Below are 57,671 nucleotides of genomic sequence, written 5' to 3'. Positions count from 1 at the left end.
TTTGGAGACCGGTTGTATCCGCCATTTTTATGGTCAAACGAACGTTTCCATTTATCAATTACAGGCTTAAAAAGATCCTTGTGTAAGGGCTTTTCAACGGTAATTGGTTCGATAAGATCAATTTGATTTAATCCTTTGGCAAGTTTTTCAGCATATTCCACGAGCTTTTCAGGTTGGGTCATATATAGCCTTGAAATCTGCTCCAGTGCATCTTTCCATTGTTCCTTTCTAAAATAGGTGCCTCCCCAAACCGGGCGCCCGTCTGGAAGTGCCACGACATTCATGGGCCATCCGCCCGTTCCCGTCATCACCTGTACCGCATTCATATATACATGGTCAATATCTGGCCTTTCTTCCCGGTCTACCTTTATACAGATATAATTGCTGTTCATAATGTCTGCTACCGCTTCATCTTCAAAACTTTCATGCTCCATAACATGACACCAGTGACATGCGGAATAACCGACGCTTATTAAGAGCAATTTGTCCTTTTCTTTCGCTTCATCCAAAACAGCATCATTCCACGGTTTCCAGTTTACCGGATTATGCGCATGCTGCAGTAAGTAAGGGCTGCTTTCGTGGATGAGGTCGTTAGTATGCCTGGGTGAATTGGTGGCCATGATAATTTATTATGTTCAAAGGTATAGCGGATAGCTGCTAAATGCTAACCGAAATCCCTAAAATTACCCTAATATAAGGGTGTAGACTATCTCAATTTTGTATTATTAAACTTTTAATACCTTTAAGACTCAGCCAATAAGTCAAAAAGATTCGATAAGGTAGGTTGTTAATTGATCGCTTTTATGGAAGATATTTATATCGTGATGCTGGTCGCTTTGTTTGCCCTGGCTATTACAGATCTGGTAGTTGGTGTTAGCAACGATGCCGTAAATTTTCTGAATTCAGCTATAGGTTCCAAAGCGGTTTCCATGCGAACTATTATGATAGTCGCGAGCCTGGGAGTGGCGGTAGGAGCCATCTTTTCCAGCGGATTGATGGAAGTCGCCCGAAAAGGAATTTTTCTCCCCGGTGAATTTTATTTTGAGGAGATCATGATCATTTTTATGGCCGTAATGATCACAGATGTCCTCCTTCTCGATTTTTTTAATTCCCTGGGCTTACCAACCTCCACCACCGTTTCTATAGTTTTCGAATTGCTGGGTGCTGCAGTTTGTATGGCAGCAATAAAAATCTATACCCAGGGCGATGGCAATCTTTCTGATATTACAAATTATATAAATACCGCAAAAGCCACTGAAATAATAGTAGGCATACTTATGGCCGTAGTCATTGCTTTTCTTGTCGGAGCTTTTGTGCAATATATTTCGAGACTTGTATTTTCATTTCAATTTGAACGCAAAGTAAAATACGTAGGTAGTATTTTCGGTGGGGTTTCACTAACTGCGATCCTGTATTTTATACTAATAAAAGGATTGAAAAGTGTTCCCTACATCTCTGCGGAAACACTGGACTATGTTAATAATAACACTTGGTTAATAGTTTTGATTGGTTTCATTCTTTTTACTGCGATCTCCCAGTTCGTGATGAGTGTTTTAAAACTCAATATCCTGAGAACAATCATCATTATTGGAACTTTTGCCCTCGCTCTCGCTTTTGCCGGAAATGATCTGGTGAATTTTATTGGAGTTCCCATAGCGGCCTGGCAATCATTCGAATTGTGGCAGAGCGCTTATGCGACCACCGGGGTTTTGCCTTCAGAATTTGCCATGACCGGTTTGTCCGGTAAAGTTCCCACACCTGAAATTCTACTGGTTGGAGCCGGTGCGGTAATGGTGGTCACTCTTTGGTTCTCAAGTAAGGCAAGATCTGTGGTAGATACCGGGATCAATTTGTCCAGGCAGGGTGATGCCGTAGAACGTTTTAATCCTAACTGGCTGTCTCGTGGCATCGTAAGATATTCTGTGATTTTTGGAAATGCGATTACTTCACTGTTGCCCGGCAGCATGAGAAACAGGATCGAAAATAAATTTGATAAACCTGATTCCCATAAGAACAGTAAGAGATTCGATGCTCCTGCCTTTGATATGGTACGGGCATCTGTCAACCTTGTGGTGGCCAGTGTATTGATTTCCATTGGTACCAACATGAAATTACCGCTTTCTACCACTTATGTGACCTTTATGGTAGCTATGGGTACCTCACTGGCAGACCGGGCGTGGGATAGGGAAAGTGCGGTCTACCGGGTGGCCGGAGTATTAAATGTTGTTGGAGGTTGGTTCGTTACCGCGATTGTGGCCTTTACGGCTGCTGCGATCTTTGGTTCTATCATTTATTTTGGCGGTACTATAGCTTTAGTGGTTTTAATCCTTATTGCTCTTGTTCTGGTGGTAAGAAGCGGGATAATTCATTCCCGGAAAGAGAAGATCGAAAACGAAAAGAAGAAATTTAATAAAAGCGATATTATCACTATAAATGAAATTACTTCTGAAACTTCAGAGAATATTTCGAATGTAATAGGTGGCATCAATAAGATGTTTACTAAAACTGTAGATCAGTTAGGTTATTACGATCTTGGTAAACTAAAAAAGAATTATAAAAAGATCGAAAAGCTGGAAGCCGAAGTCGATGAGCTGAAGGACAATATTTTTTACTTTATAAAATCTCTGGACGAAAATTCAGTAGAGGCGAGCAAGTTCTATATTCTAACTTTGGATCATCTCCAGGATATGGTTCAATCTATAAGTTTTATTGCCAGGAATAGTTATAATCATGTGCATAATAACCATAAGAATCTAAAGTTTAATCAAATCAGGGACCTGAAAAAGGTGGATGATAAAACCCAGGTTCTTTTTGACAGGATCACCCGGACTTTCGATAATCATGAATTTAGTAATATAGATGAGCTGTTGAATGAAAAGAATGATTTGATGGATCATGTTTCAGAATTGATCCAGAAACAAATCCAGCGGATCAGAACTTCAGAATCCAGCCCTAAGAATAGTAAGCTCTATTTTGGGATCCTCCTGGAAACGAAAGACCTTATAGGTTCTACCATGAACTTATTGCAGCTGTTTCAGGAATTCTATACCGAAGCGAAATCAACGAATTATTAAAAACAGAAAGATCCCTTATAATTAAGAGATTTTTCTGTTTTATGATAGTAAACCGATTTTCTAACCATTCACGGCCTCAACGTATTCTACTTTTCCTCTTAGCATGTCTCTTAGCATCGTTTCAATACCGCTCTTTAAGGTCATGGTAGAAGAAGGACAACCGCTGCAGGCTCCCTGTAGAATTACCTTTACTGTTTTGTTCTCTTCATTATAACTGTCAAAAAGTATATTACCACCGTCACTTGCTACAGCGGGTTTAATATATTCATCCAGGATAGCCACAATTTGCTGGGAAGTGTCGTCTAGATTTTCAAAGGCCGCATTTTGGGTTTCTTCAACTTCTTTTGGAGATGCACCAGAAGTACCTACACTCTCTTTCTTAAGAACTTCATTACCTTCTTCCAGATATGTTCTAATAAATTCCCTTAATTCCATGGTAACTTCTTCCCACTCAGCGATGTCATATTTCTGAACCGAAACATAATTTTCATCGATAAAAACTTCCTTTACGAAAGGGAAATGGAAAAGTTTCTGCACCAGTGGTGCGTTCTTCGCGTCATCAATATTCTTAAATTCAGAAGACTGAAGAACCAGTTTCTTGTTAGCAACGAATTTCATTACCGCAGGATTCGGGGTACTTTCAGCGTATACTGTGACCGGTACTTTTCCGCTTTGAGACTTGGTTTCTTTAATGACTTCACCACCCTTATTAAGGTAAGACTCAATCTGCTCAGCCACTTCTTCCTGTACATCTGCCCATTCCACAATGTCGTATTTTTCTATCGCCACAAAATTCTGTGCGATATATACCGTTTTAACAAAAGGCAGATAGAATAACTGTTGGGCAAGGGGAGATTTAGCCGCCTCATCTATGTTCTTAAATTCATAGTTTTCGTGACGGGTAAGGAATTTATCAGCTTCGAATTTTACAATCGAAGCCGTAGTGGTTGGAACTATAGTTATGTTGAAATCTTTCATCTCAAAATTTTTGGCAAAAATACTAAAGAAAAACAAGGTAATACATATATTTACAGCCTTTATGACTACTTACATGCATATTAAACCTTACTCCAATCAGCATAATTACGGGTTAGGTTGTTTTAGCTTTTTAGCTTTATTATTACTTCTGAATTTTTCGGCTTTACGGGCACAGGAGGTCATTCCAACCTATTCAGACTACCTTACCAGTAATCTTTTTTTGATACATCCTTCGATGGCCGGAGCTTCAAATTATGATCAGATAAGGTTAACTGCGCGAAGACAGTGGTTTGACGTGGAAGACGCTCCTAACTTACAAACCCTGGCTTATAATTCCAGGATCGGAGAGAAAATTGGGGTAGGGGGCATCGTTTTCAGGGATGAGAACGGGAATTTCTCTAAAATGGGATTCTATGGATCTATCGCCTACCATCTAATGTTTTCCCGCAGCACGGCAGATCTTAACCAGTTATCTTTTGGGATTAGTGCAGGAGTGATCCAGCACAGGCTGGATACCAGTGGTTTTTCCAGATTTGATCCTTTATTAGGTGCCAGCGATACCGATTTATTTGCTAATATGGACCTGGGGATTTCTTATTTTGTACGTGATCTTTATTTCCATTTTGCGGCCAAGAATATTATTTCTGTAAACAGAGAGCTATTCTATTCTGATGCCGTGCCCAGTAATATGAGAAAATATTTATTCTCTGCCGGGTATGTTTTTACGCTGAATCCTAATGATCCCTGGAGTTTTGAACCTTCGCTCTTATTCCAGGCCAGAGAGGCCACCAATGAAATGGCCCTGGATGCTAATATGAAAGCTTATTACGAAATTGAATCTGGAAGATTATGGGGAGGATTGTCCTACCGTAATAGTTTTGAAAGCACAGAATATACTGCGCAGGGAGAAGAGATCAAGCGGCAGCAATTAAGATATATCACTCCCTTTGTTGGAGTGAATTACAATAAATTTATTTTTGGTTATACCTTCAGTTACCAATTGAATTCTCTGGTGCTGAGCAATGGTGGTTTTCACCAGATCACTTTAGGGTATAATTTCGGGGAGAGCAGAAAGCGGTATGACTGTAAATGTCCTGCGATCAATTAAAAGTTCAATTCCGAAATTTTATAGTTCCCGGCCCCGGATCCCAAAATTTCTTCCAGTACTTTTCGGTTAACATTGGTGTAGAATTCTGGTCTTTGATCGGTATCTACAGAAGTATTCAACAATTTATTTTCCTGAAGTACACTTTTGGTCTGCCTGGCAACAGCCTCACCCGAATCAATGATCTTAACTTCTTCCGGTAATATTTTGCTTAGTAGCGGGATCAAATATGGGTAGTGACTGCAACCCAGTACCAGGTAATCTATCCTTGCTTCCAGCATTGGAGTAAGCAGTTCTTTGAGTAATTTTCGTGCTTCACTGGAATTTCTTTTTCCCCCTTCTATAAGTTCCACCAGGCCGTTTCCTTCCACCTCAATAACCCTAATGTCTCTGGCGTATAATTCTGAGGTTTGAGCGAATAATTCACTGGCCAGTGTTCCCCTGGTTGCCAGGATGCCTATGGCTTTATTCCTGCTTTTAAGAGCAGCGGGTTTAATTGCAGGTTCTATACCTATGATAGGGACATTGTATGAATCTCTAAGAATTTTAATGGCATTGGTGGTGGCAGTATTGCAGGCAACGACTATTAGCTTGCATCCCATCTCTAAAAGCTTTTCTGTATTCTTTATAGAAAGGCTTATTATTTCCTTCTGGGTTTTAATACCGTATGGGGCATTTTTACTATCAGATAGGTAAATGGTTTTTTCTAATGGCAAAAGCTGGTGAATCTCCTTCCAGATGGAAGTGCCTCCAACTCCTGAATCAAAAATCCCAATGGGTCTGGAGTCGCTCATATTAGTGTAAAAATAAAAACTGCGTACAAATATGTACGCAGTTTTTTAAATTATTACTTGAAATGAACTTATTACAGTCCTAATTCTTTCTTTACATCTGGCATAAGGTTATAACCATCGGCCAAAAGAACGCCTGTTCCTGTAGTAGAGTCAAGAACATAATCATATCCTTTTGCTCTGGCCACTTTTTGGATAGCCGTACGAACTTTTTCAAGGATCGGCTTCAATAGATCAGTTTCCTTCTTTTGTAGATCCTGTCTTGCTTTAGCACTATGCTCCTGAATTCTTCTTTGAGCTGCCTGCAGTTCAGTTGCACGCTTTTGGTTCTCCTCTTCAGATTTAGTATTAGCTTCGGCTTCATAACGCTGCATAGTACTTTGAGCTTCAGATAGCATATCTTTTATCTCAGCGTCATAAGTCTTTTCCAGTTTCTGAAGTTGATCCATTGCGCTCTTGTAGTCAGGCAGGTCCTGTACTAGCTCCTGAGTAGCAATATGAGCAACTTTAGTCTGTGCATTTGTAAAAGCAGTAGCGCCAATCATCAAAGCTAAAGCTATAAATAGTGTTCTGAATTGTTTCATTGTAATCGTCGTTAAGTTTAATTTAGGTTAAAAAATTTAGTTTATTGTATCGTTCTTTTTCTCTCTTAGTTTTAAAATAGAATCCTTTTTTCTTTCTCTTTCTGCAAGAATTCTGGCTCTTCGCTCTTCAAACTCTTTTTGTCTTGCAGATTTCAAGGAATCTCTTTCTTTCTTTTTCGCTTCTATAAATGCTTCGCGTTCAGATTTTTTTTCTTGAGCCTGTTCTTCACGTTTTGTGATCTCTGCATCCTGTTCCACCGTTCTGTCTTCGGCTTTCTCTAATTCCCTGATCTCATCTTTCGATTCCAGCTGCTCACGATTTGCTGTTCTTTTGATCGTTCTAAGAACAGTTTCACTTACATCATATTGCTTGTCTGCATATATCATTCCAATATCTGCAGTCCGGTCAAAAACAAAATCTAAATTTCTGTTTTCTGCAATTTGCTGTACCGCACTAAAAACCTGATCCTGAATTGGTCTTACCAGTTGTTTTTTCTGAATGATATAATCACCATTCGGGCCAAACCTGTTTTGCTGATATTCCAAAGCTTGTTGTTCCATATAGGCGATCTCACCTTCGCGCTCCTCAATAAGTTCTTTAGTGAGTAAAGCCCTTTCATTGTCCAACCTGGTCTTCATATCTTCCACCTTGCGCATTTTTGCTTCGGCTTCAGCCTTCCATTCCTGGACCCTGTTATCTAATTGTCTTGATGCTTCCTGATATTCCGGAACGTTCTCAAGAATATACTCCATGTCTATATAACCAAGTCTAATGGTTTTTTGTGCCGTGACCGATGAAAGGCCTAAGGCTGCAATCGCTAAAATGGTGAATACTCTTTTTTTCATCTGAATCGAATATAGAAAATATCATGCCAAATTAAAATTGCTGGCCAATGATAAAATGTGTTTCCCATCCATTTGGACCTGGTTGCCCAACGATTTCGTCGAATCCATATCCAAAATCAATACCCAGTAATCCGAAGGTCGGCATAAAAATTCTAAGTCCAACACCTGCAGATCTGTTTAATTGAAACGGATTATAGTCTCTAAAATTGTCATAAGTAGCACCGGCCTCCAAAAATGATAGGGCATAAATCGAAGCAGCGGGTTTTAAAGTGATAGGGAATCTAAGCTCCAGTGAGTATTTATTGTAGATAACCGCACCATCATCTCTTGCGTTCACCGGCCGGTCAATTGGCACTACAGACTGGTTAGGATAACCTCTTAACTGAATGGTTTCTCTTCCATCAAGGCTAAAAGCTCCAAGACCATCTCCACCCAGGTAGTAACGCTCAAAGGGAGGGATTCCTCTTTCATTGTTATAAGCACCCAGAAAACCATATTCAGCATGTGTTCTCAATACTAGATTACTGCTTTGAGAGAAACTGTAAAGGTTGGTATACCAGGTTCCGGCGAATTTGATCTTATAGAATTCCAGCCAGTTATATTTCTTTTGGTCTACCAATTCGCGATCTGCTACAGAATTTTCTGGGGTTACCCGGTTGCCCTGCTCATTAACCAGGTTACCGTTGTCGTCTCTTAACTGGTATTCATCCAGATTTTCCAGGTTTGCATAATCAACTCCGTTCCATAGGGAATAAGGAGGGGTTAATTTCGCTGTGACCGAAAATTTTGATCCGCCAGTTGGGAAAATAGGGTTGAATCTTGTATTGTCTCTGGTGATACCAAATTGATAGTACAGGTTATTTGAATGCCCGTTACCAAATGTAAACAGCCCTGTGTTATAGTTATTAAGATCATATCTCTGGTAACCTATAACATTAGAAAGCGTTACATATTGATCTGGTGCTGTTAATCTTTTTGCTAATCCTATACTTACTCCCAGAATGTCAAAACTACGGCTCTTATCTGCCTCTCTTTGTACGAAATCAAAAAGGAACTGTCTTGTATAACTGAATGAAGTGGAAAGACTCACCGGTCTTTTTCCGCCTAACCAGGGTTCTCTGAACGAGAGGCTGTAGGTTTGGTAGAAAGTACTGGCCTGTGCTCTTAAAGAAAGGGTTTGACCATCTCCCATGGGAACTGGCTTATAGGCTTCTTTATCAAATAATCCCTGTATAGAGAAGTTGTTAAAGGATAGTCCTAGTGTTCCTATGAAACCACCTCCGCCGTAACCTCCCTGAAGTTCGATCTGGCTGGCTCCGGCTTCTACAACCTGATATTCCAGGCTTAACGTACCTTCTCGTGGATCTGGATCTACAAACTCCGGATTTAACTGTTCTGCATCAAAGAAACCTAAGGCTCCTAATTCACGCACAGTGGCCACAACTGCTTCCTGGCTGTACTTTTGTCCGGGTTTCGTTCTAAGTTCACGGTAGATTACATGATCTTTTGTCTTGTCATTTCCGGTTACTCTTATTTCATCGAAATAAGCCTCTTTACCTTCTCTTATCCTGATCTCGAAATCAATAGTATCATTGTATACATTGGTTTCCACAAGATCTATATCAGAGAATAAATACCCGTTATTCTGGTATTCATTGGCAATCGAAGTTTTATTTGGTTCTCTTCCCTGTACTCTTTCATCTAGTAGGACACCGTTATAAACGTCACCTTTTTTGATTCCCAGGAATTTGTTTAATTGCTCATCTGTATAGGCATTATTCCCCAGGTAGTCAATCTCACCTATATAGTATTGATTTCCTTCCTCGATATTTAATCGAAGAGCAATAGTTTCTTCGTCCTTTTTTATTAAAGTGTCTGAAGTGATTCGGGCATCTCTGAATCCTTCTTCCTTGTATTTGTTTACTACAGATTCTTTATCTTCCTGGTAATCCTTTCTCACGAATTTAGAACGCTTCCAGAATCTTAAAAGATTGTTTTGCTTGGTGTTCTTCATGTTTCGCTTAAGCTTCGCATCAGATAGTTTATCGTTTCCAATAAATTCTATATCTGAGATCTTTACACGGTCACCCTGATTTACATCCACGATCATATTCACCTTATTGGTGGCAACTGTATCTGTAACTTCCGAGGTTCTAATGTCTACCCTGGCATTAAAATATCCTTCTTTTCTATACTTGTTTTCAATATAGTTTTTGGAAGTTGTGATAAGGTTTTCGGTAACTTTTACTCCGGGTTTCAGGTTGTTTTCATCTATAAGCTCGTCGCGTTTGCTTTTTTTCTTGATGCCGGCAAATCTTACCTGGTTTAACACCGGTACTTCTGTGATCTCCAGTTCCAGGTCTGCAACATTGCCTTCTACATTGGTGATGTAAAAACTAATATCACTAAAAAGGTCCAGTTCCCATAGTTTGTTGATTACATCCCGAAGTTTTTCTCCCGGAATGAATATTTCTTCTCCTTCTTTAAGGCCGGTATATGCTATTACGGTTTGTTCATTGTAGGTAGTGGTGCCGGTGACTTTTATATCGCCAATGGTATATTTTTTAGAATCTCCAAGGGGTAGGTCTTGTGCTTTGGCAGCTATACTGAATATGAAACAAATTGCAAAAAGTGTAAAAATCTTTTTCGTCATGAATGCACTAACTGAGTTGCTCACTTGTTTTTCCAAATCTTCGTTCTCTATTTTGATAATTATAAATGGCTTCAAAAAGATCTTCTCTTCTATAGTCTGGCCACAGGATTTTTGTAAAATACAATTCAGCATAAGCAATCTGCCATAATAGGAAGTTGCTAATGCGCTGTTCACCACTGGTGCGGATCAAAAGATCTACATCTGGTAAATTTCGGGTGTAAAGATGCTCATTTATAACCGATTCGTCAACTGCATCTATAGATAATTCTTCACTTTTTACTTTGGTGGCAATCTGTTTGATGCAATTCGTGATTTCTTCACGGCTTCCGTAGCTCAGTGCGAGAGTTAAAGTCATGCGCTTATTGCCTGAGGTCTTTTCAATTACATCCAGTAACTCCTTTTTTGCTTTCTTCGGAAGGTTGGAAATATTGCCAATAGAATTTAACCTGATATCGTTATCCTGCAGGGTCTTGATTTCTTTCTTTAAACTTGATACCAAAAGTTTCATCAGGGTATCGACCTCTAATTTAGGCCTGTTCCAGTTCTCGGTTGAAAAAGCATAAAGCGTCAGATTTTTGATCCCGATCTCTGCACAGCCTTCCACGACATCTCTCACCGCTTTTGTGCCCTCCTTGTGCCCGGAAGCTCTAAGGAAACCTTTTTGTTTAGCCCAGCGTCCATTTCCATCCATGATGATGGCAATATGACCAGGTAATTTTTCAAGGTTTAAGTTGTCTTTATAATTCATTTAAAAGCAATAACATGGCTTTCGGCCAAATGTAAACGTGAATGTTATGCCGGTAAATACATACCAGTCATTCGTATTTCTATTCCCGAATTCTGCATTCGGTTCTCTTCGTCCCAAATATTCTGACGGCCAGCTCCCGTCCAGGTTGTCTGTAAGGGTGTACCTGGCACCTATTTCAAAAGCACCAATAATATGCTCTGTAACGGCTTCCTTGTAACCCATCACCATAGGTATGGCAAAAGACCAGTTCGTGCCTTCATTGACCAGGTTATTGGCTCTTCCGTTCTTTAGCCAGACATGATCTGCTCTAAAGTAAGTGATGCCGGTATAAAGATACGGAGTACTTTGCGGTAATGGCTCAGACAGATCAAAATCCCAGAAATTAAATTCTAAACCCAGAGAAGCCTCTGCGATAGTGTTCTCAAAAGAGTAACCCCGTTGCTGTCTTCTGGTGTCTGAGGATTTGGTATCATCTGCAGAGATCTCTGCATATACTAAGGTGAAGCGCAGTGAATGCCTGGCGCTTCGATTCCATTTTGCGATCAAACCGCCTACCGGGGAGTTAGGCAGGATATAATTCGTACGGCCTACATCACCAATAAAATTTGCACCTCCGGCAAAAGCCCCTATCTCAACTTGTTGAGAATATGTGCTAATAGAAAAAAATGCCATCACTACAAATGCGATAAGATACCTCATAGGTTTTCAAAAGTTTGCAAATATAACAATTCTGATTGCCCTGCAATAATTTCAGCAGATTTGTGCATAAGTATAAACAGTTTTTGAATCTTTTTATTGCTTAATTGCGCCGGTCTTCCCCCCAAAGTAATTTTTTCCGAAGGGTGTTTAAGAAACTATCTTCCCGCAGTTCCACAAAATTGATGGTGTAGGGTGCTTTGGTAATAATTATTTCTGTGTCGTTTTCTAAGGTAGCGATCCTGGAATCCATAGAAACCAGGTGCGTGTCTTCCCTTCCTGAAACTTTCAGCTTGATCCTGGTGTGATCTTTAATAATTAATGGCCGGGCATTTAAATTATGTGGTGCAATAGGAGTGATCACCAGGGAGTCTACATCAGGGGTAATCACGGGACCGCCGCAACTAAGGGAGTAACCTGTAGAACCGGTGGGTGTTGAAATAATAAGCCCGTCTGCCCAGTAAGAGGTAAGGTACTGGTCATCCAGCCAGGTGTCTACCGTGATCATGGAGGTAGTATTTTTTCGGCTTACGGCTATTTCATTTAAGGCAATATGTGAAAACACGGGATCAAAACTTTTGGGATTGGTTTCGATTTGCAGAACAGACCTGGGAGAAAGACTAAACTTCTTTTCCAGAATCTCTTCCAGGGTGCTCTCAATTTGTTCTTTTTGAATAGTAGCAAGAAAGCCCAGTCTGCCTGTGTTTATACCTACAATAGGAATATCCAGGTTACGAATATAATTAATGGATTTTAATATAGTTCCATCCCCGCCAATACAGAAGAACATATCATAAGAATTATCCAGTTCATCAAATGCGCTGAAGTGATCGTAGTCTTTCTCTATACTGTTATTGCTATGTATAAGTTTGAGGAAATTTTCTTCTATTAAGACTTCGATATTCTTTTTGTCCAGGATATCGAGTAGCTGTCCTATATATTGGGCAGCATTGGCATGATAAAACTGTCCGTATATGCCTATTTTCATAAATTAAATGTTCAGGTATTTGTCAAGATATTTGGACCTGTCCTTAAGGTTTTTGTTGAAGGTGTCCTCTTGATGTTCAGAAATAATAAGATACCCATAACGCCTGAAGGCCTGGATGATCTCATTCATTCCCGAGGGGGTGATTTTCAGGGTGATTTCTGCCATATCATCCTCCATTTTAGAAACGAAAGCACCTAACAGGTGAGCGTTATTGGATTCCACGATCTGGCATACCTCCCCAAAGGTATAGTCTTTAAAAGCTTTTTCTATAATAAGTATATTGCCGGGTTCGTGTAAAAATGGAGTTTCTTTAAATAAAGAGATCATTTCATTTAACTCTACATATCCCAGGTAATTATTGTTATCATCGAGAACCGGCAGGATGTTAGAATTATTTTGCGCGAAGGCCTCCAGGCTGTCTAACCAGTAATTGCTTTCACGTACAAAAAATCCTTCCAGTGAATATCTGTACTCATCAATGGATTTTTCATTTTCAAAGCACCTTATGTCATTCTCTGCTATGCAGCCAACATAAACGCCGCCATCTTCCACCGGCAAATGCGTATAGGTAAGCTGATTAAAAAGTTCCTGGACCTCGTCAATTTTATCTGACAGGCTTAAAATCTTTACGTCATTCAATATGTGTTCCTGCAAACTCATTTTTTCATTTCCTTTTCTGCAAATTAATCAAAATAAAATTCATTGAAGCAGGCAGCACTTTGTATTTTTGTTAATAAAATGAAGCAAAAATGACAAAACTGAGTGTGAATATTAATAAAATCGCCACCCTTAGAAATGCCCGTGGAGGTGATGTTCCAAATTTAGTGGAAGCAGCTAAAAATATAGAATCTTATGGCGCTGAAGGTATCACCGTGCATCCTAGGCCAGATGAAAGGCACATACGTTATGCAGATGTTCATGATCTTAAGCCGGTACTAACCACAGAGTTTAATATTGAAGGGAAGCCAATACAGCAGTTTATAGATCTTGTTCTTGAAGCGGCTCCTGCTCAGGTAACCCTGGTGCCAGATGCTGAAGACGCAATTACCTCTAATGCTGGCTGGGATACTATAAAGCATAAAGAGTATCTTAAGGAGGTGATCGCAGAATTTAAATATCATGGCATAAGAACTTCAATTTTCGTAGACCCCGAGAAAAAGATGATCGAAGGTGCTGCCGAAACAGGGACGGACAGGATCGAATTGTATACTGAAAGTTTTGCTGTGGGATATGCACGGGGAGATAAGAACGCCGTAAAACCTTATGCCGAATGTGCCGGTCTGGCTCATAAATTAGGTTTAGGCGTCAATGCCGGCCATGACCTATCTCTTCAGAATTTAAAATTTTTTAATACTGAGGTGCCTCATTTAGCTGAGGTTTCTATTGGTCACGCCTTGATATCTGAAGCTCTGTATATGGGGCTGGAGAAAACAATTCAGGAATATTTAAAGCTATTAAAATAAATGAAATTACACTCTACGATACTGGGCGAGGGTAAACCCTTTCTCATCCTGCATGGATTTCTTGGAATGAGCGATAACTGGAAGACTTTGGGGAAGCAATTCGCTAAGGATGGTTTTCAGGTTCATTTAATAGATCAGCGAAATCATGGTAAAAGTCCGCATAGTGATGATTTTTCATACGCTTTAATGGCTAAGGACCTAAAGGAATACTGTGATGAAAAAGGCCTGGATAATATAATTTTAATGGGGCACTCTATGGGTGGTAAAACTGCGATGCAGGCCGCTTGTGAAAATGAGAACCTCGTTGAAAAATTACTTGTGGTGGATATCGCTCCCAGGTATTATGCGCCTCACCATCAACAGATACTGGATGGACTTACCGCCCTGGATGAAGCAAAACTGACTTCCAGAGGTGATGCAGAGGATTTTCTGTCAGAATATATTCCTGAAACAGGCGTACGTCTGTTTTTGCTAAAAAATCTTTACTGGAAAACAAAAGAACAGCTGGCCCTTAAATTAAATCTTGAAGCTTTAAAAAACAATATCAATAATATAGGAGAAGCCTTACTCCCAGGGATGACTTATACAGGTCCTACACTCTTTATCAAGGGGGCAAATTCAGACTATATTACTTCACAGGACAAAAATCTCATCAAGGAGCACTTTCCTGTAGCAACAATTGAAACTGTTAAGGATGCCGGGCATTGGGTGCACGCTGAAAATATGGAGGCATTTTATCAGGTAGTTTCCCGATTTGTTTAAAATCTTTCTAAATTTATTATGTATGCATAATAAATTTCGATGAAATGTTGCGTAATATCTATTTTATGCTATTTTTGACGCTAGCTTTTTAAGACATTTTAAATATAATCCTAATTAAATTATGAAAAGACTATTATTACTTGGCCTGGTATTGATGGCCACGGCAATAACCTATGCCGGTGGTTACAGGGTGAGTTTACAGGGACAACGAGGACTTGCTATGGGGCACACTGGGGTTGCAGTGGTGAACAATGCAGAATTAGCTTTCTTTAACCCGGGTGGACTGGTGTTCCTTGAGAACAAGATCAATGCCGCTGTGGGAGTTAGTGCTGTATTCTCAGACGTGGTATGGCAAAATGATGAATTTGGAGAGATGGCCAGAACAGATAGTCCGGTAGGAACTCCGTTCTATGCTTATTTTTCTTATAAACTAAGTGATAAATTTAGTGTTGGTCTTGCAGCTTATACTCCTTATGGAAGTAGTGTGGAGTGGGAAAAGGACTGGGCAGGATCACATTTGGTAAACGATATTGAACTGGCGGCTATTTATGTGCAGGCGTTAGCTTCTTATAAAATTACAGATAATCTTGCTGTTGGTGGTGGACCTATTTACGTAAGCGGTTCTGTAAATTTCAACAGAAACCTTAACAGAACTCTTACAGATCTTGATGGTAACAGGTCTAATGTAACCGTAGATGCTTCGGGCGTTAGTGCGTGGGGATGGTCTGCAGGGGCAATGTGGAAACCAATGGATAGTTTAACCATCGGGGTTAACTATAGATCTGAGATTCTTGTTAAAGCTGAAGATGGTGATGCTAATTTTAATAACATTCCAAATTCACCTTTAACACCATTTGAGAATACTACTTTCGATGCAACCTTGCCTCTTCCGGCTGAACTTACCATTGGTGCTTCTTACCAGTTAAATGAGAAATGGTTGTTCGCTTTCGATTACAACAGAACTTTCTGGGATGTTTACGAATCTTTAGATGTAGATTTCGCAAATCCAAATATTCCTGATTCTAATAACCCAAGACAATACGAAGATTCTTCTATCTATAGATTTGGTCTGCAATATACTGCCAACGAAACTTTCACTTTGAGAGCGGGATACTATTTTGATGAATCTCCGGTACAGTCTGGATACTTTGCGCCAGAAACGCCAAGAAACGATTCTAATAACTTCACGGGTGGACTTACGGTAAATGTATCAGACAGAGTTGCTATCGATGCAGCTTTCCTGTACAGCCGCTTTAAAGAGATAGATGAATCTTATAATTTCTATCAGGAAAATGGTCAGAATGTTCCATTCGAGGGAACTTATAAATCCAGTGCTTTCACTCCTGGTCTTGGTGTAACTATAAAAATATAATAAGTACGATGAAGAATTATTTTAAATATTTAGCAATATTAGCTCTGGGTGTAGTTTCCTGTGAGCCTGAATTGGAAAACTCGATCGAAGATGGTGAACTTTACACCAACGGGTCGGCAGATTTTTCTAATTATGTTGCCCTGGGGAACTCTTTAACTGCTGGTTATGCAGACGGGAGTTTGTATATCACAGGTCAGCAAAATTCATATCCTAACATTCTTGCAGACAAGTTTGCAGCTGTGCAGGAAACAGATGGTTTTACCCAGCCATTAATGAATGATAATTTTGGTGGTCTGCTCGCCGGCGGAACCCAGATTCCTGGTTTCGATACAAGATTGGTTCTTGCCGTAGGTGCAAATGGACCGTTCCCTGCAAGATACAGGGGGGCTACTCCAACTACAGATATTACTAATGTACTTTCAGGTCCTTTTAATAATATGGGTGTACCTGGTGCAAAATCTTATCACCTTGTGGCACCTGGTTATGGAAATGTAGCAGGAGTTTCTGCAGGATTGGCTAATCCATTTTTTGTAAGATTCGCCAGCGCAGCGAATTCTACAATTTTAGATGATGCACTTGCCCAGGATCCTACATTTTTCACCCTTTGGATAGGGAACAACGACGTTCTTGGATATGCTACTTCTGGTGGTACAGGGACATTTCAGCTAGGGAATCCTAATTTTGCAGAATATGGAATGAATGATATTACAGATCCTACAGCTTTTGCCGGATTATACGGTCAACTGGCCGGAGCACTTGCTCAAACTGCAGATGGAGTGTTGTTAACTATTCCAGATGTAACTTTAGCACCATTCTTTACTACTGTACCTAACAATGCTTTAGTAATTGACGCCGCAACTGCAGGTCAGCTTACAGCTTATTTCCAGGCAGTAGCCGGTGTATTTACTCAGGTGTTAATGCAGCAGGGAGTTCCTCAGGAGCAGGCTGTAGCCATTGCTTCTCAATATGCTATCACTTTCAATGAAGGTCCAAACAGGTTCCTTATCGATGTACCGGCTTCTCAGACTAATCCTCTTGGATTCCGCCAGATGACACAGGAAGAATTACTTCTTCTTACTATAGATCAGGGTGCACTGGCAGCCGGTTATGGATCTGTTGAATTTACCCAGGAAGTAGGAGAGGTTATCGCCGTTCTTCAAGGTGGAGGTTCTCCAACTCAAGAGCAGGTAGGTATTCTTTTTGGTGCAGTTAGTGGTATTGATGATAAAGATGCCCTGGATTCAGAAGAAATACTGAATATCAAGCAGGCTACCGGTCTTTTCAATGATGCAATTGCAGCAACCGCTGGTTCGCTTAACTTAGGTTTGGTTGAAATTGATGAAGTACTTGGTCGTTTAAATAACGGTGGTATCGCCTTCGATGGAGGAGTGATCACTTCAGATTTTGTTACGGGTGGTGCTTTCTCATTAGATGGGATACACCTTACGCCTCGTGGTTATGCAGTAGTGGCTAATGAAATCATTGCTGAGATCAATGCCACATACGGTTCCAACGTGCCTAAGGCAGATGTTGGTGCTTATGGAACGGTAACTTTAAGTCAGGACGTTCAGTAATATTAAAATTGCCATAAAATTTAATTAGGCCGGGATTTTCCCGGCCTTTTTTTTGCAACTTTACCTCATAAACAACCTTTAAATTATGAACTTTATACTTCGATTATTACTAACGGCGCTTGCGGTGGTAATACTTGCCAAAGTTTTACCGGGAGTGAGTGTGGATAGTTACTGGACCGCGATCATCGTCGCCCTGGTTCTGGCTCTGTTAAATTTTATTGTTAAACCTCTATTGGTTCTATTGACCCTGCCGGTTACCATTCTAACCTTAGGATTATTCCTACTGGTCATCAATGCGATCATCATTTTTATGGCAGATGGTTTTGTGAGTGGTTTCGACGTGGATGGATGGTTTATCGCCATAATTTTTAGTTTGTTACTGTCTCTGGTGCAATCTTTGTTATTTTCAATTCTGAAATCAGATTAGATTTAACTGAATTTCAACAAATTGAAACTTTGTAGACTTTAAGAAAAAACGTAATTTTGCACTCCAATTTTTATAACAGATCAAAATGAATATTACCAGAGAGAATATTGATGAATTAAATGCGGTAGTTAAAGTTGATATCGCAAAAGAAGATTATGCCGGTAAAGTAGAGAAGATATTAAAAGATTACCGAAAGAATGCCAATATTCCCGGTTTCAGAAAAGGTCATGTACCTATGGGGATGGTTAAGAAACAATACGGCCAGGCTGTGTTGGTTGATGAGGTGAACAAATTGCTTCAGGACAGCCTTAACAATTACCTTACCGAAGAGAAACTGGACGTACTAGGAAACCCTCTGCCAAAAGAACAGGAAAATTTTGACTGGGAAAAGGATAATTACAGCTTCGAATTTGAATTAGGGCTTGCTCCAGAATTTGAAGTGAATCTTGATCTTGAAAAACCTGTAACTAAATATAACATCGTTGCCGATGAGAAAATGGTAAACGATCAGATAGAAAGTATCCAGAAGCAATATGGAAAGCTTAAAACCAAAGAAGTGGTTGAAGAAGGAGACACTGTTGCCGGTACTTTTAAGAATGAAGAAGAAGGGATCGAGAATGATTCTACTATCGAGCTTGCAAATATTAAAGGAAAGAAAAACCTTAATAAATTCGTTGGAGCCAAGGTAGGGGATACGATCACTTTAAAGACAAAAGGTCTGTTTGAAGATGATCATGCCTTGGTGAACCACTTAAAAGTGGAACATGATAAAGCTCACGATCTTGATATCGAGGTTGAATTTACAATTTCTGAAATCAACGAAAGAGAGCTTGCAGATCTTGACCAGGAATTATTCGACAAACTATTCGGTAAGGATAAAGTAACTTCTGTTACTGAGCTTAAAGAAAAGATCAAGGAAGATGCAGCCAAACAATTCGAGCAGCAGAGTGATCAGCAGTTGATGAATGATATTACTGAAGCTCTTATCGAAGCTACCAACTTCGAACTTCCTAAAGAATTTCTTCAGAAGTGGATACAGACTGTAGGTGAAAAACCACTAACAGAAGAGGAAGCTGCAGAAGAATACGAAAAAAGTGAAAAAGGCCTTCGTTACCAGTTGATCGAAGGTAAAGTGGTAAATGACAACAACCTGAATGTAGATTTCAACGATCTTAAATCTTTTACTACAGAGAAGATCAAGCAGCAAATGGCACAATTTGGTCAGATGGATCCTTCAGAAAAGGAACTTGATGATATCGCGGCCAGGATCTTATCTAATCAGGATGAGGTTAAGAGACTTTCTGAACAATTAATGAACGAAAAACTTCTTGAATTCTATAAGGAGAAAATGAAGTTTGATGAAAAGGAAGTGACTTACGAGGAATTTGTGAAAGCTATTTATAAGTAAGCCTTTTTACGATATATTACCTATCTTTAAGGCGTCTACTCCATTTGAGTGACGCCTTTTTTGGTTTTAACCGGAATTTTAATTAAGATTAGAAAAACAACAGAAAAATTGATGGATTACGGAAAAGAATTTCAAAAATATGCTGTCTCAGATCATAACATTAACAGCAATTATTACGATAAAATTGTAAGCAGTATGATGCCGGTGGGCATGACCCCGAATATTATTGAAGAGCGCCAGATGAATGCCGTGGCTATGGACGTTTTCTCACGTTTGATGATGGACAGGATCATTTTTCTGGGAACGGGTATCAATGAGCAGGTGGCGAACATAGTACAAGCTCAGTTGTTGTTCCTGGAAAGTACAGATGCTTCTAAAGATATTCAGATCTATATAAATTCTCCTGGAGGGAGTGTTTATGCCGGTCTGGGCATTTATGATACCATGCAGTTCATTAAGCCAGATGTGGCAACTATTTGCACAGGAATGGCCGCTTCTATGGGAGCTGTACTTTTATGTGCCGGTGAGGCAGGTAAACGTAGCGGGTTACCGCACTGTCGTGTAATGATCCATCAACCAATGGGTGGAGCTCAAGGACAGGCAAGTGATATTGAGATCACCGCCAGAGAGATCATTACCCTTAAAGAAGAACTATATAAGATCATTGCCAAGCATTCCGGTCAGACTTACGAAAAAGTACATGAAGACAGTGACCGTGACTACTGGATGAAGGCTGAGAAGGCCAAGGAGTATGGTATGATCGACGAAGTATTAAAAAGAGAAGGATAAATTGTAAATACTGTACTGCAGTAATTACCGAAAATTTAAACAATGGCGAAAGAAGATTTAGAATGTTCCTTTTGTGGTAGAAAAAAACCAGAAACCAATCTGCTAATTGCAGGTCTGGATGCACATATTTGTGATAGATGTATCGAGCAGGCTCATGGGATCGTTGTAGAAGAATCCAAGCAGGGAGAAGCTAAGGAGCTTTCTTCAGATTTAATGTTGAGCAAACCAAAATCGATAAAAACGTTTTTGGATGAATATATCATCGGGCAGGAAGAGACTAAAAAAGTGATGTCTGTGGCTGTCTACAATCATTATAAAAGGTTGTTACAACCTCAAAGTGAAGATGATGTCGAGATCCAGAAAAGTAATATCATCATGGTAGGGGAGACCGGTACCGGTAAAACCCTTATGGCGCGTACTATTGCTAAAATGCTGAATGTGCCTCTTGCAATTGTGGATGCTACAGTTTTAACTGAGGCAGGTTATGTTGGTGAAGATGTGGAAGGAATTCTAACGCGTTTACTTCAGGCCGCCGATTATAATACTGAAAAAGCGCAGCGCGGGATCGTTTTTATCGACGAGATAGACAAGATCGCCCGTAAGAGTGATAACCCTTCTATAACTCGTGATGTTTCTGGAGAAGGAGTTCAGCAGGCATTATTAAAATTACTGGAAGGAACTACAGTTAATGTCCCGCCAAAAGGTGGTCGTAAACATCCAGACCAGAAATTCATTGAGGTGAATACAGAAAATATCCTCTTTATTGCCGGTGGTGCTTTTGACGGAATTGAAAGGATTATTAGTAAAAGATTAAATATGCAGGCGGTTGGCTTTAGTGCTTCCAAAAGTGAAGACACTATTGAGCGAACTAATTTATTGAAATATATTATTCCGAAGGATCTGAAAGAATTTGGACTAATCCCGGAGATTATTGGTCGTTTACCTGCGCTAACATTCATGAATCCACTGGATAGAAAAACACTAAGGGCTATTTTAACCGAGCCTAAGAATGCTATTATTAAACAATATAAGAAGTTATTCGAGATGGATGATATCGAATTTGATATCACCGATGATGCTTTGCATTATATTGTAGATAAAGCGGTGGAATATAAACTGGGAGCCCGTGGACTGCGTTCTTTGTGTGAGGCCATCCTGACCGATGCAATGTTCGAACTTCCGGAAAGTGAGGAAGGTGAATTTACGGTAACCCGTGAATATGCTGAAGATAAGTTGAATAAATCTACGATTAGTAAGCTTAAAGCGGTGTCTTAAAGATAGATCATTATAGTGATAAGATAAAAAAAGCTCTCAATTCTGAGAGCTTTTTTTATATGTGAATTTTTCTAACTTCTGATTTTAACTTCAGTTTACCAGCTTCCGCCGGCACCACCACCGCCAAAACCACCGCCGCCGAAGCCTCCACCAAAGCCACCGCCACCAAATCCGCCTCCAGAGCTACCGCCTCCAAAACCGCCTCCACCAAAACTTCCGCGCCCCAGGGAGCTTAGAATGATCGCATCCCAGAGAACGCTTTTTCCGGTTCTTCTTCCACCGTTTCTACCTCCACCTTTCTTATTGAAAATGGATACGAGGATGACAAAGAAGATAAAAAAGAAAATGATGGTCTTCATAGATATTCCACCTCCACCGGTATTGCCAGGGCTGCGAACTCCCGTAAACGTACCGTTAAGAACTTCAAATATGGCCGAGGTGCCTTTGTCCAGCCCGGCGTAAATATCTCCGTTCCTGAATTCTGGTAAAATGATTAGTTCTATGATCTCTTTGGTCCTGGCATCGGTAAGGTATTCTTCGAGGCCATATCCCGTGGTAATCCAGATCTTGCGTTCTTTTTGAGCTACCAGGACAAGAAGGCCATTATCTTTATCGCTTTGGCCAATTTCCCATTCGTGGGCCCAATGTGCAGCATAGGTGCCTTCATACTCACCTTCCAATGACTGGATGGTTATCACTACTATTTGGGTAGAAGTAGTATCAGCATAATTAATCAGCTTTTCTTCCAGCCTTTTTTCATCTGAAGATGAAAGCATGTCTGCCTCATCATATACACTGGTCTGTTCAGTTGGTCGTGGCGGGACATCCCGCTGTGCCAGGACGCTGAATCCCGATAGAAGTACAAGTAAGAATATAAATCGTTTGATAAGCTTATCCTTTTGAAATTTGATCAGATAATTCGTTGGTGTCATCTTCATCCCAGGGGAAATGTTTCTTTAATTGCTCTCCTGCCTTTAATACTCCTTCCACAAGGCCGTCTTTAAAACGCCCTTCCTTGAAATGGGATACGATAAGATCTTTGGTGCTTTCCCAGAAATCATCTGCTACCACATCATTTATTCCCTTGTCTCCGTAAATGACAAAATTCCTGTCTTCTACAGCAACATAGATGAGGACGCCATTTGCCTCCTTGGTATTATCCATTTTAAGCGCATGGAAAACTTCCATGGCTCTCTCAAAAATATCCTGTTTACCTGTGCTGGGTTCCAGGTGTACCCTGATCTCGCCACTGGTCTTGCTTTCAGCTATTCTTATGGCCTCAACAATTTCCTCTTCTTCTCTCTTACTTAAAAAAGCCTCGCTTTGTACGCTCATTCTTTAAAAATCGAATTCTACATCTGGTGCATTTTCTGCTCCTGCATCTGCCTGGAAACGCTCCATTCGCTCAAAACCGAAAAGTCCAGCAAACATATTATTTGGAAATACTCTTATATAAGTATTGTAATCTGTAACCGCTTCATTGTATCTGTCTCGTGCCACATTGATCCGGTTTTCGGTTCCTTCCAGCTGTGATTGAAGCTGCAGAAAGTTCTGGTTCGCCTTTAATTCAGGATATCTTTCTACAGTAACCAGTAACCTGGATAATGCCGAGGTAACTCCCTGTTGTGCCTCCTGAAATTGCTGAATCTGGGCTGCACTTAAATTTTCAGCATCTACATTTACAGAAGTTGCTTTAGCCCTGGCTTCGATCACCTCCTTTAAAGTACCTCGTTCAAAATCTGCTGCACCTTCTACTGTTTTTACCAGGTTACCAATAAGGTCATTTCTTCTCTGGTAAGAACTTTCTACATTGGACCAGGCTAGTTTAGCGTTCTCTTCCTTGGTTACTGCGGTGTTATTGAATCCTGCAGTGAATCTCCAGATCACGATAACTCCAATAACGATAATTATTAAGGGGATAAGCCACTTTTTCATATTACAATTGATTTTTAAGGTTGATTAGTTCAGATTTGACGCTTTCAAGTTTCCTTATTATTTCAAAGTTACTCAGCGTTTTGTGTTTTTCTTCTTTTAAATGGGTCTTGGCTCCTTCAAGCGTAAAACCACGTTCTTTAACCAGATGGTAGATAAGACTTAAGTTCTTAATATCTTCTGGAGTAAACTTCCTGTTGCCTTTGGCGTTTTTCTTGGGTTTGATAGCGTCAAATTCCTTTTCCCAGAACCTTATCAGGGAGGTGTTTACTTTAAAGGCTTCGGCGACTTCGCCAATACTGTAATAGCGTTTTTCAGGAAGGTTTATGTGCATTAATCAAGCGATTGATTTTCACGTTGGGCTTTATCCAGAACTTCTCCAAATTCTTCCGGAGAAAGATTTCCATAATAGAAATTAATAGGATTGATCCTTTTGCCATCCTTAAATATCTCGTAATGTAAATGTGGCGCTTCAGATCTCCCCGTATTTCCAACGAAACCTATCACATCACCACGTTTAACTCTCCGGCCTCTTCTTACATTATATTTATAAAGGTGGGCATACAGGCTGGTATAGCCATAACCATGATCTATTCTTATATGGTTTCCATATCCGGTAGATCTGCTGTCTGCTCTGGCTACACGCCCGTCACCGGTGGCATATACAGGAGTTCCTCTGGGAGCGGTGAAATCCATCCCGTAATGGAATTTTCGAGCTTTAGTGAAGGGATCTGTTCTTACACCATATCCGGAAGCTATCCTGCTTAGATCTTCATTATTCACCGGCTGTATGGCCGGAATAGCAGAAAGTAATTCACCTTTCTCCCGGGCCAGCTCTGCGATCTCATCGAGGGATTTTGACTGGACCACCAGTCGCTTGGTTAGAATATCCAATCTCTTTGTGGTCTCAGTGATTAATTTACTATTGTCAAATCCTTCAAGGTCTTTATAACGGTTAATACCTCCAAATCCGGCTTTTCTTTGTTCTTCAGGAATTGGATTTGCTTCGAAATACAGGCGATAGATGTTGTTGTCACGGTCCTCTATATTGGCCATGACATCCTGGATCTGATCCATTTTTTTATTAAGCAGACCATATTGAAGCTTCATGTTCTGAAGCTCCCTCTTTAATGCTTTTTCTTTCGGAGTTTCGATCTGGGGAATATTCAGATAGATAATGAGAAGAATAAAACCGGCCAGAAAAGAACCGGTAATACTTAGCAGGGCGATCCCTAACCGCCTGCCTTTTTTCTGCTCGATCTTTTTATATGAAAGGGTCTCGCTATCGTAATAATATTTAACCTTCGACATGAGTTAAATTTGTGCTATTTTTGCCACCAGAAACGGCTTGAAAACTGTATAATTTAATACGGTTAACGAACAAATATATGAATTGTTTTGCCGTCTTCATAATTTAATGAATTTTGCAAGAAAATAACTGAATGAAGTCACAGGATATCCGCAAACAGTTTCTAGAATTTTTTAAATCTAAATCACATAACATTGTGCAATCTGCGCCTATGGTTATCAAGGATGACCCTACGCTGATGTTTACCAATGCTGGAATGAACCAGTTCAAGGAGTATTTTCTGGGTAATTCTGTACCTAAAAATAACCGGGTGACCGATACTCAAAAATGTCTGAGAGTGAGTGGAAAACACAATGATCTGGAGGAGGTAGGCCATGATACCTATCACCATACCATGTTCGAGATGTTGGGTAACTGGAGTTTTGGTGATTATTTCAAAGAAGAGGCCATTAACTGGGCCTGGGAACTTTTGACAGATGTCTTTAAAATTGCACCAGAGAACCTGTACGTTTCGGTTTTTGAAGGTAGTGAAGACAGGGATAATCTTGGGTTAGATACCGAAGCTCTTGATTTATGGAAAAAGATAGTTCCGGAAGAGAGGATCATCTACGGAAATAAAAAAGACAACTTCTGGGAAATGGGAGATCAGGGACCATGTGGGCCTTGTTCAGAAATTCATATTGACATTAGATCTGAAGAAGAGAAAGCTAAAATTCCGGGAAGGGATCTTGTAAATATGGATCATCCACAGGTGGTGGAGATTTGGAACCTTGTCTTTATGCAGTATAATCGTAAAGCCAATGGTGATCTCGAGGAACTCCCGGCAAAGCATATTGATACGGGTATGGGCTTTGAGCGTCTGTGTATGGTCTTACAGAATACCCAGTCTAATTATGATACCGATGTTTTCACCCCTTTATTAGGTGAAATTGAAAACATTACCTCCCGCACTTACGGAAATAATGAAGAAATTGATATTGCCATGCGGGTAATTGCAGATCATGTAAGAGCGGTTGCATTTTCTATCGCAGACGGGCAGTTGCCGAGCAATACCGGTGCCGGGTACGTGATTAGAAGGATCCTGAGAAGAGCTATCAGGTATGGGTTTACTTTTTTAAATACTAAGGAACCATTTATTTATAAACTTGTACCTGTGTTAAGCGCACAGATGGGCGGGGCCTTTCCAGAATTAAAGACCCAGCAGTCTCTGATGGAGAATGTGATTCGTGAAGAAGAGGCTTCTTTCCTGAGAACTCTGGACCAGGGTCTGGTATTACTGGAGGACCTTATGAAAAGTTCAAATGATAAAACCATATCAGGAGAAAAAGCATTCGAACTTTACGATACTTTTGGTTTCCCGATAGACCTTACGGCTTTGATCCTAAGGGAAAACGGCTATGAGCTGGATGAAAAAGGTTTTGAAGCTGAATTGAAAAAGCAGAAAGACCGTTCCCGGGAAGCTACGGCCGTTAGTGCTGGTGACTGGGTAGAACTGGCAGAAGTGCAGGAAAACGCGTTTGTAGGTTATGATGAACTGGAAACCGAGGTTAAGATCGCTAAGTACCGAAAAGTAGAATCGAAGAAAAAAGGAGAGATGTACCAGGTCGTACTTAATAGAACTCCCTTTTATCCTGAAGGAGGTGGACAGGTTGGCGATAAAGGAATTATTATGTCTTCTGAAGGGGAGGTTGTAGAAGTTTTAGACACTAAAAAGGAGAATAACCTGATCGTACATTTTACTAAAAAATTACCGGAGAATACAGATGCCGATTTTAAAGCTATTGTAAATAGTACGGAGCGATCGAATACTGCATCTAATCATACCGCTACCCACTTACTTCACCAGGCCTTAAGAAGTATTCTTGGAACTCATGTGGAGCAGAAGGGATCCATGGTGCAAAGCGGTTATTTGAGATTTGATTTTTCTCATTTTAGTAAAGTAAGTGCAGAAGAACTGGAGAAAGTTGAAAAATTTGTAAATGCCAGGATTCGCGAGCAGATTAGCCTTGATGAGCAGAGGAATACAAGTTATCATGAAGCCATAGATCAGGGTGCAATTGCTTTGTTCGGGGAAAAATATGGAGATTCTGTAAGGGCGATTCGCTTTGGGGATTCCATGGAACTTTGTGGAGGTACACACGTTCAAAATACGGCAGATATCTGGTATTTTAAGATAACGGGAGAATCTGCAGTAGCTTCGGGAATAAGACGAATTGAAGCCATCACCGGTGAAGCGGCCATGAAATACTTTGAAAAGCAAACCGATATTCTTGAGGAGATCAAAAGCGGACTAAAAAACGCAAAAGATCCCGTAAAAGCTATCAATAATTTACAGGAAGAGAATAATATCTTGAAAAAGCAGGTAGAAAGCCTGCTGAAGGATAAAGCAAAAAATTTAAAATCTGAACTGAAACAGGAGGTTAAACCCGTCAATGGAGTGAATTTTCTGGCTAAAAAAGTAGACCTGGATGCCGCCGGAATTAAAGACCTCGCTTTTCAGTTAAGTGAAGAAATAGAGAATTTGTTCTTATTATTCGGTACAGAGCAGAATGGAAAAGCATTATTATCCTGCTATATTTCGAAAGAACTTGTAAGTGAAAAGGATCTTAATGCCGGTACGATCGTGCGGGAACTTGGTAAATATATTCAGGGTGGAGGCGGTGGCCAGCCGTTCTTCGCTACGGCCGGTGGTAAGAAGCCCGAAGGGCTCAATGAAGCACTGCAAAAGGCTGAAAGTTTTATAAAATAACTAAAAAAATCCCGGTATCTCACCGGGATTTTTTAATTTAAGAATATGAATTTCAGAACAAGGGTACCGGTAACAGAAGGAATTTCAAAAATTGAGCATGGCTCAGGCATATTTTTGATAGGGTCCTGTTTTGTAGAAAATATTGGTAGTAAACTGGATCGTTTTAAATTCAAAAATCTTCAGAATCCAACAGGTATCATTTTTCATCCATCTCCAATTCGCAAATTTTTTCAGAGACTTTCCAATAAGGAAGCATTTCAGGAAAAAGATCTTATCGAGTTCAATGGTGGCTGGCAGTCTTTCGAAGCGCATTCAGATATGCGAAGGCCAACAAAAGCAGATTGTCTTAAGGATCTCAATCTGGCTATTGAGGGCAGTCGTGATTTTATTGAAAACGCTTCCCATATTGTCATTAGTCTTGGTACAGCCTGGGGTTATGTTTATGAAGGAAAAGCGACCATAGCGGCCAATTGTCATAAGATCCCACAGAGTAAATTTATAAAAGAGCTTTCTTCTGTGAACGAGATCATCAATGATCTTGAGGTAATAGATCATGCTGTTTCACAGATAAATAAAGAAGCTAAAATAATCTTCACGATCTCTCCGGTGAGGCACCTTAAAGATGGTTTTATTGAAAACCAGCATAGCAAGGCAAATCTTATTTCAGCCTTACATCAGTTTATTGACACATCAAATTCATCCTTTTATTTTCCTTCCTACGAGATCATGATGGATGAACTTCGGGATTACAGGTTTTACAAGGAAGATATGCTTCACCCGAGCAAAGTTGCTGTAGATTATATATGGAATTTATTTTCAGTTAGCTGGTTGTCAGATAATTCCCTGCGACTAAATTCAGAAATAGATAAAATTCAGAAGGCTCTGGCTCACACTCCCCGAGAAGAAAACTCTTCAGATCATAAGAAATTTCTTACAAAAATAAAATCAAAAATCGAGGAAATTCAGAAAAAACACCCTGAAATAACCTTTTCTTAGGCCTTACTATTGCTGCGATTCTTAAAATTTTAATACAATGCAAGTGAAAAATGTGTAAATCGTATTAAAATATTCGTATTTTTACAAAGCAGATTTGAAATAAAAAGATGTTGTTTATCGGGATTTAGTTCTTAATAATCAATTATTTATGGAAAATTTGTTTTCTAAAATTTGTTGGGGTAGATTTTAGAATATACTAAAGGACGGGTGGGGCCGTCCTTTAGTTTTTTATAGGTTTTATTTAACTCTTACTGGAGTTTCTGAATCGTTCTCTCTTCCTTTTTTTTCCTAATTTCACTTCTCTAACAAACGCATATGAAGAATATAATATTGTCTATTCTTATGGTTGCTGTGGTTATTCTGGGATTTATGTACTGGGACCAGAAGAATGCTCAAAAGGAGAGTCTGGAAGAAAATACCGCGCTAATAAAAGAGCAAATAAGGAATGTAGGTAAACTGGTGGTGACTGAAGGCACGTTTTCCCAGGTCTATACCTATAAGAATTCGAAAAGCTTTTATTTTGATATACTTTCAGCGAGAAAAAAGGCTTTGATCGTGGTTAACGCTGAGGTAGCCGTAGCTTATGATTTAAGTAAGTTAGATATCGAAATCGACGAAGAGGCCAGGCGTGTGATTATAAAAAGTATTCCCAAGGAGGAGATAACCATCAATCCCAATATTAAATATTACGATGTTACCCAGGACTATCTCAACAAATTTGAAGCTGAGGATTATAATAAGATCCGGGAAAGGATCGAAAAAGGCCTCAGGAAAAAGATTGATAAATCAAGTTTAAAGTCTAACGCGAAGAACAGGTTAGTTAGCGAGCTGCAAAAAATTTACATTTTAACCAGTAGTATGGGCTGGACTCTGGAATACCAGAACCAAACCATTAATAAGGCCGATAAATTAGAGAAACTGAAGCTCTAGGGGGTGGCCATTTTTGAATCTGTCATTTCTATCCCATCAGATATGAGGTGTGCCACTTCCAGCCGTTCCTCCTTCAATTGTTGAAGATATTCTTTAACCTCTTCTGCGAGCTTTGGATCGTCTTCTACAGCCAGTTCATAAATTTCTACACTTAGCAGCCAGTCTTTTGGATGGTGTTTTCTTACTATATCAAAAGCCGCCTGCAGAGAAAACTTAGTATTCTCACCGTTTCTGATATTACGTACTGCTTTATATAATGATTCCAGTTCTTCCCGCTCTGGAGTCTTTTTGCTTTTAATAGTAGTGGTTGAAGGTTTATGGGTGATAAGATCGAATGAGGAATGATCTGCCGGACCGGCAAAGGCTGAAATTATATTTTTACCTACCGCCATATCATATTTGCCCCATTCTGGCTGGAAAAGAACCTCATCATTGTAGGTGACCGTACAATTTTTGAAACTTATAATTATGATCTTTCCCTGCAGGTTCCTGGTTCCTGTTATGATCTCTCCTTCAACCTTTACTCCGCCTTCAAATTCAAGGCTTATGTTCTCGCCTTCATAAATATCATATGCTCTAAGATCCCTTGGGCTCATATCCTCAATAGAAAGATTTATACCCTTGAGGCTACCTACCGGAGAACCAAAACCTTCAGGATGATTCGAAACTCCGTGCCCAACTAATTCTTTTTCACGATAGGAAAGAGCCGTTTTACCCTCGGTTTGAACATATACCGGTTTTCCTTCGTGTTCGATTACCCTGGAAAAATTCCCTGATACCTGAATTCCGGTACTAAATTCAATAGTCCCTAAATTTTTTGAATCAATCAGTTTTCGAACACCTTCCAGGCCTCCTTTTCTCAGCGCCATCTTATTGGCAAATTCTTCCAGTACCAGGCTGAGATGGGCAAAATCTGGTGTGACATATAATTGTGGTTGTGGTTTCGTGATATCGAATTCTTTCCTGGAAGCTTCAAGGGTATACGGGAGCTTTTCTACCGCATCTGTCATACAGGATTTACTCTCTCCAATAGAAGAAAGTAAACCTGCGCCATAAATTTTTGGGTTTTCTGGAGTACCGATGAGACCATATTCAACGGTCCACCAGTGTAAGTTTCTAATTTGAGACATTTCACTGGGTTTAACCTCAGCGTTCTGAAGTTCTTCAACCCTTTTTTCAACTTCTTCTATCTTCTCCTTCGGGGTATCCTCAGCCTCCTTGAGAATAGAAAGTTCCCTGATAGCTTCATAAACCTCGTAATCATGAGAACTTGAAATCGCCTTGCATCCAATCTCGCCAAAACGTCTGAGATATTCAGCATATTCTGGATTGGCAATAATTGGTGCGTGGCCGGCACCTTCATGAATAATATCTGGAGCAGGGGTGTATTCGATATGTTCCAGTTGCCTTATATCGCTGGCGATCACTAAAACATTATAAGCCTGGAATTCCATAAAAGCTGCCGGCGGTATAAACCCATCTACGGCGACCGCTGCCCAGCCAATTTCTTCCAGGATGCGGTTCATGCCATACATATTTGGAATACTATCTATAGAAATCCCGGTTTTTTTCAATCCATCAAGGTAAGAATCATGAGCTACCCGGCTAAGGTAGTCTACATTCTTTCTCATCACATATCGCCATACGGCCTGATTTACAGGGGTGTATTCGTCATAATTCTGTGGCTTTATATATTGTTGAAGATGGGCAGGTAACCTGTCCAGGATCTCATTGGATTGTATATTGTCTAACATGATTAGGTCTTACTAGAACGTTTGCGTTAAAAGTACAAAATTTGCCAGAAAAAGGGAAGTTTATCCTTTAACGACATGGCATAAAAAAGCCCCTTTAAAAGGGGCCTTTTCTATTGATTTATTTTTCAAATCCCGGCGGGTATTTTTCCATTATCTTGGCGACGATCTCATTGATACGTTCCTGTTTTTTATTCACTTCGCGGGCAAGAGCCGCAGTTCCCATTCCCTGCCATACCAGTTCTTTGTCCTCAGAATCTATAAGGTCTATATATAAAGTTCCTTCACTGGTACTGCTCACAGTATTAAAACCGCTGCCCCAGTACCAGGGATTCCATCCCCAGCCGTAGCCCCAGAATGGATAAACGTTGTTATTATAGATATTAATATTCTCATTAGTCTTGGTAAATATGCTTACCAGGAGGTCGGGATTTTCAGATTTAGTAAAACCTTTTTTTCCCATTTCTGTCTCAATAGCACGTAAAATTCGTTTTTTATCAAGATCAGAAATTTCAGCTTTATCTATACCCGGCTTAAAGAAAGCATAGGTTCCATATTCATTGAAATCTGCTTCGCGATCATAATCTGATGCCACTCTCACACTGCTGCAGGAGGTTAGAAATACTGCGAGTACGAGCAGTAAAGGAGTAAATCTTAGAAATTTCATAGGTTAGATTTTTAAATTATATAGTTTGTTAATCCAAAAGATCGGGGTCTACGAGATTTGGAACGGTCACTTTTAGTTGTGGATTCAAATCCATGGCGCGGTTTATCGCAAATATAGCTTCCTCATTCCTGGCCCAGGATCTACGGGCAATACCGTTATTAACATCCCAGAATAACATAGATTTCAAGCGGTCTTCTGATGATTTATCACCTTCAAGAATCATGCCGAAGCCTCCGTTTATAACCTCTCCCCAACCTACTCCGCCGCCATTATGAATGCTTACCCAGGTAGCGCCGCGAAAACTATCCCCAATAACATTTTGTATCGCCATGTCTGCAGTAAACCTGGAACCATCGTAGATATTTGAGGTTTCACGGTAAGGGGAATCTGTTCCGGAGACATCATGATGATCGCGTCCCAGTACGACCGGGCCTATTTCACCGCGACCAATGGCGTCGTTAAAGGCTTTAGCAATAGCTATTCTTCCTTCAGCATCTGCATACAGAATTCTGGCCCTGGAGCCTACTACCAGTTTATTTTGCTGAGCTCCCTTGATCCATTGAATATTATCCTGCATTTGCTGTTGGATCTCTGCTGGTGAATTCTTTTTTAAGTCTTGTAATACCTTAGTCGCGATCTCATCTGTTTTTTGCAGATCTTCATCCTTGCCTGAGGCACAAACCCATCGAAAAGGTCCAAAACCATAATCAAAACACATGGGCCCCATGATATCCTGAACATAGCTGGGATATTTAAAGCCTTTGCCATCCTCGCTCATAATATCTGCGCCGGCACGGGAAGCTTCCAGTAAAAATGCATTTCCATAATCAAAGAAATAGGTGCCCCGGGCTGTATGCCTGTTAATGGCATTCGCCTGTCTCCTTAAACTTTCCTGAACCAGGTCCCTGAATTTTTCGGGATCTGAAGCCATCAGCTCATTTGCTTCTTCAAATCCAAGATCTACCGGGTAATATCCACCGGCCCAAGGGTTATGGAGAGAGGTCTGGTCACTTCCCAGGTCGATATAAATATCATTATCTGCAAAGTATTCCCATATTTCTACCACATTTCCCTGGTAGGCTATGGAAACCACTTCCATATTTTCTTTGGCTTTTCTTACCCTATTGGCAAGTTCAACAATGTCCTCGATAATCTCATCTACCCAGCCTTGTTTATGCCTGGTTTGGGTAGCTTTGGGATTTACTTCAGCACATATTGTTATGCATCCTGCAATATTTCCCGCCTTGGGCTGAGCGCCGCTCATTCCTCCCAGACCGGAGGTTACAAATATTTTACCGGCCAGGCCTTCCCCAGATTTTGAAATCTTTCTTCCGGCATTCAGCACAGTGATGGTGGTGCCATGTACAATTCCCTGCGGCCCAATATACATATAGCTTCCTGCGGTCATTTGACCGTACTGGGAAACGCCCAAAGCATTAAATTTTTCCCAGTCATCTGGTTTGGAATAATTGGGGATCATCATACCATTTGTAACCACCACCCTTGGTGCGTTTGGATGCGACGGAAACAGACCCATAGGGTGACCGGAATACATGGCGAGCGTTTGGTTTTCATCCATTCTGGCCAGATATTGCATGGTTAGCAGATATTGCGCCCAATTCTGAAATACTGCGCCGTTGCCACCATATGTAATTAATTCTTCCGGATGCTGTGCTACCTCGGGATCAAGGTTGTTCTGGATCATAAGCATGATCCCCTTCGCCTGCAGGCTATTACCGGGGTAATCATCTATAGGCCTGGCATAAATTTCATAGTCCGGCTTAAACCTGTACATGTAGATCCTGCCATATTTTTCCAGCTCATCCCTGAACTCCGGGAGTAGTGCCTTATGGTGTTTTTTGTCAAAATACCTTAAGGCATTTTCTAAAGCCAGTTTCTTTTCGTCTGCATCTAAAATCTCCTTCCTCCTTGGAGCATGATTAAGCGATTTATCGTATGTTTTTGCGGCCGGTAGCTCTTCAGGTATTCCGGCAAGTATCTGATCCTTAAAATTCATGGGTTATTAATCTTGAGAATTCGTTTTTGTATTGTAACCGTAGGGACAGTGCCTGCAGCCACTTTCACAGCAGTAGCCTCTTTTTAGATGATATTGTTCAGTAAAACATCGGTAGCCCTCCGGAGTTAAGTAGTAGTCTCCATCCTCTAACGGGATTCTTTTTTTCTGAAAATTCATGGGGCTAAAATACAATTTCTTATCTTGAATATATGATATTGATCGTCAACAAAAAACTGCTTTCGGGCAGGTTCAAAGGCATAAGTTTGTGGCCTTTTGTAATTCTTGAAAATGAAAAGCTCAAGAAAGACGATTTCTTCCTGAACCACGAAAAAATTCATTTAAGACAGCAACTGGAAATGCTGGTGCTGTTTTTTTATGTGTGGTATGCGATTGAATTTTTTATTCGCTATCTGTATTGTCGTGATTCTATGTTAGCCTATAGGAATATAAGTTTTGAACGCGAGGCCTACCGCAGGGAGAATGACCTGCAATACCTTGGCAACAGGTCTTTTTGGGCATTTATTAGATTTCTGTAGATGTTTGTCCGTTTCCTTGCAGGTAAAGCTGAAAACGCTGAGGTTTCAAATCTTAATTGTTGATCTATTTGATCAGGATGAATTAGTTTTGCAGCATGCAGGATTTTTTTGAAAAGGCAGTTTCCCAAAAAATACCAAATCAATTTATTGCTGAATTCGATCAGGGAATACAGCTGTATATAAAAAGGGAGGATCTGCTGCATCCTGAAGTTTCAGGAAATAAATTCCGGAAACTTAAATACAATCTTATCCAGGCCAGGCAGGAATCCTTTGCACAACTGCTTACCTTCGGTGGAGCTCATTCCAATCATATTGCGGCAACAGCGGCGGCTGGTCAACTATTCCGGTTTAAGACGATTGGGATTATTCGGGGTGAGGAACTGGAAACTAACAAGGAGAAATGGAGTCCTACCCTGAGATATGCTGAATCCTGTGGAATGAAATTTGTATTCATAAGCCGGGAGAAATACAGAGAAAAGAAATCGGCTGAATTTATTGAAAAATTGAAAGCAGAGTTTGGTAATTTTTATCTTTTGCCGGAAGGTGGTACCAATGAACTCGCCATCAGGGGATGTTCTGAGATATTACAGGATACCGATGAAATTTTCGATTTTATTTGTGCCTCAGCAGGAACTGGAGGTACCGTGGCAGGTTTGATCAAAGCTGCCACCACGAAACAGAAGGTATTGGGCTTTTCAGCATTGATTTCAGATCACCTGGGGAGAGATATTTCAGAAATGGTAGATCACAATCGCTGGGAACTTAATAAAGATTATCATTTTGGAGGCTACGCTAAAGTAAATGCAAAGCTGATAGATTTTATAAATGATTTTAGTAAAAAATATAAAATCTATCTCGATCCCATCTATACCGGAAAGTTAGTTTTTGGTATTTTTGACCTCATAAAATCAGGCTATTTTCCAAAAAATTCTAAAATACTGGCCATTCATACCGGAGGCTTGCAGGGAATAGAAGGAATGAACCAGATCTTAAAAAGAAAAAAACTGCCTCAAATTGTTTATTAATATGAAGATCACCAGAATTTTATCATTCGTGCTGCTTATAGTTATTGCAGCCTCCTGCGGAAGTAAAAAGAAAGTAGTTACGCGTAAAAAGGAGGAGATCAGCATAGATAACAGGGGAGAAGAAAACCGGCAAACCCCGGCTGAGGTCGTGGATGATGTAAAGGAAGAAATCCCGGCAAAAACCTATCATTATAAGATTGAGGATTATATCAGGGAATTTGCGCCCATCGCACAGGAAGAAATGAGCCTGTATAAGATTCCTGCCAGCATTACCCTGGCCCAGGGTATTCTGGAATCTGGGGCTGGTAACGGGGATCTAACCCGGAGAGCTAATAACCATTTTGGCATCAAATGCCATGACTGGAACGGGCAGAAAGTCTATCATGACGATGACCGACGGGGAGAATGTTTCAGAAAGTACAAACATGCGCGCTATTCCTATAGAGATCACTCCTTATTCTTATCGGGAAGGGGCAGGTATGCGTTTTTATTTGATCTGGATGCCGATGATTATAAAGGATGGGCGAAAGGTTTGAGAGAAGCGGGTTATGCCACAGATCGCAGATATCCCGATAAACTTATCGATCTTATTGAACGCTATGAACTGTACAAATATGATTCAGAAATAACCCGGCGGCCGGCACCTGCTTACGTGGAAAAATCCAGGGAGAGTTCAGGTACGCACGTGGTGCAAAAAGGAGATACTTTATATTCTATTTCCAGAAAATATAATACACCGGTAGAAGAGATAAAAAAAATGAACGGACTCAATGGTAATACGATCTCCATTGGTCAGATCTTAAGTGTTAAATAAACATTGCTTTTTGGAAGCTTTCCGCCTTCAAAATTATTTGAGTCAGAGAGCAGTTCAGAAGAAACATTGAAAATACGATTTATGATTTATAAGAGAAGTAGCCAGTTATTCACAGAAGCACAAAAGGTAATTCCAGGCGGAGTGAATTCTCCTGTTAGAGCTTTTAAGGCGGTTGGGGGAGAACCTGTTTTTGTGGAAAGAGCTGAAGGTGCCTATTTGTATGATGAAGATGGAAATAAACTCATAGACTATATTAATTCGTGGGGGCCTCTTATACTGGGTCATGCTCATAAGCCTGTTCTGGATGCGATTATAAATAAGGCAAAAAAAGGTACATCCTTTGGTACTCCTACAGAGATCGAAACAAAGATCGCCGAACTGGCGGTGAAAATGGTGCCGAATATCGATAAGATTAGAATGGTGAATTCCGGGACAGAGGCATGTATGAGTGCCGTTCGTTTGGCTCGCGGTTTCACCGGGAAGGAAAAGATCATCAAATTCGCCGGTTGTTATCACGGTCATAGTGACTCTTTTCTAATCCAGGCGGGTAGTGGAGCAGTTACTTTTGGCACACCAAACAGTCCAGGGGTTACCCAGGGAACTGCTAAGGATACCCTGCTTGCCAGGTATAACGATCTTGAAAATGTAAAGGAACTGGTAGAGGCGAATAAAGATGAGATCGCCTGTATCATTATAGAACCTGTTGCGGGAAATATGGGATGTATCCCTCCGGCGGAAGGTTTTTTAGAAGGACTTCGTGAGATCTGTGATGAGACAGGAATTTTATTGGTTTTTGACGAGGTAATGACCGGTTTCAGACTGGCGCCCGGCGGAGTGCAGGAAAGGGCAGGAGTTAACGCAGATATTATTTGCTTCGGAAAAGTGATAGGCGGAGGATTACCTGTAGGTGCATTTGCCGCACGAAATGAGATCATGGATTATCTTGCACCAATCGGGCCGGTATATCAGGCCGGTACCCTGAGTGGGAATCCATTGGCTATGGCCGCAGGTCTGGCTATGCTTACTGAACTGGATTCTAAAAGAGAGATCTTTAAAAGTATCGATAAGAAAACGGAATACCTGCATAAAGGAATGGAAAAAGTACTGTTGAAGAATAATATCGATTTTACCATCAATCGGGAAGGATCGATGATCTCGGTTCATTTTGGAAAAGAACCGGTAAGAGATTTTGACTCCGCAGCCAGATCAGCGAACCTTGGAATTTTCAATAAATTTTTCCACGGAATGCTGGAAAATGGGATATATATTGCGCCAAGTGCTTATGAAACCTGGTTTATTAGTGATGCTCTCTCTTATGAAGATCTGGATAAGACTATTGAAGCGACAGATAAAGTAACCCAGGAATTCTAAGACTTTAAGTTTGATAAAATTGGATCCGGAAAACTAAAGTCTTCCGGATTTTTATTTTCAGAACTTTCTCTGCTTAAAATAATACTGTTTGTCTTCTTCGGTGATCTCCCTGATCGCCCGGCAGGGATTCCCGGCGGCAATAACATTAGAAGGAATATCTTTTGTGAGAACACTCCCGGAGCCTATAACGGTATTATCACCAATTGTAATCCCGGGATTGACTACCGTATTTCCTCCAATCCAGACATTATTTCCAATACTTACGGGAATGGCATATTCCCAGCCCTGATTTCTTTTTTCAGCATCTTTTGGATGCCCTGCGGTGAAGATGCTCACATTTGGAGCAAGCATCACGTTATTTCCGATGGTCACCTTTGCGCAATCCAGGATGACACAATTGTAATTAGAATAAAAATTATCTCCCAGGAAGATGTTATAGCCATAATCACAGTAGAAGGGAGATTCTATATGGAGATTTTCAGTACTGGAGCCAAGTAATTTTTGCAGGAGTTTTTTTCGTTTTGCAACGAATTTCGGAGAAATGGAATTTAAATCGAAACAAAGGCTTTGTGCCGCCAACCGCTCCCGGGTAAGTATTTTATCTGAGGCAATATATGGCTGTTGCGAAAGCATTTTTTCTTTTTCTGACGCCATATCTGGAATTTTAAGTTTATTTCATATTCAGTAATTCCTCAAGGTAAGTTCGGGAATTAGAAAGTCTTGGAACTTTATGCTGCCCGCCAACCCGGTTGTGTTTCTTTAGCCAGTCATAAAACAGGTCTTTTCGTGCCATATGAATGGTTGGCATATTCAGGGTCATATTGTTATAGCGCTTTGCTTCGTAATCGCTGTTTACTTCCTGCAAGGCGAGATCAAGTTGATGTGTGAAATTGTCAATATCCTTAGGCGGAGTTTTAAATTCCACGATCCATTCGTGAGCTCCCTTTTCCCTGCCTTCCATAAAAATTGGGGCTACGGTATAATCTATGATCTCACAATTGGTCATAAGACATACTTTCTTAAGGGCAGACTCTGCATTTTCAATGATCAATTCCTCACCGAACACATTAATATGGTGCTTTGTCCTTCCCGAAACTTTAACCCGGTATGGACTTGTATTGGTGAACCTCACCGTATCTCCAATTTTATAACGCCAGAGGCCGGCATTGGTGGTAATGACCACGGCATAATTTTTACCTATTTCCACCTCGCTTAATGGAATTGCCATCTCTTCGTCTGTACCATACGCATCCATTGGGATAAATTCATAAAAGATCCCGTAATCCAGCATCAGCAAGAGTTCTTTAGTGTCATTGTGATCCTGGCAGGCGAAAAATCCTTCAGAAGCATTATAGATCTCATAAAATCTAAAATCTTCTTTAGGTAGGATCTTCTGATACTGGGAGGCATAAGGCTCAAAGCTTACTCCCCCATGAAAATATACTTCCAGGTGAGGCCAGACTTCAAAAAGGCTTTGCTTGCCGGTAGTTTCCAGGACATTATTAAGCAAAACCAACATCCAGCTGGGTACACCGGCCAGACTGGTTACTTTTTCCTTAATTGTTTCATTAACAATAGCCTGCATTTTATATTCCCAGTCATGCATTAAGGACACTTCATTACTCGGCGTACTGCTGAATTCAGCCCAGAAAGGCATATTATCGATCAGGATCGCCGAAAGATCTCCATAAGAAGTACCATTTTCCTGATAAAGTTCCTTGCTTCCACCCAGTCTCAGGCTTTTTCCGGTAAATAACTGAGATTGCGGATTGTTATTAAGGTAAATACATAAAAGATCCTTTCCTGCCGCATAATGGCAGTCTTCGAGCGAATCCTGGCTTACCGGGATAAATTTGCTCTTGGCACTTGTAGTTCCACTGGATTTGGCAAACCATTTAATAGGTGTGGGCCAGAAGATATTATTTTCTCCTTTACGGCTGCGTTCGATCAAGGCTTCATAATCTTCATATTTCTGGATGGGAACACGCTGCCGGAAAGTTTCATAAGAATTAATTTCAGAAAATTTATAACGCCTACCGTATTCAGTGTTTTTAGCCTTTATAAGAAGATTCTTAAGCAGTTCATTCTGAACTTCATGAGGATACTTAATGAACAATTCCATTTGATGAATTCTCTTTTTGAGAAACCATGAAGCTATAGAGTTTACTAAGGGAATTGGCATTATTCTTCTTATCTTTAACGCTTATATTTAAAGGGCGTTCGGTTAATTGGTTAAAAATAAACGAAACTTTGAAGCCTGCAAAAAATTCAGTCAGTCTTAAAACAAAATTTTAATGAGATACGAAGGAGTTCTAACGAAGATGAGAACAGAAATTACTGATGTGGTTCAGTACTACCTGGTCTGGGAAAACGATTTTATCAACATGAACCAGATGATTGGTAAGAAAATGAGCCTTAATTTTCTTAGGTATCAGTGTCTCAATTGCGGGTTGGAAAAGAAGATCTACCGGCAGGGCTTTTGTTATGACTGTTTCGGCGCTATCCCTCAAGCCGGGGATTGGGTGATCAATCCTGAATTAAGCAGGGCCCATTTAGACGAAGAAGATCGTGATCTTGAATTTGAAAAAAGAGCCCAGTTAAGACCACACGTTGTCTACCTGGCCAATTCCAGTGATGTTAAGGTTGGGGTCACCAGGAAAAGCCAGATCCCTACAAGGTGGATAGACCAGGGGGCGCATGAAGCGATCGAGATCGTGGAAGTTCCTAACCGTTATCTGGCGGGTATTACCGAGGTTGCTTTAAAGGAACATGTCTCAGATAAGACCAACTGGAGAAAGATGCTTACAAATGATGTACTGGACCTGGACCTGGCTGAAGAGCGTGAGAAATTAAAGGAATTTATCCCGGAGGAAGCTAAAGAATATTACCTGGCGAGCAATAAAGAAACTGAGATTAAATTTCCGGTAGAGGAATTCCCCGAAAAGATAAAATCCCTGAACCTGGTCAAAAATCCTTTTTATGAAGGTATTTTGAAAGGTATTAAAGGGCAGTACCTGATCTATGGTGACGGCACTGTTTTTAATGTGCGTGGTAATGAAGGATTAGTTGTGGAGTTGAAGGTTCTTGTGTAAACAAGTATCTCACGAGACCCTGAAACTTCCGATACTTCAGGTTATGGTAGTTCCAAATGTTTAAGAGATTTCTCCTGCGCTTCGCTCCGTCGAAATGACCAATTAGTAATTCCGTCATGCTGAACTTGTTTCAGCATATTCTTTTTAAATTGATTTCAGCATCGCAGGTCCTCCAGAAACTCCCGAAACTTCAGGTAATGGAAGTTCCAAATGTCCAGGAGATTTCTGCTGTGCTTTGCTTCGTCGAAATGGCAATTATAAGTATTGTCATGCTGAACTTGTTTCAACATCTCCTTTCAGAATTTATTTCAGCATCTCAGGTAATCCAGAGATTCCAGACGCTTCTCATTATGGAAATTCCAATTGTCCATGAGATTTCTCCTGCGCTTCGCTTCATCGAAATGACAATTGCAGGGTATCGCAGAACATAATATCTCTTCACTTTATTAAAAAAGCCAATCTGCTCGAAAGCATTAGTTTTGCTTAGTAGTGTCAGTTTTTTTCTTCGAATTTTTTAAAATTCCTCCCAGAATATTTCTTGCGGCATCCTGCACCTGCTTCTGTTGAGAAATGGAGTCGCGCATTGGCGGAATCCTGGTTGCAGTAGAATCTCCCTTCTTATTGCCGGCAACGGTAGTATCATTTTTAACAAATGGTTTATTAGGATCTCTTTTCCCCTGCAGGATATCGTTAATGGCATCTACAGCCTTGTCCTCAAGATTTCGTCTTTGTTGTTCCACAACTTTTTGCGTAAGGCTGTTAACTGCCTGCTGCATATTCAAATTAATCTGTGGACTGCTAAAATTACCTCTAATACCAATTGGTAATTCCACCATTGTATTTTCAATATTTTCTCCACTTAACTTACCCAGGGTTGCGCCTACTTCAGAGCCAAGATATTTTGCCGGAACATCTAGCTTGAGATCATAATTCATATTCATATCAAAACCGTGACTTCCCGAAACCTGGAATTTAATTCCTTTTATATCAAAATCGAAAGGAGCAACCTCGACCATTCCGTCATTAAACGTTAGACGTGTTTTTAATTTGTTCAGATCTATTTTGCTGAAATCAATAAAATTCAACTGGCTATTTAGTTTAGAAAGTAAGGCTGCTTTCTGGGGATTGATCTCGGCGGTCAATAATTCAGCCAGGGCATTTCCAGCGATACTGGCAAGTTGAGGGGTGAAGTCTTCATTTAGATTTCCCTTTAGGTTCACCGTAGACTGTAATTTCCCTTCGATTGCCGTGGCTAACGGGGCAAGACTCTGCATTAATTCCAGACCCTGGAAGGAGGATGCAATATCAAGGGAATTCAAATCAAGGTTCATTTCAAAAATCGGAGTGGGATTTTTGGTAGAAACCAGTCCGTTAGCACCAATACTACCATTAAAAATATTGGTAGTAACATTTTTAAGGCTGGCGGTTTCATCACGTATTACCAGGACCCCTTTGGCATTCTTTAATTCCAGGTTGTCGTATAAAACGGTATTCGCATCAAAATTAAGTTCCATATCCAGGAACGATGGAATTTTTACAGCCTCCTTTCCGGTATTTTTGGCAACCGTCCTATCATTTCCATTTTCATCTTTCGTGGTGATCTCTTCGGTTTCAGCTACCATAAAATCATTGACCGAGAAAGTATTGGATTTTACCTGGAAGTTTCCTTTCAGCTGCTCATCTGTAAGTAGAAAACCAATTAAGTTCTGCAAGCTACCGGTCGCGTTTATATCGGTCTTACCCGTGGTCATTTTCAAGTCCGGAATACGAACATCTCCCTGATTAAAGTTCATTTCGGCATTGGAGATCTTAACCTCATTAGGTATTTCGGGGGATGAATATCTAAAATCTGTAATCGTCGCAGTTCCGCTACTATTCACATTCTGATATCTTTCATTTTCGATAGAATTCATATCAAAACTCGTTTTAATATCGGCGGTAAGAATTCCATTTAGATCCTGTTCCAGATCCAGGGGATAAGCCCGGGTAATATTGGCCAGGTTCACCGTGCCTTTTAAGGCAAGATCAATAAGCATGTTTTCTGTAATATTCCTGATTTTCCCCTTAGCCAGAAACTTATCCTGATCTATTCTGAAGGTGGCATTATTTATATCGATATAGGTTTCTTCGGCAATACCAACATCATTCATTACTTCTATATCCAGGTTAATATCTTCTACACTCTTCGGAAGATCAGGATATTTAAAGGATGCATTACTAGAAGTGATTTTTATGTCTATTTTTGGAATATAAAGTTCATCAGCCTTGCCAAAGATCCTTCCATTCACCACAAAGTCTCCGTTGGTTTCGACATTTTCAATATTTTTAGCGTAGATCTCGGGAATTACAGCAAGGAAATTTTTGAAGTCTGAAGAAGGAGTTTTAAAGGTAAGGTCCATCTCTGTATTATCCTCGTTGACTTTAACATATCCATCAAAAGTTAAGGGTAGTTGATTTACTTTGGCTTCATTTTCCAGGAAGGTATATGTACTGGTAGAAAGGTCTATCTGGAGAACCGCATTAAGACTCACGGGATTTTGATTTAAATAATTCACCTCGTCATAATCCAGGGATACCAAAGCTTCAGAATAGGTATCCAGTTCAGATTGATCCATGGAAAAATCTCCATTCCCTTCGTGATTCAGGTTTTCAATATCCAGGAATACTTTTGAAGACTTATCATCATATTTAACCCGGGAATTATTGATCTCGTAGTGTTTAAGATCAAGGGAAAAGGGTTTTCCAGATGAAGCTGAAGTGGTCGTATCCTCAATTGCAATATCATAATTTGTATTTCCCAGGGAATCAACCTTAATATTGATATAGGCGTTATTGAGACTCAGCTTATCTATCTTTTTGGCCTTCTCACTGCTTTTGAAGAGCTCGTTGACAGACATTTCCAGGGTAACTTCCTCACCCAGGGCAAGGGTGTCGCCTTTGAACGGTTCATTGTTGATAATACTTATATCCTTGATCACAAGCGTGGCTTTAGGAAAACTTCGAAACATACTAAGGTCTATATCTTCAAAATCCACCTGGGCATTGAGATTCTGGTTCATTGTTTTCTTTACCAGATCCTTTAATTGTGATTCAAAAACAAATGGGGCCACGATCAATAATATAAGGATCGTTAAAATTGCAAATCCGAGTATTTTTAATGCTTTTTTCATCTGTTTTAAATATTATTTAAGCGACAATCTGAAATTGTCACGATTTTTAAATATTAATTTATATTTCCTGATACTGCAGTTCCTCTGAAGCTTTCAGATCAAAATAACGTCTCAAGCCATATACTGCGGCATACAGAAATGGTGTATCAAGGGCAGCGATAAGTACTTTGAACAGGAATCCGCTAAGGAGCAGATCGCCAAACAGTTCCCAATCTATCTTTCCAAAACTACAGAGCAAAAATAACACCGAAAAAGTATCCACGAACTGAGATAGAAAAGTGGAAAAATTATTACGCAACCATAAATGCCTGCCTTTGGTAAGTCTTTTCCAGAAGTGGAAAAGCTGAATATCTATGTACTGCGCCAGTAAATATGCGACCATAGAAGCGAATACAGCGATCGCGGTGGCTCCAAATACCTTTTCGAATAAAGAATTTCCAATGGGTGACCAGACCGTGGCAGGAACAGCATCTGCAATATATATTATCAATAAAGAAAAGAATGAAGCGAAAATTCCCGTAGTGACCACCTGGTTAGCTTTTTTCTTTCCGTAAACCTCACTAATAATATCAGTAATTAAGAAAGTAACCGGATAGGGTAAAATACCTACTGAAACCTCAAAAGTATACAGGCCAAAGAAATCCCAGCTAAAGAACTTTTGAAAGATCAGATTTGATACAACCAGGGAAGCAATAAACAGCGCACTTAGGATCATATAAATTTGCTGCGCTTTAAACTTTTCTTTCCAGTTGAGTTCTGTCAAATTTTGTTATTAAGTCTTTAATCAAAAATAAGAGTATGTGCTTTTGTTTTGCTTAATTTGCTGTGAAATTATTTTGCACTACCTATTAAAATTTTCTTAAACCGCCTTGAAATCCCCTAAAACAGTAATATTAGCACTGGGAAGTAACCTTGGTGACCGCCTAGGTTACATGCAATTGGCCCTTGAAAAGATACATCAAAACATTGGATGGATCCTGGAAGTTTCAAAAATTTATGAAACACCTGCCTGGGGTTTTAATGGTAATTCTTTCTTTAACGCCTGTGTCTCTGTTTCTACCCGGCTGGATGCCCAACAGGTGCTGGCCGAGATTCTGAATATTGAGAATGAATTGGGCAGAGAGCGAAATAATACCGGAACTTACCTGAACAGAACTATAGACCTGGATATAATCCTATTTGCTGAGGAGGTAATTGAACAGGAAAATTTGCAGGTACCACATCCGGGAATTGCCAACCGCAGCTTTGTCTTGAAACCGCTGAATGATATCGCCCCCAAAGAGAAACATCCCGTACTAAAGAAAACCTTTAGTGAATTGCTAGGCGATACCAGTGATACTTCACAAATTTCTGTGGCGAGTGAAAAATTACAAAAGCCCGAAATGAATTTTCATTTTCCGGCTTGCAATTATATCGCTGTAGAGGGAAATATTGGAGCGGGAAAGACCAGTTTTTCTACGATGGTATCAGAGGATTTCAATGCTAAACTAATCCTGGAGAGATTTAAGGACAACCCTTTTCTTCCCAAATTCTATGAAGATAAAGACAGGTATGCGTTCTCACTGGAAATGTCATTCCTGGCAGACCGGTATCAACAACTTTCAGATGACCTGGCTCAATACGACCTCTTTAAGGATTTCGTGATCTCAGACTATGATGTTTTTAAATCGCTCATCTTTGCTAAGATCACGCTTCATGAAGATGAATATTCCCTGTATCACAAACTTTTTCACTTGATGTACAAGGAATTGGTGAAACCGGAATTGTACATATACCTGTATCAGAATACAGATAGGTTGCTTGAGAACATCAAAAAACGCGGCCGGGATTATGAACAAAATATCCAGCCCGAATATTTAATAGATATCAACAAAAGTTACCTGAATTTCATTAAATCTCAAAGCAACATGAAGGTCCAGGTAATTGATATTTCTGGTTTGGATTTTGTTTCGAATCGTAAAGACTACCTGTGGCTACTCCAGGAGATCGATAAAGCGGTGAATTAGTGATTTAGAACTTTGATCTTAGAAAACAGGTCCCATAATACCACCCCGGTACTTACCGAAATATTTAAAGAATGTTTGCTACCCAGCTGAGGAATTTCTATAACGCCATCACTGGCCGAAACTACTTTCTGCTGTACGCCTTTAACTTCATTGCCAAAGATCACTGCACAGGTTTTATCCACTTCAGGCTGAAAATCGTTCAACATCACGGCACCTTCTGCCTGTTCAATAGAATAGACCAGGATGCCGTCAGCTTTTAGTTTGTTTACCAGTTCTACAGTATCTTTCGCATATTCCCAGGCCACAGTTTCAGTAGCGCCGAGAGCAGTTTTTTGAATGTCTTTATGAGGTGGTTGAGCAGTAATCCCACAGAGAAATATTTTCTGAATTAGAAAAGCATCGGCAGTACGAAAAACAGAACCAATATTATTCAGACTTCTAACATTATCCAGAATTACAATAATAGGCGTCTTCTCAGCCTCTTTGAACTCCTGTACGCTTTTGCGATCCAGCTCGGCATTTTTCAGTTTTCTTCTGTTCATGCGGCAAAAATAGGAAAATGAAACATCAATAGATAACATTTAAGGATGTCTGAAATTCATAATTTTGGATGGTTTTTGCTAAATTTATACCTGATTGCTCTCCAAATCTATTTTCTCTTTACCTCTTTTTGATGATGGTTTTTATAAACATATAAAATCAAAATTATGAGAACTTTCAGAACATTATTAGCAATTGCCATTTTATTTATGGCAACCGGTTTTTCTTTTGGACAGGAAATGAAGGCCGAAAAATATGAAGATCCGCAATGGGTAATGATGGCCCAGATCAAATTCAAGCCTATGAAAAAAGATGCGGCCATGAGTATTGTGCACAATTATTTTATGAAGGCAGACGAGGATGCAGGGATACAGCCACCAACGACTTTTCATATGGTAGGTGGAGATTACGATATGATCGTGGTTTGGGATATGAAGGAAGGCGTGGAAACCCTGAATTATAAGATGACCCCAGATGATGTGAAATGGATGCAGTCTATGGCAAAGGTCGCCGGAGGACAGGATAAGGCCATGGCAAAATTAGACGAGTTTATGTCTTATGTGGATACCTGGGAAAATTCGCTGGCCAGGAGAGAATGAGGCCGGCATTGTTTTAATTGAAATTAATAACTTAGATGGGACAAAATATGTCCCATCTTTATTTTATTATTTATGAGAAATTTTATTCTGCTTGCCCTTTTTCTAATCTTTTGCCTACCAGTTCAAGCCCAGGAAAAATCGAAATTACAGCTACTTGATATATTCGATTATGAATATGTATCAGACCCTCAGATATCGCCCGATGGTAAAAAAATTGTTTACGTAAGGAATTTTAAGGATATCATGACAGATAAGAACCTGTCTAACCTCTGGATAGTGAATGCAGATGGTTCACAAAATCGTCCATTAACCACAGGGAATCAGAATGACCATAATCCCCGCTGGTCCAGGGACGGGAAAAAACTGGTTTTTCAGTCCAATATGCAGAATGAAAAGATGAAACTTTTTCTAATGTGGATGGACTCGAAGGAGTATTTTCCACTTACCAATACTTCTCAAAGTCCGGGACAGGCAGTCTGGTCCAATGATGGTCAATACCTTGCATTTACCATGTTCGTTCCAAAGCAGTCTGAAACTTTTATCAAACTACCTTCAAAACCAGATGGCGCTAAATGGAATGATGCCCCAAAATTTATTGATGAACTCAATTACCGTGGAGATGGCCAGGGTTACCTGAAGGAAGGAAACCGGCAGATATTTGTGATTTCTGCCGATGGTGGTAGTCCCAGACAATTAACGAATTCAGATTTTGATCACGGTACTCCAGACTGGTCTGCAGATGATCAAAAGTTATATTTTTCAGCTAATCTTCATGATAATGCAGATCTTGATCCTTTGAATTCTGAACTCTATGAATTGAAGTTGTCTACAGGGAAGATAGATACACTTACCAACCGGCAGGGCCCCGATACAAATCCCACGATATTTCCCGGCGATAATACTATCGCTTATCTCGGTTTTGACGATGAGTACCTGGGCTACCAAATAAGTAATCTCTATATCCTTGATAAGGATGGTGATCCTAAACTGTTGTCCGGGGATTTCGACCGGGACATCGAAAATATTCAATGGGACGGCAAGGGTAAAGGCTTATATTTCCAGTACAATGACCGTGGTGATACTAAGGTTGGCTACGTGGATCTCAAGGGAAATATAAAACAGGTGGCAGAAGATCTCGGAGGTCTGTCCCTGGGTAGACCTTATAATGCTGCTTCGTTTTCAGTTTCAGATAAAGGCGCGCTGGCTTATACTTATGGCACCTCTCAGAGTCCTGCAGATCTCGCGGTTCTTGATGGGAAAAAGGTGAACAAAATCACCAGTTTGAATGAAGATCTATTCTCTTATCGCGAAAGGGCGAATGTAGAGGAGATCACCTGGAAATCTTCTTATGATGAACGGGATATGCAGGGTTGGCTGGTAACTCCTCCCAATTTTGACCCGTCCAAGAAATATCCTTTTATTCTTGAGATTCATGGAGGTCCTTTTGCCAGTTACGGCAATGTTTTTTCGGCAGAAGTACAGGCATTTGCCGCTGCCGGTTACGTAGTTCTGTATTCCAATCCTCGAGGAAGTAGTGGCTATGGGAAAGAGTTCGGTAACCTTATCCACCACGATTATCCTAATCATGATTATGAAGACCTAATGAGCGGCGTAGATGCAGCTATTGAAAAAGGTTTTATAGATGAAGAGAATCTATTTGTAACCGGTGGTAGCGGTGGAGGAGTATTAACTGCCTGGATCGTAGGTAAAACCGATAGGTTTCGTGCCGCCGTGGTCGCCAAGCCGGTAATTAACTGGTATAGTTTTGTTCTTTATGCAGATAATCCTGCCTTCTTTAGTAAATACTGGTTTCCCAATAAACCATGGGAAGATCCCGAGCCATATTTGAAAAGATCTCCATTGTCTTATGTAGGAAATATAAATACGCCTACCATGTTATTGACCGGGGAGGAAGATTACAGAACACCCATTGCTGAGTCTGAGCAATTATATGCCGCTTTAAAACTGGAAGGGGTAGAAACGGCGATGGTTAGAATTCCAGGTGCTTCTCATGGAATTGCCAATAAACCCAGCAATCTCATAGCTAAGATCGCCAGTATCCTGGCCTGGTTTGAGAAATATAGAACCTAGCCCTGGCATTATAAAAGCGATATTTTACCAGTACAGGCCGGCTATTCTAAATAGCCGGCCTTCTTATATCCAGGCATATTCAGATCTTATTGAAATCTCTAAAAATAAAGGTCATGATTAATATTCCTGAAAAAATATATAAAGTCTAAATACTTGTTATACAATATTTTAGTAGATTAGGAGAGCGATCGGGATTTTAGATGTTTTAGTAATGCCGGTCTGGAAACCTGCATTCAAGGTTTCATAATTTATTAACCACCAAAATTTTTGAACTATGAAAGAGGAAAGTTCACCCTGGTCAAAGACAGAGCTGCAGATTTACATTTTATTACTGTGCGCTAATGCCGATTCGGTAATGACTGAAGAAGAACTGAAATTGGTGAGATCTAAGACCGATAAAGAAACTTTTGACCGTTTGTTTGCCGAATTCACTGAAGATACTGAAGAAGAAAGTCTGGAAAAGATCCAGGATAACCTGGTATTGCATGAATACTCGCATAAAGAGCTGGGAGAGCTAAGAAAGGAAATGTTTGAGATCTTCTTTTCTGACAAGAAATTTAGCATGATGGAGAACACGCTAGATAAAATACTGGATAATATCCTCTATTAAAAGCCTGCAAACCTGGATAGAGAATTTGCAATCATCCCCCGAAAGATTAATTATGGAAAAACCGGAAATAAAACCCTCGGCACATCTAAAGAATAAGCATACAGATGATCTAATTGACCATTATTGGGGTAGCATTAGTTATGTTTCCAGTCTTATCAAAGCTTCAGAAATAAAAGCAGGCCTTATCCTTTCCTTTTACGGGATTCTTTTAAATTTTGTCTATCAGGACCTGGACCTTGTACTGGGACATTTTGATAACAATACCATAATTTACATTCTGCTAACGGTCTGGTTTAGCTGTGCTGTAATTTCAATGTATTATAGCATACGTTGTTTTATGCCACGGATAGAGTCGAAGTACGATCGGAATATTTTCTTCTTTGGTGACGTTATTTCCAAATTTGGGGATATCAAGGAATTCTCAAGAACCTTCTTCAATATAAGTGTAGACGAAGATCAATTATTTGACCAATTAGGTCAGCAAATTTTTATAAATGCCAAGATCGCGAACCTTAAATTCAAAAATGTTCAAAAAGCCTTAAAATTTCTGGCTATTCAGTTTTCATTGTTGCTTTTAATCGTGATCTATTATGTGGCGGTCACCTTTATTTAAAACTAGTGATCAATCATTTAATCTCTGAAATAATCTAACAATCAATTAATTAAAAATATGACTAAGCTGGTTCAACATATATGAGATCCTGGAAGTTTCCAACAGCACAGACCATACTTCTTATAATTTCTGCTATGGCTGCAATAGCAACGTGGTTTGTTCCTGCCGGGCAATATGCGATGTTGAGTTATGATGAAGGCAAGGACCAGTTCCAGGTGGTCACGCAACAGGAAGTCCGGATTCTTCCTGTTACCCAGGAAACGCTTAATGAACTGGGTATAAAAATTCCTCTGGAGAACTTCAGGAGTGGAGCAATATATAAACCCATAGGAATTCCAGACACCTACCGCCAGGTAGATGCAGATCCCCAGGGAGTATTTGAATATGCACAGGCGCCGGTTAAAGGGATGATCGAGACTGCTAACATTATTTTTCTGCTGCTTATTATAGGGGGTTTAATAGGGGTTATTAATTATAGTGGCGCTTTTAATGCTGGAATTGCAGCCCTGGCAGAAGTATTAAAAGGTCGGGAATTCATCCTCATCGTGGCAACTACCTTGTTGGTAGGACTTGGTGGAACTACTTTTGGTTTGGCAGAAGAGACCATTGCCTTTTTACCTATCCTGATTCCCGTATTTCTTGCAGCCAGATATGATGCGGTAGTGGCCGTGGCATCTGTATTTCTTGGTTCCTCGGTTGGCAGTATGTGCTCCACCATCAATCCATTCTCCATTATTATCGCTTCAGAAACTGCCGGTATAGACTGGACTACCGGGTTGGGAGGTAGGATTCTAATGTTTTTTATCTGTTTTACGGTAACTATAATTTTTCTGCTGAATTATGCCCGGAAGGTGAAAGCTGATCCCCGGCGATCTTTCCTCTATGGTTCTGGAAATAAACTGAATCCATTATTAAGAGTACCTGCTAATCCTGATAAAATTCCCCGCTTAACCTCCAGGTTAAAAATAATCCTGGTTGTTTTTAGTGCCTGTTTTTTGCTTATGATCATAGGAGTCTCCAGGCTGGACTGGTGGTTCGAGGAAATGGCCTCTACCTTTTTAGTAGGTGCAATCCTCATTGGATTTATTGCACGCATTCCTGAAGGTAAATTCGTAGAAGTTTTTATAAAAGGGGCGGGGGAACTGCTTGGGGTTTCAGTCATTATTGGTCTGGCGCGGGGTATCACTATTTTAATGAGCGACGGGATGATAAGCGATACTATTCTTTTTCATGCAAGCGAATTTGTTCAAAGTATGGGTAAAGGATTATTTATAAACTCCATTTTCATGGTCTACAATGGCCTGACCTTGTTTATAGCCTCCTCTTCAGGGACGGCAGTTTTAACCATGCCTATTATGGCTCCACTGGCAGATAGTGTGGGGATAGGGCGGGAAATGATCATTAATGCTTATGTATTTGGTAATGGGTTATGTGGTATCATATCTCCAATTGGTATGGTGTTGCCAACCCTGGCCATAGCAAATATTGGTTATGACCGGTGGCTGAAGTTTATCTGGCCATTATTGATAATTCTGGGGATTATCTGTATGCTTTTCTTAAGTATATCGGTCTATTTGCAGTAGTATGGAATAATTGAAATTGCATTTATATAAGTGCAGTATAATTTGAGAATTAGCACATCGGGTTTTTAAAATTTTATTAATTGGTTAAATCAACTTCCAGAAGAATAGAATCTATAGACCTTCTAAGAGGGGTCGTTATGGTGATCATGGCTCTGGATCATGTGCGGGATTATTTTCATATTAATGCTATTGCAGGGAATGATCCCACCAATCTGGATACTACTACGCCAGAACTTTTTTTCACTCGTTTTATCACTCATTTCTGCGCTCCGACCTTCGTTTTTCTAGCCGGTACTTCTGCCTTTCTCTACGGACAGAAAAAGACTAAAAAAGAATTGTTTAAATTTTTAATGTACAGGGGTTTATGGCTCATTTTCGTGGAAATTGTGATTATGAACCTGTTGTGGTGGTTTGATCCTACTTATGGCTTTATAAATTTGCAGGTCATCTGGGCTATAGGAATTAGTATGGTTCTCCTATCGTTGCTGGTATTTTTACCCTGGAAGCTAATCCTATGCATTGGACTGCTTATGGTTCTAGGACATAACTTTTTAGATGAGATAACAACCCGGGGTCAGGATTTTTTTACAGTACTCTGGTACATTACGCACCAGGGCGGTTTTATTAGAACCCCCAACCATCTTATCTTATTTATGTACCCTCTGGTTCCATGGGTTGGGGTGATGGCATTAGGTTATGTTTTTGGACGGTTATACGCCCAAAATTATAATAGTCTAAATAGAAAAAAAATGTTGCTGCTCCTGGGTTTTGGAAGTTTGACCTTGTTTATAATTCTTCGCATACCTAATCTCTATGGCGATCCATCATTATGGGCAGAGCAGGATTCAACAATTTTTTCGATCCTGTCTGTTTTAAATGTAACAAAATATCCACCCTCACTCTTATTTTTACTGGTCACCCTGGGACCGGCATTTTTATTTTTGTATTTCACAGAAAATATAAAGAACAAAATAGTTTCCTTTTTTCTCATTTTTGGACGGGTTCCTTTCTTCTATTATTTATTACACATTTTTATAATACACCTGGCGGCATTACTGGTATTAATGGTCTCCGGAAAAGACTGGACCATCATGATCCTTGATGAGAATATTTTTACCAGTAATGACCTGCAAGGATACGGTTATCCCCTGAGCGTAGTTTACCTGGTATGGATCATAATTGTTTTTCTGCTTTACTTTCCCTGTAAGAAGTATATGGAATATAAACTTCGGAACAAGAATAAATGGTGGCTAAGTTATTTATAGCATGATTTGAAATAGTTTAGATCACTTTATTTAACTTTTTAAAGTTTAAATAATTAATATTCAGTAGATTAGGCTTTTTTAATTTTCGCTCCAAAATACGATCATTCTTAGTTTTAATTATCTGTGGCTGAAGCCCGGTCTTAAACGACCCTGCTCTTAATTAACGGTAATTGTTCTAAGGGAATGCCCAGGCTGTCTCATTAGAAATATTCATTTTCTAAAATCAAAAAACAAGACAGTATGGAAGCTAAACCAACCTCTCTTACCCCGATAAGGGCTACAAAACGAATTCATTCCCTGGACATCATGAGGGGAATCGTACTATTCGGAATTTTACTAATGAACATCAACGGTTTTGGCCTGGCCGGTGCCTATGGAGACCCTACGGTTTCTGGAGGAGCTACGGGCTGGAATCTCTACACCTGGATTGGGACAAACATGTTTTTTGAAGGTACGATGCGTGCCCTGTTCTCCCTTCTTTTTGGTGTTGGTATGTTCATTTTACTCAGCCGCATGGAACAAAAGGGAGCCGGAATAAAAGCTGCCGATATTTATTTCAGAAGATTATTATGGCTTCTGATATTTGGTCTAATTCACGGGTATTTGCTTTTATGGACCGGGGAGATCCTTTACGATTATGCCCTGATGGGATTCCTGGTGTTTTCTTTCCGAAATTTAAAAGCGAAAACCTTGTTGCTGAGCGCTCTTCTGTTGTTCTCTATAGGCACGGTATGGAGTTATTTTGAATATAAGCAGAATATGGAAATGCTGGAACAGGTGGAATTAGCTAATAAATATAAAACTTCGGGCAAACCGCTCACTTCTGAAATGGAGGAAGCCACAGCGAGTTGGGCAGAAATTGAAAAAAGCAGGTCTCCAGAAACGGTAATGGAAACCACCCAGAACATGCGGAAGGATTATTTCTCTGTAGTAGCATTCCTGGCGCCAAAAAATATGGAAACAGATACCAGCTGGTTCTACAGGTATGATGTATGGGACATACTCTCCATGATGCTCCTGGGGATCGCGCTCTTTAAATGGAATATTTTAAGTGCCGGGAAGAGCTATAAATTCTATGGGCTTGCCGTTCTGGTTTGTTACGCAATTGGTTTGAGCGTGAACTATTATGAGGTGAAAAGTATTATTGCCGGGAATTTTTCCTTCCAGGCTATCTCTAAAGCCGGAATTACCTATGACCTGGGAAGACTTTTTGTGGCGATGGGACATGTAGGACTTATTATGATCTTTTGTAAACTACCGGTATTAAAATGGCTGCAGAACTCATTGTCTGCGGTAGGGAAAATGGCGCTTACCAATTATGTGATGCATTCGGTCATTTGCATGTTCATTTTTACCGGGGTAGGCTTTGGACTTTTTGGGACATTTCAACGATATGAACTTCTTTTTATAGTATTTGGCATCTGGATATTTCAGCTAATTGTAAGTCCAATATGGTTGAGGTATTTCTATTTTGGTCCATTGGAGTGGGTATGGAGAAATCTTAGTTATAAAAAGATCCATTTATTAAGAAGAAAGGCTGCAGAACCAGCGGTTGTTCCGGAATCACCAATTGGATGATTTTGGTTTCCAGGTCAGGTCTTTATTACTTCTAGAATTTCAGAAAGTCAATAATTTTATAATATTTTGATATTCAGTCAATTAATTTTAGTGGATATATGCACTTTTTTTGAACTTGATACCTGTAATTTATTGTAAATGAGTAAATTAATATCCTATTAACTATTAACTAAATTTTATTATGAAGAAATTAATTGTATTTATCCTACTATTCCCAATTCTGGGATTCACACAGGAAAAAGATGAAAGCAGGATCTTGCACATGTATGAGTTGGAAATTAAAATGAACGAGCGGGAGAATTTCGAGAAAGGCATGAAAAAATGGAAAGATTGTTATCTCGAAAATAGCGGAAAGGATAATTGGAATGTTTGGAATCGTGTGCAGGGAGCTACGGGAACGGTAGCGGTCACATTTTTTATGGATAAATGGGCAGAGATGGATGAAGCACCAACGGGTGCAGATACCGCCTGCCAATCTATATTCCAGACCGATGTCTTCCCTTACGTGGTAAAAATGGACCATAAAATGGCAGAATCAATGCCGGAATTCAGTAAGAATCCTTCCAGTGGAAATACCGTGGCCTGGGTAAGATTTTTCAGAACTGAAAACTGGAGAGATTTTAAAGATGTAGTGAAAGAAGTTTCCAGTACCTATAAGGAAGCTAAGGGAGAACCACTGGGTTACTGGTATGACTTTATTGGAGGTGATCCGGATGGCCCGGACTACATGGTATCCATGCTGCATAAGAATTTTGCAGGACTTGACGAAGAATGGGATAGCCCATGGGAGATTTATGAGCAGAAGCATGGTAAGGATAAGACGACAAAGATGCAGGAGAAATTCAGATCTTCAGTGGAAGATACCTGGACCTTCGTGTATAAATTGAATGAAAATCTAAGTAATCAATCCCAATAGTTTAGTTTAATTAAGTTGAAGAAAAATGACGCCTTTAAGGGGTCATTTTTTTTGATAACATCCTGAAAACTATCTCAAACGAATGAAATAATCATTTTAAATTTCTGGTTTAAATATAGCTTACCTATTTATAAGTGATGGTCAGTATTTAGGGGGATATCTACTCTTATGTTCTTTCAGATCCTGGTATTGATCATAAAAACGAGATGATTGAAAATGCTTTCTAATTTTACCTTAAGACTATAATATAAATAACCCTCCATGAACTGGAGGGTTATTTTTGAATTTGAAAAAAGATAAGATCTTACTCTAACTGTCTGCATTCACTTTTTTATTTACTTCATCACGAATAAGAGCAAACTCAATAGAATTAAATCTTTCCTCAGAGATCTCTTCATATAATTCCATGGCTTCCTCTGTATTTCCGGCCTTCTCATTGATTTTCGCCATCCAGTATTTATCGTGGATATAGTCTTCGTCTGTTTGCTTTATGTGTTCCAGGGCTTTATCTGTATTCCCCATGTGATAATTGATCACAGCCAGAGCTCTGTGATAGGGATCAAGCTTATTTGGACTGTTGATAGAGCTCACCGCTTCCCTGATCATCTCAGCTTTCTTAGCCGCTTCCTGGTAATTCTTTTTGCTTACCATAACCATGGCATCCCAATAATGCATAATTGCCTCCTGATTGGCGGTTACTACCGGACTGTTTGCTTCGCTGGTTAATTGTTTGGAAATAGGCTTCATATTACTTACGATCTGCTCCAGTCTTTTAGAATCTCCATCGTGCATGGCAATATGAGCGGCCGTAAAAGAAGCCTGGTATTTAGCGATATTTTTATTGCTTTCAGGTATGTCCAGGGTGTCAAAAGATTTTGTTCCTTCTTCCAGAAATGCCAAAGCATCTTTTGAATTCCCTTCATAAACAAATGTATTGGCCTCTCCACCCAAATTGGTTCCAAATTCACTGGCTGCGCGGGCATCCTTAAAATTTTTCCTTGCTTCTTCATAATTCCCTAATATTGAATTGGCATGACCCGATTTTGCAAGGGCATTCTCATTTTCGGGATCTAATGACGCTGCTTTTTCATAGCTGGCAAGTGCCTGGTCTAATTGATCCTGATCCCGGTAATAATCGCCCATAAGAATATGTGAACGCGGGCTATCTGGAGCTGTTTCTACCAGCATTTCAAAATACTTCTTTGCCTGATCTTTATCTTTAGGGGTATCAAATAAATAAGAGCCTCCCAGGCTGGCCATAGCCGGAACATATTCCGGATTTAGCTCCAGGGCTTTTTTCCAGTGTTCTCTTGCCACTTCTTCCTGATCGTTATTATTGTAATAAACGGCCAGGTTGTCCATTGCCCTGGCAGATTCAGGATACTTTTCCACCATTTTCTTACTTATCTCTAATTCCTTTCCAGTATCACTTTTCATAGAGGCTTCCGTCATATCCATCATCATTACCTCTGCCTCATTTGCCTTTTCGCGCATCGCCATAAACTTATCCCGGTTGTTAGCCCAGTCTTTGGCAGAATTTGCAGTAAAGGACCGGTACATTTGCGCTGAAACGAAATTAGGATCATAATCCAGTGCCTCATCAAATTTAGCCCTGGCTTTTCTTTGATTACCTTCATCAAAATATTTCAGCCCCTCTTCAAAAGCCTCTAAAGCCTCTTCAGAATCGGTGTTTACAGGTAATTCAACTATAGAAGAATCATCTTCTAATTCAGCTTCTGTGCTTTCCTTGCCGGAATCCTTGCAGGAAGCAACCGCTAAAATGCTCGCCAATATGAAGAATATTGGTAGTTTTTTTAAATAAATCATAGTTGTAATTTTAAGGTTGATGTAATAGTTAGTTTGTCTAAGTTAGTGATTTTCAGTAAACAATGCGATTTTAAGCAGGTTCGGAATAAAAAATTTTAACTAAAAATTGCCATGTGGAATTCCATTCTTTCTCTTAATAAATACAAACCAT

The 57,671-nt window shown here is 40.0% G+C and carries 53 protein-coding genes (1 of these 53 running past the window's edge); 28 read left to right on the top strand and 25 right to left on the bottom strand.

What is annotated here, in order from left to right; translation table 11 throughout:
- On the bottom strand, positions 1–620 hold the start of the coding sequence (locus tag FGM01_RS11980) for a thioredoxin domain-containing protein (RefSeq protein WP_143411408.1). It extends 1,429 nt beyond the left edge of the window; 620 of the gene's 2,049 nt are visible here — the first part of the coding sequence; it begins with the start codon at positions 618–620; its stop codon lies off the left edge, out of view.
- Positions 621–803: 183 nt separating this feature from the next.
- Here FGM01_RS11980 and FGM01_RS11975 point away from each other — a divergent pair, with 183 nt between their 5' ends.
- Positions 804–3,074: an inorganic phosphate transporter gene (locus FGM01_RS11975; RefSeq protein WP_143411407.1), complete on the top strand. Its 2,271-nt coding sequence runs from the start codon at positions 804–806 to the stop codon at positions 3,072–3,074.
- A gap of 60 nt (positions 3,075–3,134) precedes the next feature.
- On the opposite strand, the gene FGM01_RS11970 is transcribed toward FGM01_RS11975, so the two are convergent.
- Positions 3,135–4,052: a NifU family protein gene (locus tag FGM01_RS11970; protein WP_143411406.1), complete on the bottom strand. Its 918-nt coding sequence runs from the start codon at positions 4,050–4,052 to the stop codon at positions 3,135–3,137.
- A gap of 10 nt (positions 4,053–4,062) precedes the next feature.
- Between FGM01_RS11970 and FGM01_RS11965 the strand changes: the two genes are divergently transcribed.
- Positions 4,063–5,160: a PorP/SprF family type IX secretion system membrane protein gene (locus FGM01_RS11965; RefSeq protein WP_243735800.1), complete on the top strand. Its 1,098-nt coding sequence runs from the start codon at positions 4,063–4,065 to the stop codon at positions 5,158–5,160.
- Here FGM01_RS11965 and murI read toward each other — a convergent pair.
- From murI to FGM01_RS11925, 8 genes are all read right to left on the bottom strand, one after another.
- Complete coding sequence (gene murI, locus FGM01_RS11960) at positions 5,157–5,951, bottom strand: glutamate racemase (protein ID WP_143411405.1); 795 nt, start codon at positions 5,949–5,951, stop codon at positions 5,157–5,159. The genes FGM01_RS11965 and murI overlap by 4 nt on opposite strands.
- A 71-nt stretch (positions 5,952–6,022) precedes the next feature.
- Positions 6,023–6,532: an OmpH/Skp family outer membrane protein gene (locus FGM01_RS11955; RefSeq protein WP_143411404.1), complete on the bottom strand. Its 510-nt coding sequence runs from the start codon at positions 6,530–6,532 to the stop codon at positions 6,023–6,025.
- Positions 6,533–6,568: 36 nt separating this feature from the next.
- Positions 6,569–7,378 (bottom strand): OmpH/Skp family outer membrane protein, encoded by an 810-nt coding sequence (locus tag FGM01_RS11950; RefSeq protein ID WP_143411403.1) that lies wholly within the window; start codon positions 7,376–7,378, stop codon positions 6,569–6,571.
- A 31-nt stretch (positions 7,379–7,409) separates the two neighbouring features.
- Positions 7,410–10,031 (bottom strand): BamA/OMP85 family outer membrane protein, encoded by a 2,622-nt coding sequence (locus FGM01_RS11945; protein ID WP_143411402.1) that lies wholly within the window; start codon positions 10,029–10,031, stop codon positions 7,410–7,412.
- A gap of 7 nt (positions 10,032–10,038) precedes the next feature.
- On the bottom strand, positions 10,039–10,779 hold the full coding sequence (locus FGM01_RS11940; RefSeq protein ID WP_143411401.1) for an isoprenyl transferase: 741 nt from the start codon (positions 10,777–10,779) through the stop codon (positions 10,039–10,041).
- Entirely contained in the window at positions 10,780–11,478 is a 699-nt protein-coding gene (gene porG / locus FGM01_RS11935; RefSeq protein WP_143411400.1) for a type IX secretion system protein PorG, read from the bottom strand.
- Positions 11,479–11,578: 100 nt separating this feature from the next.
- Positions 11,579–12,463 carry an NAD kinase gene (locus FGM01_RS11930; RefSeq protein WP_143411399.1) on the bottom strand — a complete coding sequence of 295 codons (885 nt, stop codon included), beginning with the start codon at positions 12,461–12,463 and terminating at the stop codon, positions 11,579–11,581.
- 3 nt (positions 12,464–12,466) lie between these two features.
- Positions 12,467–13,123 carry a CBS domain-containing protein gene (locus tag FGM01_RS11925; RefSeq protein ID WP_143411398.1) on the bottom strand — a complete coding sequence of 219 codons (657 nt, stop codon included), beginning with the start codon at positions 13,121–13,123 and terminating at the stop codon, positions 12,467–12,469.
- 89 nt (positions 13,124–13,212) lie between these two features.
- Between FGM01_RS11925 and FGM01_RS11920 the strand changes: the two genes are divergently transcribed.
- The 8 genes from FGM01_RS11920 (at position 13,213) to clpX (ending at position 21,533) form a co-directional block, all read left to right on the top strand.
- Positions 13,213–13,926 carry a pyridoxine 5'-phosphate synthase gene (locus FGM01_RS11920; RefSeq protein WP_143411397.1) on the top strand — a complete coding sequence of 238 codons (714 nt, stop codon included), beginning with the start codon at positions 13,213–13,215 and terminating at the stop codon, positions 13,924–13,926.
- Positions 13,927–14,688 (top strand): alpha/beta fold hydrolase, encoded by a 762-nt coding sequence (locus FGM01_RS11915; RefSeq protein ID WP_143411396.1) that lies wholly within the window; start codon positions 13,927–13,929, stop codon positions 14,686–14,688.
- 121 nt (positions 14,689–14,809) lie between these two features.
- Positions 14,810–16,060 carry an OmpP1/FadL family transporter gene (locus tag FGM01_RS11910; protein WP_143411395.1) on the top strand — a complete coding sequence of 417 codons (1,251 nt, stop codon included), beginning with the start codon at positions 14,810–14,812 and terminating at the stop codon, positions 16,058–16,060.
- 8 nt (positions 16,061–16,068) lie between these two features.
- Complete coding sequence (locus tag FGM01_RS11905; RefSeq protein ID WP_143411394.1) at positions 16,069–17,634, top strand: SGNH/GDSL hydrolase family protein; 1,566 nt, start codon at positions 16,069–16,071, stop codon at positions 17,632–17,634.
- A gap of 85 nt (positions 17,635–17,719) precedes the next feature.
- Positions 17,720–18,061 (top strand): phage holin family protein, encoded by a 342-nt coding sequence (locus FGM01_RS11900; RefSeq protein ID WP_143411393.1) that lies wholly within the window; start codon positions 17,720–17,722, stop codon positions 18,059–18,061.
- A gap of 85 nt (positions 18,062–18,146) precedes the next feature.
- A complete protein-coding gene (tig, locus tag FGM01_RS11895) occupies positions 18,147–19,469 on the top strand; it encodes a trigger factor (protein ID WP_143411392.1) in 1,323 nt (440 codons plus the stop codon).
- A gap of 111 nt (positions 19,470–19,580) precedes the next feature.
- Positions 19,581–20,258 (top strand): ATP-dependent Clp endopeptidase proteolytic subunit ClpP, encoded by a 678-nt coding sequence (clpP, locus tag FGM01_RS11890; protein ID WP_143411391.1) that lies wholly within the window; start codon positions 19,581–19,583, stop codon positions 20,256–20,258.
- A 42-nt stretch (positions 20,259–20,300) separates the two neighbouring features.
- The gene (clpX, locus tag FGM01_RS11885) at positions 20,301–21,533 is read left to right on the top strand and encodes an ATP-dependent Clp protease ATP-binding subunit ClpX (protein ID WP_143411390.1); all 1,233 of its coding nucleotides are present in this window, start codon (positions 20,301–20,303) and stop codon (positions 21,531–21,533) included.
- 95 nt (positions 21,534–21,628) lie between these two features.
- Here clpX and FGM01_RS11880 read toward each other — a convergent pair whose 3' ends face one another.
- The 5 genes from FGM01_RS11880 to FGM01_RS11860 are packed head-to-tail and all read right to left on the bottom strand — an operon-like array spanning position 21,629 to position 24,776.
- A complete protein-coding gene (locus FGM01_RS11880; protein ID WP_143411740.1) occupies positions 21,629–22,465 on the bottom strand; it encodes a TPM domain-containing protein in 837 nt (278 codons plus the stop codon).
- The gene (locus FGM01_RS11875; protein ID WP_143411389.1) at positions 22,425–22,868 is read right to left on the bottom strand and encodes a TPM domain-containing protein; all 444 of its coding nucleotides are present in this window, start codon (positions 22,866–22,868) and stop codon (positions 22,425–22,427) included. Before FGM01_RS11875 ends, FGM01_RS11880 begins: the two co-directional genes overlap by 41 nt.
- Before the next feature lie 3 nt (positions 22,869–22,871).
- A complete protein-coding gene (locus FGM01_RS11870) occupies positions 22,872–23,468 on the bottom strand; it encodes a LemA family protein (RefSeq protein ID WP_143411388.1) in 597 nt (198 codons plus the stop codon).
- A 1-nt stretch (position 23,469) separates the two neighbouring features.
- A complete protein-coding gene (locus FGM01_RS11865) occupies positions 23,470–23,799 on the bottom strand; it encodes a MerR family transcriptional regulator (RefSeq protein WP_143411387.1) in 330 nt (109 codons plus the stop codon).
- A complete protein-coding gene (locus FGM01_RS11860) occupies positions 23,799–24,776 on the bottom strand; it encodes a M23 family metallopeptidase (protein WP_143411386.1) in 978 nt (325 codons plus the stop codon). Before FGM01_RS11860 ends, FGM01_RS11865 begins: the two co-directional genes overlap by 1 nt.
- Before the next feature lie 131 nt (positions 24,777–24,907).
- Here FGM01_RS11860 and alaS point away from each other — a divergent pair, with 131 nt between their 5' ends.
- The 3 genes from alaS (at position 24,908) to FGM01_RS11845 (ending at position 29,449) form a co-directional block, all read left to right on the top strand.
- On the top strand, positions 24,908–27,523 hold the full coding sequence (gene alaS / locus FGM01_RS11855) for an alanine--tRNA ligase (protein ID WP_143411385.1): 2,616 nt from the start codon (positions 24,908–24,910) through the stop codon (positions 27,521–27,523).
- Positions 27,524–27,568: 45 nt separating this feature from the next.
- On the top strand, positions 27,569–28,519 hold the full coding sequence (locus tag FGM01_RS11850; RefSeq protein WP_143411384.1) for a GSCFA domain-containing protein: 951 nt from the start codon (positions 27,569–27,571) through the stop codon (positions 28,517–28,519).
- A gap of 315 nt (positions 28,520–28,834) precedes the next feature.
- On the top strand, positions 28,835–29,449 hold the full coding sequence (locus FGM01_RS11845) for a DUF4230 domain-containing protein (RefSeq protein WP_143411383.1): 615 nt from the start codon (positions 28,835–28,837) through the stop codon (positions 29,447–29,449).
- Here the strand turns inward: FGM01_RS11845 and FGM01_RS11840 are convergent.
- The 4 genes from FGM01_RS11840 to FGM01_RS14560 all read right to left on the bottom strand — a co-directional run bounded on the left by FGM01_RS11840 (position 29,446) and on the right by FGM01_RS14560 (position 34,061).
- Positions 29,446–31,203, bottom strand: a complete 1,758-nt coding sequence (locus FGM01_RS11840; protein ID WP_143411382.1) for an aromatic amino acid hydroxylase — start codon at positions 31,201–31,203, stop codon at positions 29,446–29,448. The genes FGM01_RS11845 and FGM01_RS11840 overlap by 4 nt on opposite strands.
- A 118-nt stretch (positions 31,204–31,321) precedes the next feature.
- Positions 31,322–31,867: a DUF4136 domain-containing protein gene (locus tag FGM01_RS11835; RefSeq protein WP_143411381.1), complete on the bottom strand. Its 546-nt coding sequence runs from the start codon at positions 31,865–31,867 to the stop codon at positions 31,322–31,324.
- Positions 31,868–31,895: 28 nt separating this feature from the next.
- Positions 31,896–33,884 (bottom strand): urocanate hydratase, encoded by a 1,989-nt coding sequence (locus FGM01_RS11830; RefSeq protein ID WP_143411380.1) that lies wholly within the window; start codon positions 33,882–33,884, stop codon positions 31,896–31,898.
- 6 nt (positions 33,885–33,890) lie between these two features.
- Positions 33,891–34,061 (bottom strand): C1orf53 family protein, encoded by a 171-nt coding sequence (locus FGM01_RS14560; protein WP_166435224.1) that lies wholly within the window; start codon positions 34,059–34,061, stop codon positions 33,891–33,893.
- A 32-nt stretch (positions 34,062–34,093) separates the two neighbouring features.
- Between FGM01_RS14560 and FGM01_RS11825 the strand changes: the two genes are divergently transcribed.
- The 4 genes from FGM01_RS11825 to hemL all read left to right on the top strand — a co-directional run bounded on the left by FGM01_RS11825 (position 34,094) and on the right by hemL (position 37,630).
- Positions 34,094–34,420: a hypothetical protein gene (locus FGM01_RS11825; RefSeq protein ID WP_143411379.1), complete on the top strand. Its 327-nt coding sequence runs from the start codon at positions 34,094–34,096 to the stop codon at positions 34,418–34,420.
- A gap of 95 nt (positions 34,421–34,515) precedes the next feature.
- Positions 34,516–35,445 (top strand): 1-aminocyclopropane-1-carboxylate deaminase/D-cysteine desulfhydrase, encoded by a 930-nt coding sequence (locus tag FGM01_RS11820; protein WP_143411378.1) that lies wholly within the window; start codon positions 34,516–34,518, stop codon positions 35,443–35,445.
- A 1-nt stretch (position 35,446) separates the two neighbouring features.
- Positions 35,447–36,259 carry a glucosaminidase domain-containing protein gene (locus tag FGM01_RS11815; RefSeq protein ID WP_143411377.1) on the top strand — a complete coding sequence of 271 codons (813 nt, stop codon included), beginning with the start codon at positions 35,447–35,449 and terminating at the stop codon, positions 36,257–36,259.
- Positions 36,260–36,340: 81 nt separating this feature from the next.
- Complete coding sequence (gene hemL, locus FGM01_RS11810) at positions 36,341–37,630, top strand: glutamate-1-semialdehyde 2,1-aminomutase (protein ID WP_143411376.1); 1,290 nt, start codon at positions 36,341–36,343, stop codon at positions 37,628–37,630.
- 57 nt (positions 37,631–37,687) lie between these two features.
- Here hemL and FGM01_RS11805 read toward each other — a convergent pair whose 3' ends face one another.
- Both FGM01_RS11805 and FGM01_RS11800 read right to left on the bottom strand, forming a co-directional pair.
- Entirely contained in the window at positions 37,688–38,284 is a 597-nt protein-coding gene (locus tag FGM01_RS11805) for a sugar O-acetyltransferase (RefSeq protein ID WP_143411375.1), read from the bottom strand.
- A gap of 16 nt (positions 38,285–38,300) precedes the next feature.
- Complete coding sequence (locus FGM01_RS11800; RefSeq protein ID WP_143411374.1) at positions 38,301–39,812, bottom strand: GH3 auxin-responsive promoter family protein; 1,512 nt, start codon at positions 39,810–39,812, stop codon at positions 38,301–38,303.
- 112 nt (positions 39,813–39,924) lie between these two features.
- Here FGM01_RS11800 and FGM01_RS11795 point away from each other — a divergent pair, with 112 nt between their 5' ends.
- Together FGM01_RS11795 and FGM01_RS11790 are read left to right on the top strand one after the other, a co-directional pair.
- Entirely contained in the window at positions 39,925–40,722 is a 798-nt protein-coding gene (locus FGM01_RS11795; RefSeq protein WP_143411373.1) for a DUF2797 domain-containing protein, read from the top strand.
- 116 nt (positions 40,723–40,838) lie between these two features.
- The gene (locus tag FGM01_RS11790; RefSeq protein ID WP_143411372.1) at positions 40,839–41,153 is read left to right on the top strand and encodes a hypothetical protein; all 315 of its coding nucleotides are present in this window, start codon (positions 40,839–40,841) and stop codon (positions 41,151–41,153) included.
- A gap of 42 nt (positions 41,154–41,195) precedes the next feature.
- Here the strand turns inward: FGM01_RS11790 and FGM01_RS11785 are convergent, their stop codons facing one another.
- Both FGM01_RS11785 and FGM01_RS11780 read right to left on the bottom strand, forming a co-directional pair.
- On the bottom strand, positions 41,196–43,892 hold the full coding sequence (locus FGM01_RS11785; RefSeq protein ID WP_143411371.1) for an AsmA family protein: 2,697 nt from the start codon (positions 43,890–43,892) through the stop codon (positions 41,196–41,198).
- Between the two features lie 58 nt (positions 43,893–43,950).
- Complete coding sequence (locus FGM01_RS11780) at positions 43,951–44,607, bottom strand: queuosine precursor transporter (protein WP_143411739.1); 657 nt, start codon at positions 44,605–44,607, stop codon at positions 43,951–43,953.
- Positions 44,608–44,761: 154 nt separating this feature from the next.
- On the opposite strand from FGM01_RS11780, the gene folK reads away from it, so the two are divergent.
- Entirely contained in the window at positions 44,762–45,898 is a 1,137-nt protein-coding gene (gene folK / locus FGM01_RS11775; RefSeq protein WP_143411370.1) for a 2-amino-4-hydroxy-6-hydroxymethyldihydropteridine diphosphokinase, read from the top strand.
- On the opposite strand, the gene FGM01_RS11770 is transcribed toward folK, so the two are convergent.
- A complete protein-coding gene (locus FGM01_RS11770) occupies positions 45,895–46,440 on the bottom strand; it encodes an RNA methyltransferase (RefSeq protein WP_143411369.1) in 546 nt (181 codons plus the stop codon). The two genes, folK and FGM01_RS11770, sit on opposite strands and share 4 nt — an antisense overlap.
- Positions 46,441–46,605: 165 nt before the next feature.
- Here FGM01_RS11770 and FGM01_RS11765 point away from each other — a divergent pair, with 165 nt between their 5' ends.
- The 8 genes from FGM01_RS11765 to FGM01_RS11730 all read left to right on the top strand — a co-directional run bounded on the left by FGM01_RS11765 (position 46,606) and on the right by FGM01_RS11730 (position 55,693).
- Positions 46,606–47,037: a hypothetical protein gene (locus tag FGM01_RS11765; RefSeq protein WP_143411368.1), complete on the top strand. Its 432-nt coding sequence runs from the start codon at positions 46,606–46,608 to the stop codon at positions 47,035–47,037.
- Between the two features lie 72 nt (positions 47,038–47,109).
- Positions 47,110–49,128, top strand: a complete 2,019-nt coding sequence (locus FGM01_RS11760; RefSeq protein ID WP_143411367.1) for a S9 family peptidase — start codon at positions 47,110–47,112, stop codon at positions 49,126–49,128.
- Positions 49,129–49,402: 274 nt separating this feature from the next.
- A complete protein-coding gene (locus tag FGM01_RS11755) occupies positions 49,403–49,738 on the top strand; it encodes a hypothetical protein (RefSeq protein ID WP_143411366.1) in 336 nt (111 codons plus the stop codon).
- Between the two features lie 52 nt (positions 49,739–49,790).
- Positions 49,791–50,351 carry a Pycsar system effector family protein gene (locus FGM01_RS11750; RefSeq protein WP_143411365.1) on the top strand — a complete coding sequence of 187 codons (561 nt, stop codon included), beginning with the start codon at positions 49,791–49,793 and terminating at the stop codon, positions 50,349–50,351.
- 80 nt (positions 50,352–50,431) lie between these two features.
- Positions 50,432–51,934 carry a YfcC family protein gene (locus tag FGM01_RS11745; protein ID WP_143411364.1) on the top strand — a complete coding sequence of 501 codons (1,503 nt, stop codon included), beginning with the start codon at positions 50,432–50,434 and terminating at the stop codon, positions 51,932–51,934.
- 80 nt (positions 51,935–52,014) lie between these two features.
- A complete protein-coding gene (locus FGM01_RS11740; RefSeq protein WP_243735798.1) occupies positions 52,015–53,199 on the top strand; it encodes an acetyltransferase domain-containing protein in 1,185 nt (394 codons plus the stop codon).
- A 240-nt stretch (positions 53,200–53,439) separates the two neighbouring features.
- Positions 53,440–54,777 carry a DUF418 domain-containing protein gene (locus tag FGM01_RS11735; protein ID WP_208012727.1) on the top strand — a complete coding sequence of 446 codons (1,338 nt, stop codon included), beginning with the start codon at positions 53,440–53,442 and terminating at the stop codon, positions 54,775–54,777.
- A gap of 181 nt (positions 54,778–54,958) precedes the next feature.
- Positions 54,959–55,693: a hypothetical protein gene (locus FGM01_RS11730; RefSeq protein ID WP_143411363.1), complete on the top strand. Its 735-nt coding sequence runs from the start codon at positions 54,959–54,961 to the stop codon at positions 55,691–55,693.
- A gap of 309 nt (positions 55,694–56,002) precedes the next feature.
- Here FGM01_RS11730 and FGM01_RS11725 read toward each other — a convergent pair whose 3' ends face one another.
- Positions 56,003–57,520: a tetratricopeptide repeat protein gene (locus FGM01_RS11725; RefSeq protein ID WP_143411362.1), complete on the bottom strand. Its 1,518-nt coding sequence runs from the start codon at positions 57,518–57,520 to the stop codon at positions 56,003–56,005.
- Between the last annotated feature and the right edge of the window lie 151 nt (positions 57,521–57,671).

Source organism: Christiangramia sabulilitoris, assembly GCF_007050985.1.
GTDB classification, from domain to species: Bacteria; Bacteroidota; Bacteroidia; order Flavobacteriales; family Flavobacteriaceae; genus Christiangramia; species Christiangramia sabulilitoris.
Note: the sequence above shows the minus strand (reverse complement) of the source record. Positions and strands in the feature narration are given on the sequence as shown.

What these genes read in the sequence shown, in the direction of transcription:
- FGM01_RS11975 (WP_143411407.1), top strand. Translation starts at nt 804, where the DNA reads ATGGAAGATATTTATATCGTGATGCTGGTCGCTTTGTTTGCCCTGGCT.
- FGM01_RS11970 (WP_143411406.1), bottom strand. Translation starts at nt 4,052, where the DNA reads ATGAAAGATTTCAACATAACTATAGTTCCAACCACTACGGCTTCGATT.
- murI (WP_143411405.1), bottom strand. Translation starts at nt 5,951, where the DNA reads ATGAGCGACTCCAGACCCATTGGGATTTTTGATTCAGGAGTTGGAGGC.
- FGM01_RS11955 (WP_143411404.1), bottom strand. Translation starts at nt 6,532, where the DNA reads ATGAAACAATTCAGAACACTATTTATAGCTTTAGCTTTGATGATTGGC.
- FGM01_RS11950 (WP_143411403.1), bottom strand. Translation starts at nt 7,378, where the DNA reads ATGAAAAAAAGAGTATTCACCATTTTAGCGATTGCAGCCTTAGGCCTT.
- FGM01_RS11945 (WP_143411402.1), bottom strand. Translation starts at nt 10,031, where the DNA reads ATGACGAAAAAGATTTTTACACTTTTTGCAATTTGTTTCATATTCAGT.
- FGM01_RS11940 (WP_143411401.1), bottom strand. Translation starts at nt 10,779, where the DNA reads ATGAATTATAAAGACAACTTAAACCTTGAAAAATTACCTGGTCATATT.
- porG (WP_143411400.1), bottom strand. Translation starts at nt 11,478, where the DNA reads ATGAGGTATCTTATCGCATTTGTAGTGATGGCATTTTTTTCTATTAGC.
- FGM01_RS11930 (WP_143411399.1), bottom strand. Translation starts at nt 12,463, where the DNA reads ATGAAAATAGGCATATACGGACAGTTTTATCATGCCAATGCTGCCCAA.
- FGM01_RS11925 (WP_143411398.1), bottom strand. Translation starts at nt 13,123, where the DNA reads ATGAGTTTGCAGGAACACATATTGAATGACGTAAAGATTTTAAGCCTG.
- FGM01_RS11920 (WP_143411397.1), top strand. Translation starts at nt 13,213, where the DNA reads ATGACAAAACTGAGTGTGAATATTAATAAAATCGCCACCCTTAGAAAT.
- FGM01_RS11915 (WP_143411396.1), top strand. Translation starts at nt 13,927, where the DNA reads ATGAAATTACACTCTACGATACTGGGCGAGGGTAAACCCTTTCTCATC.
- FGM01_RS11910 (WP_143411395.1), top strand. Translation starts at nt 14,810, where the DNA reads ATGAAAAGACTATTATTACTTGGCCTGGTATTGATGGCCACGGCAATA.
- FGM01_RS11905 (WP_143411394.1), top strand. Translation starts at nt 16,069, where the DNA reads ATGAAGAATTATTTTAAATATTTAGCAATATTAGCTCTGGGTGTAGTT.
- FGM01_RS11900 (WP_143411393.1), top strand. Translation starts at nt 17,720, where the DNA reads ATGAACTTTATACTTCGATTATTACTAACGGCGCTTGCGGTGGTAATA.
- tig (WP_143411392.1), top strand. Translation starts at nt 18,147, where the DNA reads ATGAATATTACCAGAGAGAATATTGATGAATTAAATGCGGTAGTTAAA.
- clpP (WP_143411391.1), top strand. Translation starts at nt 19,581, where the DNA reads ATGGATTACGGAAAAGAATTTCAAAAATATGCTGTCTCAGATCATAAC.
- clpX (WP_143411390.1), top strand. Translation starts at nt 20,301, where the DNA reads ATGGCGAAAGAAGATTTAGAATGTTCCTTTTGTGGTAGAAAAAAACCA.
- FGM01_RS11880 (WP_143411740.1), bottom strand. Translation starts at nt 22,465, where the DNA reads ATGACACCAACGAATTATCTGATCAAATTTCAAAAGGATAAGCTTATC.
- FGM01_RS11875 (WP_143411389.1), bottom strand. Translation starts at nt 22,868, where the DNA reads ATGAGCGTACAAAGCGAGGCTTTTTTAAGTAAGAGAGAAGAAGAGGAA.
- FGM01_RS11870 (WP_143411388.1), bottom strand. Translation starts at nt 23,468, where the DNA reads ATGAAAAAGTGGCTTATCCCCTTAATAATTATCGTTATTGGAGTTATC.
- FGM01_RS11865 (WP_143411387.1), bottom strand. Translation starts at nt 23,799, where the DNA reads ATGCACATAAACCTTCCTGAAAAACGCTATTACAGTATTGGCGAAGTC.
- FGM01_RS11860 (WP_143411386.1), bottom strand. Translation starts at nt 24,776, where the DNA reads ATGTCGAAGGTTAAATATTATTACGATAGCGAGACCCTTTCATATAAA.
- alaS (WP_143411385.1), top strand. Translation starts at nt 24,908, where the DNA reads ATGAAGTCACAGGATATCCGCAAACAGTTTCTAGAATTTTTTAAATCT.
- FGM01_RS11850 (WP_143411384.1), top strand. Translation starts at nt 27,569, where the DNA reads ATGAATTTCAGAACAAGGGTACCGGTAACAGAAGGAATTTCAAAAATT.
- FGM01_RS11845 (WP_143411383.1), top strand. Translation starts at nt 28,835, where the DNA reads ATGAAGAATATAATATTGTCTATTCTTATGGTTGCTGTGGTTATTCTG.
- FGM01_RS11840 (WP_143411382.1), bottom strand. Translation starts at nt 31,203, where the DNA reads ATGTTAGACAATATACAATCCAATGAGATCCTGGACAGGTTACCTGCC.
- FGM01_RS11835 (WP_143411381.1), bottom strand. Translation starts at nt 31,867, where the DNA reads ATGAAATTTCTAAGATTTACTCCTTTACTGCTCGTACTCGCAGTATTT.
- FGM01_RS11830 (WP_143411380.1), bottom strand. Translation starts at nt 33,884, where the DNA reads ATGAATTTTAAGGATCAGATACTTGCCGGAATACCTGAAGAGCTACCG.
- FGM01_RS14560 (WP_166435224.1), bottom strand. Translation starts at nt 34,061, where the DNA reads ATGAATTTTCAGAAAAAAAGAATCCCGTTAGAGGATGGAGACTACTAC.
- FGM01_RS11825 (WP_143411379.1), top strand. Translation starts at nt 34,094, where the DNA reads ATGATATTGATCGTCAACAAAAAACTGCTTTCGGGCAGGTTCAAAGGC.
- FGM01_RS11820 (WP_143411378.1), top strand. Translation starts at nt 34,516, where the DNA reads ATGCAGGATTTTTTTGAAAAGGCAGTTTCCCAAAAAATACCAAATCAA.
- FGM01_RS11815 (WP_143411377.1), top strand. Translation starts at nt 35,447, where the DNA reads ATGAAGATCACCAGAATTTTATCATTCGTGCTGCTTATAGTTATTGCA.
- hemL (WP_143411376.1), top strand. Translation starts at nt 36,341, where the DNA reads ATGATTTATAAGAGAAGTAGCCAGTTATTCACAGAAGCACAAAAGGTA.
- FGM01_RS11805 (WP_143411375.1), bottom strand. Translation starts at nt 38,284, where the DNA reads ATGGCGTCAGAAAAAGAAAAAATGCTTTCGCAACAGCCATATATTGCC.
- FGM01_RS11800 (WP_143411374.1), bottom strand. Translation starts at nt 39,812, where the DNA reads ATGCCAATTCCCTTAGTAAACTCTATAGCTTCATGGTTTCTCAAAAAG.
- FGM01_RS11795 (WP_143411373.1), top strand. Translation starts at nt 39,925, where the DNA reads ATGAGATACGAAGGAGTTCTAACGAAGATGAGAACAGAAATTACTGAT.
- FGM01_RS11790 (WP_143411372.1), top strand. Translation starts at nt 40,839, where the DNA reads ATGCTGAACTTGTTTCAGCATATTCTTTTTAAATTGATTTCAGCATCG.
- FGM01_RS11785 (WP_143411371.1), bottom strand. Translation starts at nt 43,892, where the DNA reads ATGAAAAAAGCATTAAAAATACTCGGATTTGCAATTTTAACGATCCTT.
- FGM01_RS11780 (WP_143411739.1), bottom strand. Translation starts at nt 44,607, where the DNA reads ATGATCCTAAGTGCGCTGTTTATTGCTTCCCTGGTTGTATCAAATCTG.
- FGM01_RS11770 (WP_143411369.1), bottom strand. Translation starts at nt 46,440, where the DNA reads ATGAACAGAAGAAAACTGAAAAATGCCGAGCTGGATCGCAAAAGCGTA.
- FGM01_RS11765 (WP_143411368.1), top strand. Translation starts at nt 46,606, where the DNA reads ATGAGAACTTTCAGAACATTATTAGCAATTGCCATTTTATTTATGGCA.
- FGM01_RS11760 (WP_143411367.1), top strand. Translation starts at nt 47,110, where the DNA reads ATGAGAAATTTTATTCTGCTTGCCCTTTTTCTAATCTTTTGCCTACCA.
- FGM01_RS11755 (WP_143411366.1), top strand. Translation starts at nt 49,403, where the DNA reads ATGAAAGAGGAAAGTTCACCCTGGTCAAAGACAGAGCTGCAGATTTAC.
- FGM01_RS11750 (WP_143411365.1), top strand. Translation starts at nt 49,791, where the DNA reads ATGGAAAAACCGGAAATAAAACCCTCGGCACATCTAAAGAATAAGCAT.
- FGM01_RS11745 (WP_143411364.1), top strand. Translation starts at nt 50,432, where the DNA reads ATGAGATCCTGGAAGTTTCCAACAGCACAGACCATACTTCTTATAATT.
- FGM01_RS11735 (WP_208012727.1), top strand. Translation starts at nt 53,440, where the DNA reads ATGGAAGCTAAACCAACCTCTCTTACCCCGATAAGGGCTACAAAACGA.
- FGM01_RS11730 (WP_143411363.1), top strand. Translation starts at nt 54,959, where the DNA reads ATGAAGAAATTAATTGTATTTATCCTACTATTCCCAATTCTGGGATTC.
- FGM01_RS11725 (WP_143411362.1), bottom strand. Translation starts at nt 57,520, where the DNA reads ATGATTTATTTAAAAAAACTACCAATATTCTTCATATTGGCGAGCATT.